We start from the raw sequence: 57087 nt of genomic DNA, 5'->3' as shown, positions 1-57087 counted from the left end.
TCCACCACCACCAGGTCCTCTACACCGAGTAAACTGACCAAGCGACTCTCCGCACGCACCAGGCAACCGCTGCTGTCTTCCTGCAACACATCTCCTTGCAGCAGGTTGTCGTCGTCATCCCGCTCGGCCAGCTCCCACAAACCCAGCCAGGAGCCCACATCGCTCCAGCCAGCATCCATAGGCACTACAGCCGCCGACTCCGTGGGCTCCATAACCGCATAATCCACAGATTCATCGGCACAAGCGGCGAAGGCCTCTCTATCCACCCGGGTAAAGTCGAGATCTCGAGCGGCCTGCTCGTAGGCTGTGCGGCAGGCACCGAGAATATCCTCTCGATGCTGGCCCAGTTCCTCCAGATAGCGGGAAGCGCGGAATAGGAACATACCGCTATTCCAGGAATAACCGCCATCGGCCAGATAGGACTCAGCTGTCTCGGCATCAGGCTTTTCAACAAATTCTGCGACTGCCCAGGCACCAGCAGAAAGCCCTTCTCCGCGGCGGATATAACCGTAACCGGTCTCAGCTCTTGTCGGAACAATACCAAAAGTCACCAAATGTCCCTGCTCAGCCAAGGCCCGGGCAGGCTTGAGTGCCTCCTGAAAGGCCGCCACATCGGCCACCGCGTGGTCCGCCGGCAGTATCAGTAACAGGGGGTCTTTACCAGATTCAAGCGCAGCTAGGGCCGCCAGAGCGATAGCGGGTGCCGTATTGCGCGCACAGGGCTCTAGCAAAATAGCTTGGGCACCGTGACCAATCTCGCGCAACTGCTCCGCTGCAGCAAAGCGATGCTCCTCATTGCACACTAAAATCGGAGCCTGTAGCTGTGCCACGCCTTCCAACCGCCTCGCGGTGGCCTGCAACATGGTTTCTTCACCTGTTAGCGGCAAAAATTGCTTTGGGTAGGTTTCCCGGGACAGTGGCCACAGGCGCGAGCCAGTGCCGCCACAAAGAATTACAGGGATCATCAGCGCTATCTGTTCATCGGTTGGTTTTTTGCGGTAGACGATTTTGGCACATTGGGTCGCGAGTTTATACTCGGCTGTTTTCCCGGCACCGCAGTTGTGATCGCCCCGTGCGGAGCAAGTCCGTGGCCCGGCCCAGTATTAGCAGCAATATAGGTAGAGCGTGGACACGATTTATGTGAGGGGTGCTCGCACCCACAACCTGAAAAATATCGATCTGGACATCCCCCGCGACAAGCTGATCGTGATAACCGGACTGTCTGGTTCCGGTAAATCCTCCCTGGCCTTTGACACCCTTTACGCTGAAGGCCAGCGCCGCTATGTGGAATCCCTGTCCACCTATGCACGGCAATTCCTATCGATGATGGAAAAGCCGGATGTGGATACTGTTGAGGGACTGTCGCCGGCCATCTCCATTGAGCAGAAGTCCACCTCCCACAACCCGCGCTCCACCGTGGGCACCATTACTGAGATTTACGACTACCTCAGACTGTTGTTCGCCCGTGTCGGCGAACCGCGCTGCCCGGAACACGACGAACCGCTACAGGCCCAGACCGTGAGCCAGATGGTGGATCAGGTACTGACCCTGCCGGAGAGCACTAAGCTGATGCTACTGGCACCCGTAGTACGCGACCGCAAGGGCGAGCACCAGCATGTATTTGAACAGCTGCGCCGTGACGGCTTCGTTCGAGCACGTATCGATGGCGTTATCTGTGATCTGGACGACACGCCCAAGCTGGACAAGCGACGCAAGCACACCGTAGAGGTTGTGGTAGACCGCTTTAAGGTGCGCGATGACCTGCAGTTACGCCTGGCGGAGTCCTTCGAAACTGCTTTGAATCTCACCGATGGCATCGCTTCCATCAGTTTTATGGATGGTGACCAGGAAGACCGACTTTTTTCCGCACGCCACGCCTGCCCCGTCTGTGACTATTCACTGGACGAACTGGAACCGCGCCTGTTTTCCTTCAACAACCCGGCCGGCGCCTGCCCCAGTTGCGACGGCCTGGGGGTTAAGCAGTTCTTTGACGAGGATAAGGTGATTCTCGACCCAGAGAGCAGCATCTCCGAGGGTGCTATTCGCGGTTGGGACAGACGCAACATCTACTACTATCACATGCTCGACTCCCTCGCCGAGCACTACGGCTTCGATCTGGACAAACCCTGGAAGAAACTACGCAAGGGGCACCGCAAGATCATTTTACAGGGCAGCGGCGATGAGGAAATCGACTTCAGCTATGTAAATGATCGCGGTGATGTTACCGTGCGGCAGCACACTTTCGAGGGCATTATTCCCAACTTCCAACGCCGTTATCGGGACACCGAATCCCAATCTGTACGCGAAGAACTGGCCAAATACCTGAGCACACAAAAATGCCCTGAGTGCCATGGCACCCGACTGCGTCGCGAGGCCCGTCATGTCTTTGTGGACAATCGTACCCTGGCACAGATTACCGAGCTGCCCGTCGGCGATGCTTTCAACTATTTTGATCACGAGCTGACCTTCAGAGGTGCCCAAAAAGAAATTGCCGATAAAATTCTTAAAGAGCTGCGCGATCGCTTTCGCTTCCTGGTAGATGTGGGGCTCAACTACCTAACTCTGAATCGCAGCGCAGAAACTCTATCTGGCGGTGAGGCACAGCGGATTCGCCTGGCCAGCCAGATCGGGGCCGGCCTGGTGGGCGTAATGTATATCCTCGACGAGCCTTCTATTGGCTTACACCAACGGGACAACGAACGCCTACTTAACACTCTTACCCATCTACGCGATATCGGTAACACAGTCATTGTCGTTGAGCACGATGAGGACGCTATCCGCAGTGCCGACTTTATTGTCGATATAGGCCCCGGTGCCGGTGTTCACGGTGGCGAAGTAGTCGCGGCTGGTACCGCGGATAAAATCACCAAATGTAAAAAATCTCTCACCGGACAGTACCTGTCCGGAAAAAAGAAAATTGCTGTACCGGAAGAGCGCTATATCCCCAACGAGGACTATATGCTGCGCCTCGAAGGTGCCAGCGGCAACAATTTGCAAAACGTAGACCTGGAAATCCCCGTAGGCCTCTTTACCTGTGTCACTGGTGTCTCGGGCTCTGGTAAATCTACCCTAATCAATACCACCCTCTACCCTCTTGCTGCCACAGCACTCAATAAAGCCACCACCTTGAAGGCCTCCCCATATGAGTCCGTTCATGGGTTAGAGCATTTCGATAAATGTGTGGATATCGATCAGAGCCCTATAGGTCGCACCCCAAGGTCTAATCCGGCCACCTACACAGGTATTTTTACCCCGATTCGAGAGCTATTTGCCGGTACCCAGGAAGCGCGCTCACGTGGCTACAAGCCAGGCCGTTTCAGCTTTAATGTAAAAGGCGGTCGCTGTGAGGCTTGTCAGGGCGACGGTGTGATCAAAGTCGAAATGCATTTTCTACCGGATATCTATGTGCCCTGCGACACCTGCCATGGTAAACGGTACAACCGCGAAACTCTGGAAGTACATTACAAAGGCAAAAATATCCACGAGGTATTGGAAATGACAGTGGAAGATGCGCGAGAGTTTTTTGACCCCGTGCCCGCAATTGCCAAGAAATTACAAACCTTGATGGATGTCGGTCTCTCCTATATCAAACTTGGCCAGGCGGCCACCACACTTTCCGGCGGCGAAGCGCAGCGAGTAAAACTCTCTCGTGAACTGTCCAAGCGCGACACCGGCCAAACCCTGTATATCCTTGACGAGCCCACCACTGGCCTGCATTTTGCCGACATCCAATTATTACTGGATGTCTTGCATCGCCTGCGCGATCACGGCAATACCATCGTGGTTATCGAACACAATCTAGACGTCATTAAAACTGCCGACTGGATTGTGGACTTAGGCCCGGAAGGCGGCTCCGGTGGAGGACAGATTATTGCAGCAGGGACTCCAGAGGATGTGGCAGAAATGAAAGTTTCTCATACCGGCCGTTTCCTTAAACCCATGCTTGGATAAATTGATGGCCAGAGCGCTTGGCCCCCTCGGCACTTTTCTGGCAAATCTCTATGCTGCTCTTAAAAGACTCTGAGTATTTTGTCTTGCTTCAGGGGGCTCCCCCTGAAGCAAGAGAAGTGCCTCTGTGAATTACTCGAAGACTCCCCTTACCTTTTAAAGACCTAAATAAATGAATTTTCTCAATAAAGAAAGGCTCAACTTAATAATTGCATTATGCGCAATTTTAATTTCTATAGCCTCTTTTTATGCCACTTATCTGCAAGCCAAGGCCGCAAATAAACAAGTCCGAGTTATGACTATGCCTGTGGTTAAATTTGACCAAGGAAACTTTGATGGAGCGACACAAAAACCAACTATAATTTTCTCATTACATAACGCCGGCTCGGGACCCGCAATCCTGAAGTCTCTAGAGTTCACTTATCATGATAAGACTTACTCAGACCTTGAAGCGTTTCTAACCTCTTGCTGCCACAAAGAAGAAAAAAATTTATATCAGACGATTCACGATCTAGAAAATAAAGGAGAAAGTACCCTCGCGGCAAGGAGTGGCTTAAACACAGTAATATTGGAACAAGCCATTATCGCTTCACATTTCTCCCTAAAATTCTTGACACTTCAAAGAACAGCCGCCAATGAACCACTTTGGACAAAGTTAAATGCATTAAGAAATGACATTGAAGTGAAAGCATGTTTTTGCTCACCTCTGGGCGACTGCTATGAATCAAAAGGTGTGCAAATTTCTTCAGAGGTGAAGTCTTGCCCTACAAGTTGAAAATGAAATAGTTTAGGCCTAAAGATGAGTGTAAGTCGAAGGGACTGATATTATGCGCATAGACATCAACTGTGACCTGGGTGAAGGTAGCGATCTAAAAAGCTGTATTAGGGACACGCAAATCATGCCCTTTATTTCCCGCTGCAATATCGCCTGTGGCGCTCACGCAGGAAACCGGGACATTATGCGCCTTTCCATTCTCAACGCACAAAAACATCATTTAAAAATTGGAGCGCACCCCGGCTATCCTGACCGGGAAAATTTTGGAAGAAAGTCTGTCAAACTCCCAATAAATCTATTACTTGATTCCTTATTTCAACAGCTCGATCAGCTGCAATCCCTGACTACTGAAGCAGGTATACTGCTGGATCACGTTAAACTACATGGCGCTTTATATAACGATGCCGAAGCAGATAGGTTACTCGCTAAAGAAATTATCTCACTCTTCGCCAAAGAGTATCCCTCTCTGAAAATTATCGGTTTAGCCAACGGTGCGATGGAGTCTGTGGCAATAGAGAAGCAGTGCACCTTTTATCGGGAGGGTTTTATAGATAGGCACTACTTAAACAAAGACAAATTGGCCCCACGTAATCTACCTGGCTCAGTGCTAAATAATATTGAAAACTGCCTAGAACGAGCTGTCGCATTGGCAAAGGGTACAGACTTCACAAGCTATTATGGCACACCGCTGAAATTCTCTGTGGATACGATTTGTTTACATGGTGACAATCCTGCCGCTCTAAAAATCGCAAAAGCACTAGTCAAGCACCTACAACATCATGGCCTGAACATACAATCGTGACATCCTCCAAACAAAGAAACCACTCAACTAAGCTCCATTTTAGTGTTTACCCAAATGGAGATAGTGCGTTAGATATCCGCTTCAACTCAGAGCCAAGTGAAAACCTTAGCCGTCATATTATTGGGCTTAAAGAATATCTCCTTAACAAAAATCCTAATAACTTTATTGAATTAATTCCTGCCTATCAATGTCTGACAATAATTTTTAACCCTGCTATATCTGATAGCGAGATGCTCTCACAGAAAGTTCAACAATCAATTCAAGACTTCCTTAAAGCCCACAAAAACATCTCACGAAAACCCCGTACTATTCGCATTCCTGTGTGCTATGAATCAATTTTTGCTCCAGATATTTCAATATTGAGCAAACACACTGGCTTATCCAGCAAAGAAATTATTAAGCTGCATACAGCACCCTCTTATCTCGTACATATGTTGGGCTTTACTCCCGGATTTTTGTATCTCGGCGGTCTCAACCCTAGACTGGAATGTCCTCGCAAAAAAAATCCACGGGTGCGCATTCCTGCAGGAGCTGTTGGCATCGGCGGCAGCCAAACAGGAGTTTACCCACAGGCCACACCAGGAGGGTGGCAAATTATCGGCCAGACTCCCATTCAATTATTCCAACCCTACAGCAGCCATCCATTTATTGCAGATCCATTAGATATCATTAAGTTCTATTCGATCAATCAAGCAGAATTTGACGATATTCATCAGTCTATAATGTGAAACTGATCTAACTATGAGTATCTATTTTATTCGTCCAGGACTACAAACAAGCATTCAAGACTTTGGACGCCCAGGTCTAATGCACTGTGGAATTCCCCAAGGAGGCGCAGCCGACATCCTGTCCATGCAACTTGCCAATCTGCTATTGGGTAACTGCCTTAACAACCCTGTATTGGAATTAACGTTAACTGGTCCAGTTATTAGGTTCGAATGTGATATCTCAATAGCTATCACAGGAGCACAATTCAATGTTCTGTTAAATAAAATAACTGTAGAAAATTACAAGGTCATCAAAGTTAAGCGGGGAGATATTTTAGAATTTGGTCGACTACTAAGTGGCACCAGAGCATATATTGGCTTATCCGCCAAAATTTCTACCCCCCAGGCTTTCAACAGCGTATCAACACACTTAATCAGTCACTTTGGAGGCAACAAAGGAAAGGCTATCAGTTACGAAGAACGCTTTCATTTGAAAAATATTCGCATCGCAAAATCCGCTCACATAGATCGAAGCCTACAACCCTGCTATCAATCTCGACCACTTTTGAGAGTCATCTACGGACCAGAAAAAAAGCGATTTACAGAGTTAACATTAAATAATTTTTTTAGAAAAACCTTTCAAGTATCCGCCCAGAGCAATCGTATGGGGATTCGCCTATCCCCATCAATCATTGTAGACTCTAAAGCTAATACGGACAGTTCGGATGAAATGATTTCCTCCGGACTTTACCCAGGCAGTATTCAGATACCTAACAATGGCGAACCCATTATTTCTTTTATTGAGGGGCAAACTATCGGCGGATATCCTCGTATTGCCCATATCATTCGAGCCGACCTGCATAGATTAGGACAACTCAAGGCTCAGGATAAAATTAATTTTCAACTAGTCAATCAAGCACAGGCAAGAGAGATACTATTAAAAAAAATGAAGTATCTTGAGAACCTTAAAAATAATCTAGCACCAGAAAATAATGAGTCTTTCATCCTCTAAAGCAAGGCTTAGGTTAACATTTTTCACTTTATGTAAGAAAAACAATTAAACTACGAAAGTCGCCCCCTTATGTAGCAGCCTGGTCACACATTGTGACTAAGCAATATTTATCCAAACCAACCAACGCGCACTCCAAAAACCATCGACACTCCAAACTTAATAAAATATTTTTCACGAAATCTGTCAGACCAATTGGTCCAGCATGACTTAGTAGTTTTAATTAGTCTTTAGCTAGACCAAAAGTCCATTATTAACTAGTCTTCTTGGGTTTTACCTAAAGCGCGATTTGGACGAGTGTCCTACTTAGCTAACTGCAAGCGTTGAAGTGACGTTATTTTCTACAACTTGTGTTCGCGATGCGGCCTGGTCCAGAGAGAAAACACCAATTACCGGAAGGGGATTAATAATGATAAAAATTCTCCGTGGTTTAACTATGGCATTTATTGCCAGCTCACTCCTTATCACCTCATATGCACAAGCAGAACCAGGTGATTACAATTTTTGGAAAACCCTCAAACACCTCTTTGACCCTCCCAACGCTGATGCACCGGTCTCTACCCAGCAAGCTCAGGGGATGTATCCTCTGACCATGCACGACCCAAGCTTTAACGATGACTTCGAGCCTAAAGATTTTAATACTTGGCAAAAAGTAGATGTTCCTGCCAGTACCGGCGCCATGTGTGGCAATGGCTCCCCCTATAAATTTTTTGTTTATCGGGTGCCCGATACCAGCAATACCATTTTTTATTTTGAAGGTGGCGGTGCCTGTTGGGACTACGAAAGCTGCTCCGGCCAGGCTGGTATTCGCGGGGCACGCAACCCTAATGGCATCCCTGATGACTATCTCAGTAATGTACACCTCCTAGATTTCACAAATTTCGATAATCTCACTACCGCAGGTGTTTCACCCCTTATTTATACTCACCATCCTTACAACCAGTATAAAACTGGCGAGTGGAACATGGTTTACGTTCCATACTGCACTGGTGATATTTATGTTGGTGATAAGACAGAGATATATAAGGATAAGACTGGACAGAATTCGGATCTAATTTGGCATCATAATGGCCTGCGCAATGTGCAGGCAGTAACCTCATGGGTAAAGAATAATTTGCAGAAACCCAAGCAAATGCTTGCCGCTGGTTGCAGTGCAGGCAGCGTAGGGGCTCTGTTAAATTACACGAAGCTTCGTGAGGATATGGATGTCGAATACGGCTATCTGATAGATGATTCCGGCCCGCTTTACAAAGCGCCTCTGGACAGTGAAAACAACACTCAATACCCATCCTTACCGTTACACAACGAAGTGCTTCATTCCTGGACTACTTATACAACTGATGGGGATCCCAATGAAGAGAACCCTATTAATGCGATAAAATCTTTTACTCCAGGATTTGACAGCAATCAGTTGGCTTCGATATACCGCGCACTGTCAGATAAATTCCCTACAGATCGCCTGGGTATCACGCACTTCCTGGCGGATGGTAACTTTTCTTCATACTCCTATGAGCGCTTCTACGAAGATATTTACAACGACCCAGATGCCAACTCTCGTTTAGATAAACTACGCCAGCGCTGGCAAAAGGACACCCATGAAAATCTAATACCACTCTTGGATCAAACCAGTAATTGGGGCTACTACTTCCCAATGTTTCGCAACCTAAATGAGAGCCACTGCACCACTATTATTGACCTCAAGTACGGTGAAATTGCTGAGCATGGATTGGAGTTAGAGGACTTCCTAAACAACATCGTGAACCACAACGGTGGTGGAATGATTCGCGCCTATGAGACAGATAAAGTATCTGACTTTGATAACAACAGTAATTGGTTCTATGACTTGATTGGCTTATTTATGTAAGAGAGCTAAGCGGAAGACAGTGCTGCTGACTAACAGCAGCACTGTTATTTGATTAGCTACCGTACACTGTTTCCCGAGCTTCCTGTAAGCGTTGTCGCAAATATTCTTGCTTATTCATTCCATTGGGAAAAGATGTCATTTGCTGAACCTCTTCAACAATAGAGCGCTCTAGATCTTTATAGGTAGAGAAGCCTGGCACTTGAGTATGTGGGTCATAGCGGCTGATCACTGACTGAGCCTTTTCTCGATAAATATTAAAAAGTTCTTCGGCGCGCTGCTTGAAATCGGCTTCGTTAAGGCTATTTTTTTCTAACCAGGCTAGTTTCATCGACAGTGCTTCATAACCCGTTACTCGTTTCTCACTCTCCACCTGCTCAATTGCGTCCCAGGCCTCAGCACTGGATAAGTTCCCAAGGTCGGCAAAGTAATCTTTTAACTCCTGCTTTAACTTCTCACGATCGAGATAGGCCTTCACCCTAGGATGGTCCAGTAGTTCCACCATCTCCGTTGTATCCAGCTCTGACCAAGGTATTTTTTCAGAGATATCCTGTGCCAACCCATTATTTTCCTTTAATGGCTGCACAAACTGTTGCACTCTCGCCACACTTTCTTTGACATTAATATCGTAATGATCAATGCCGACAACAGCTAGGCTTACTGCACCGGCAAGCAATATCAGTTTTTTCATATCCAATTACCGAGCAAATTTAAATTTATATTTCGTTATGTCGGTAACTATATAAGCAGAGAAAAGCGGGGGGATGAATGGGAAGGGCGTCCCAGCTGAAGAGATATGCGCCAATATCTATTAAACAGCTGGAAAGTAAGAGAATCAGCTAAAGCGACTTATACCCAGCTCAAAGGTTGTTCATCACCTTTTTTAGCAGAACAGGGGTCTTTGGAGGTCTTTGGTGCGACATAGCCTAGCTGCTGCTCTTTAGGCAGATTTTGGGCCTCCCAGCTGGCAACCGCCTCTGCACAGAGACTACGTTGCTCTGCAGTAATCACAACACCATTGGGCCATTTACCCAACTCAATTGCTCGCCGCAGGCTGGCAACAATTTGCGGGTTCAAATTATTTAACAACTGCTCAAAAGACATACAAAATTCTCCCGTATATACAAAAAAGGCCGGTCTATGACCGGCCTTCCGTAGCAAAATTGCTAGTGCAACTTATGCTTCAGCAGCTTCGTCTTCAACTTGTGGACGATCCACCAGTTCAACGTAAGCCATCGGTGCTTTGTCACCAGCGCGGAAACCACACTTCAGGATACGGATATATCCACCTGGACGGGCTTCGTAACGAGGACCCAGCTCATCGAACAACTTGCGCACAGCATCCTTATCACGGATACGAGCGAAAGCCAGACGACGGTTGGCAACACTGTCTTTCTTAGCCAGGGTAATCAGCGGCTCGGCGACGCGACGCAGCTCCTTGGCTTTTGGCAGTGTAGTTTTGATCAGTTCGTGCTCTACCAGAGAAGCGGTCATGTTCTTGAACATGGCCTTGCGGTGAGCGCTGGTACGGCTGAATTTACGGCCACTATAGCGATGACGCATGACTCAATTCCTTACGACCACAGTTGCTGTCTCAGCAGGTCGTTCTGGAGCGGTGTCGCGCTAAGCTGTGGCACCGCTCGGGTTCTTTCTACTAGTCGCGACATCGCCGCGACTACCAAATGCTTACAGGGGGCTTAATTTGCTATCGCCTTTAAGGCTGGCCGGTGGCCAGTTTTCCAGACGCATACCCAGTGACAAACCACGGGAAGCCAGTACATCCTTGATTTCAGTCAGAGACTTCTTGCCAAGGTTCGGAGTCTTCAGCAGCTCTACTTCAGTGCGCTGAATCAGGTCACCGATGTAGTAGATGTTTTCCGCTTTCAGACAGTTAGCCGAACGTACGGTGAGTTCCAGGTCGTCAACCGGGCGCAGCAATACTGGATCAACTTCGGGCTCTTCCGCCTTCGGTTGCGCATCTTTCTCGCCTTCCAGGTCCACAAATACTGCCAGCTGTTGCTGCAGAATAGTGGCTGCACGACGAATAGCTTCTTCTGGGTCCAGAGTACCATTGGTCTCCAGGTCCAAAACCAGCTTATCCAGATCGGTACGCTGCTCTACACGCGCGCTTTCCACGCTGTAAGATACACGGCGAACCGGGCTGTAAGATGCGTCCAGCTGCAGACGGCCAATCGCGCGGCTTTCCTCTTCCTCATCACGGCGAGCGTCGGCGGGCTGATAACCACGCCCACGCGCAACAGTGAGTCGCAGGTTGAGTTCTACATCACCTGTGATATTGGCAATCACGTGTTCAGGATTCACAATCTCGATATCGTGATCTACCTGGATATCTCCAGCGGTCACTGCACCCGGGCCCTTCTTGCTCAGGCTTAATACCGCCTGATCTTTGCCGTGCATAACAACCGCGATTTCTTTCAGGTTGAGCAAGATTTCAATAACATCTTCTTGCACACCTTCAATCGCGCTGTACTCGTGCTCGACACCGTCGATTTCTACTTCGGTGACGGCGCAGCCCGGCATGGAGGACAGCAGGATGCGACGCAGCGCATTGCCAAGAGTGTGGCCGAAACCACGCTCCAGGGGCTCCAGAACCACTTTGGCGTGATTCGGATTGTACTCGGTGACGTCAATACGACGCGGTGTCAAAAACTCGTTGACAGCAGTCTGCATAGCCATACCTGTTTACAGTTGCATTCCTTAAAGTGGACTAATTGTTACTTGGAGTACAGTTCCACAATAAGGTTTTCGTTGATCTCTGCCGGCAGATCGACACGATCCGGAGTGCGCTTAAAAGTGCCTTCCAGTTTGCTCGCGTTTACGTCTACCCACTCGACATCGCCACGCTGGGCAGCGAGGGAAACGGAATTCTGGATACGCAGCTGCTTCTTGGCTTTCTCACGTACAGCGATAACGTCGCCTTCTTTAACTTGGAAAGAAGGGATATTAACGGTAGTGCCGTTTACAAGAATTGCTTTGTGGGAAACCAGCTGACGCGCTTCAGAGCGAGTTGAGCCGAAGCCCATGCGGTAAACCACGTTGTCCAGACGCTGCTCGAGAAGTTGCAGCAGGTTTTCACCTGTAGCGCCCTTCAGACGTGCTGCTTCCTTATAGTAGTTACGGAACTGCTTTTCCAGTACGCCGTAGATACGACGAACTTTTTGCTTTTCACGCAGCTGGATGCCGTAGTCGGACAGACGGCCGCGACCAGCGCCATGCTGACCGGGCTTAGATTCTGCGCGACACTTGGAGTCGTGCGGACGTACACCACTCTTCAGCTGCAGGTCAGTCCCTTCACGACGGGACAGTTTACATTTTGGTCCAATATAACGTGCCATTCTATCAGCCCCCTCTTACACGCGACGTTTCTTGGGCGGACGACATCCGTTATGCGGGATAGGCGTCACGTCGGTGATGTTGGTGATTTTGTAGCCGCAGTTGTTCAGTGCGCGAACAGCGGATTCGCGACCGGGGCCAGGGCCCTTCACTTCTACGTCGAGGTTTTTCAGGCCGTATTCCTGAGCTGCAGTACCTGCGCGCTCAGCGGCAACCTGGGCTGCAAACGGGGTGCTCTTACGTGAGCCACGGAAGCCAGATCCACCTGCGGTGGCCCAGCTGAGGGTATTACCCTGGCGATCAGTGATCGTCACGATCGTGTTGTTGAACGATGCGTGGATGTGGGCAATACCGTCGACAACGGTCTTTTTGACCTTTTTGCGAACAGTAGTTTTTGGCTTAGCCATACCAGTATCCTAAATCCTGTATCAAAACCCCTCGGCGATTAGCCAGGCGGGGCATCTTGAACCGCGATTTCGCGCCTCAATTAAGGCTTACTTGCGAATCGGCTTGCGCGGACCCTTACGGGTACGAGCATTGGTCTTGGTGCGCTGACCACGCAGCGGCAAGCTGCGACGGTGACGCAGACCGCGATAGCAACCCAGGTCCATCAAACGCTTGATGTTCATGGATACTTCACGGCGCAGGTCGCCTTCTACGGTAAGCTTTGCAACTTCACCGCGGATGGTTTCGATCTGCTCTTCAGACAGGTCGCGGATTTTGGTGGATTCAGCGATACCAACCGCTGCCAAAATAGACTTAGCCGTAGTAAGACCTACCCCATAAATGTGGGTCAGGGAGATCACGGCGTGCTTGTGGTCTGGTACATTGACACCAGCAATACGTGCCATAGAGGCGTACTCCACGTATTGGGAGCCACTGCTTTATATTAAGTATGTGACTCTACTTTGATTTCGGCGCTGACAGCGACTAAAAAACCGACGGCGCCACCAAAAAGGCGCGCAAGAATAGCTTTTCAGACACCAAATTGCAATAGCCCACGCCCACCACGGCCTCCCGCAGCGGATGTGGACGACAGTCAACGCCCCCTAGCGGAGGTCCAACCTTTAGGCTGACCTCCCACCACAAAGAAATTCTTTATGGTGTTGCCATTCATTACGGGGCTGTAACAAATAGCGAATTTTTCCAGCTTTTACAGAGGCGCCCAACGGACGCTCTCTGTAAGGGGCTGGCCCCTTAGCCTTGACGCTGCTTGTGACGTGGCTCAGCGCTGCAGATTACCCGCAGAACGCCCTTGCGACGCACGATTTTGCAGTTACGGCAGATCTTTTTTACAGAAGCGCGTACTTTCATGACCTTACCTCAATTCAATCAAACTGCGAGCAGGTGACGCACTAGCGACGACCGTAGCCTTGCAGGTTCGCTTTTTTCATCAAGCCCTCGTACTGGTGTGACAACAGATGCGATTGTACCTGTGCCATAAAGTCCATCACTACTACTACAACGATCAGCAGTGAGGTACCCCCCAGATAGAAGGGAACGTTAAACCCAACCACCAGGAACTGCGGCAGCAGGGATACCAGTGCGATATACACAGCACCTACCAGAGTGAGTCGGGTCAACACACTATCGATATAGCGGGCTGTCTGCTCACCTGGACGAATACCAGGTACATAGGCACCAGACTTTTTCAGGTTATCTGCAACTTCATTCGGGTTGAACATCAACGCCGTATAGAAGAAACAGAAGAAACCAATCAGCAGTGCGAACAGAATAATGTTCAGCGGCTGCCCTGGCCCCAGCTGCAATGCCATCCACTGCAGAATCTGGGCACCGACACCTTCACCACCCTGTCCAAACCACTGTGCCAGCGTCGCTGGGAACAGCAGGATACTGCTGGCGAAGATCACCGGAATAACACCGGCCATATTCACCTTCAGAGGCAGGTGGCTCGCCTGCGCAGCTGGTGCTGCGGAGTAGCGACCGGCTTGTCGCCTAGCGTGGTTGATCGTAATTCGGCGCTGACCGCGCTCCATTACTACAACAAAGAACACCACAGCTAAAGCGATAACACCGATGATAAGCAGCATAAGAATATGCAACTCACCCTGTCGGGCCTGCTCGAACGCCTGTCCGATAGCGCCGGGTAACCCAGCAACGATACCGGCAAAAATCAGCATGGAAATGCCGTTGCCCACACCGCGCTCAGTGATCTGCTCACCGAGCCACATCATGAATACGGCACCGGTCACCAGCGACGTTACCGCCACAAAGTAAAAACCAAACGCAGGCTCAGATGAGTAAGCCAGATTTTGCCCTGCCAACCCAAAGGTCATGCCGATGCCCTGAATCAGGGCCAACACCACCGTCAGATAACGGGTGTACTGGTTGATCTTACGCCTTCCGGCCTCCCCTTCTTTCTTCAATGCTTCCAGAGAGGGAGTCACCGCACTCATCAACTGCATAATGATGGATGCGGAGATGTAGGGCATGATGCCCAGAGCCAGAATACTCATCCTTTCCAGGGCGCCGCCTGAAAACATGTTAAACAGACCAAGGATGGTTCCCTGATTCTGATTAAACAGATTTGACAGCTTTTCCGGATCAATGCCGGGCACCGGAATATGTGTTCCCAAGCGATAAACAAGTATCGCTAGAAACAGAAAACGAAGGCGAGCCCAGAGCTCGCCCAATCCCTTGCTGTTGCCCAGGGGATTTCCACCGGATCCTGGTCGTGCCATTGGCGCCTCGATTAGTCTTCTATTTTACCGCCAGCAGCTTCGATAGCCGCCTTTGCGCCTTTGGTCACTCCCAGCCCCTTTACGGTTACAGCTTTAGTCAGCTCACCTGAGAGAAACACTTTGGCGCGTTTAATATGGCTGCCGATGATATCGGCATTCTTCAGCGCTGCCAAATCGATTACGTCACTTTCTACCTTGGCCAGCTCTGCCAGACGTACTTCTGCGGTGAAGCGAGAAACACGAGCGGTGAAACCGTACTTAGGCAGACGCTTCTGCAAAGGCATCTGACCGCCTTCGAAGCCCGGACGAACGCTGCCGCCGGAGCGCGCTTTTTGACCTTTGTGGCCGCGGCCACCGGTCTTACCTAAACCACTACCAATACCACGGCCAACGCGCTTGGCGCTGTGCTTGTGGCCTTGTGCGGGAGACAGGTCATTCAAACGCATGTTATTCCCCCTCAACCTTAACCAGGTAGTTTACTTTGTTGATCATGCCGCGCACGGAAGGAGTATCTTCCACTTCCACTGTGTGGCCGATGCGGCGCAGGCCCAGACCCGCAACGCACGCCTGATGACTTTTCAGGCGTCCGTTGATGCTTTTGGTCTGGGTGACTTTAATGGTCTTCTTAGCCATGGTCTTAACCCACCAATAACCTTAAATCTGGGCTGTGATTAGCCCAGAATCTCTTCGACTGATTTACCGCGCTTGGCAGCTACATCTTCCGGGCTCTGCATTTGATCCAGAGCTTTGAAAGTTGCACGTACTACGTTCACCGGATTGGTAGAGCCGTAGCACTTAGCCAGTACGTTGTGTACACCAGCCATTTCCAGTACGGAGCGCATGGCACCGCCGGCAATTACACCGGTACCCTGGGAGGCGGGCTGCATGTAAACCTTGGAACCGCCGTGGCGACCATTGGTAGCGTACTGGATGGTGTCACCATTCAGCTCTACCTGGATCATATTGCGGCGTGCAGCTTCCATCGCTTTCTGGATCGCAACAGGCACTTCACGCGCCTTGCCACGTCCGAAACCGACACGACCATTGCCGTCGCCAACTACGGTCAGTGCGGTAAAGGCGAAGATACGACCACCTTTAACAGTCTTGGCAACGCGGTTGACCTGGACCAGCTTCTCCTGCAGGCCTTCGTCGTTGCTTTTGTCTTTCTCTCTAGCCATAACTCAACCCTTAGAATTTCAGACCGGCTTCGCGGGCAGCGTCAGCCAGAGCCTTTACACGGCCATGGAACTTGAAGCCACTGCGATCGAAGGCAACTTCTTCAACGCCAGCGGCTTTCGCGCGCTCAGCGATCAGTTTGCCAACCGCAGAAGCGGCGTCGACGTTACCGGTTTTACCTTCGCGCAGGTCCTTGTCCAGGGTAGAGGCAGAAGCCAATACCGCATTGCCTTCGGCAGACAGGATCTGTGCGTAAATGTGACGCGGTGTGCGGTTCACGGTGAGGCGAACGGCGCCCAGCTCACGGATCTTGGCGCGGGCACGACGTGCACGACGCAAGCGAGATGCTTTCTTAACGTTCATATCTATGCCCTATTTACTTCTTCTTGGCCTCTTTGCGATACACGCGTTCATCGGCATAACGGACACCCTTACCTTTGTAGGGCTCCGGCGGACGGAACGCACGGATCTCAGCGGCCACTTGGCCCAGCAGCTGTTTATTGCTGCTCTTAAGTACGATTTCAGTCTGGGATGGCGTTTCCGCAGTCACACCTTCCGGCAACTGATAATCGATCGGATGGGAGAAGCCCAGGGTCAGGTTAACCGCTTTACCGGCGGCTTTCGCACGATAACCAACACCCAGCAACTGCAGCTTCTTCTCGAAGCCCTTGCTTACGCCTATCACCATGTTATTGACCAGAGCACGGGTAGTACCCGCCAGCGCTTTGGCCTGTTTGGAGTTATTGCGCGCGGCAAAAGTCAGCTGGCTTTCAGCCTGGCTTACTTCTACATCACCGTGAATAACCATATCCAGGTTACCGATACCGCCTTTAACAGCGATGTTCTGACCTTTCAGGTCTACGGTAACACCTGCGGGGAGAACTACCGGACTATTTGCTACTCGAGACATTGCAACCCCCGCTTAGAATACGGTGCAAAGCACTTCGCCACCAACACCAGCCTGGCGTGCAGCGCGATCAGTCATCACACCATTAGAGGTGGAAACGATCGCGATACCCAGGCCACCGCGTACGGTAGGCAGAGCTTTTTTACCAGTGTAAGCGCGCAGGCCCGGACGGGAAACGCGATTCAGCTCGGCAATAACCGGCTTGCCCTGGAAGTATTTCAGAGCAATGGTCAGTTCCGGCTTTGCGCCTTCGCTTACATTTAAATCAGTAACGTAACCTTCGTCTTTCAGGACTTTGGCCACTGCTACTTTCAGTTTGGATGATGGCAGGGTGACTTCCGCCTTTCCGCGTGCCAGGGCATTGCGGATGCGAGTCAGCATATCTGCCAACGGATCTTGCATACTCATCTTATGAGACTCCTCAAATCTGCCTTAAACCAGCTGGTAATTACCAGCTGGACTTCACGAGGCCAGGAACATCACCACGCATCGCAGCTTCGCGAAGCTTGTTACGGCACAGGCCGAACTTGCGGTATACAGCGTGGGGGCGACCAGTAATACGACAGCGGCGTTGCTGACGTACCGGGCTTGCATCGCGCGGCATTTTCTGCAGCTTGAGTTGAGCCTCCCACTGCTCCTCTTCGGAAGCAGTGGAACTGGCGATGATCGCCTTCAGCTCTTGACGCTTTTCGGCGTACTTAGCTGCGGTTCGAGCGCGCTTGTTTTCGCGCGCAATCATGGATTTCTTCGCCATGGAATCCTCTTAACCCTTAAAAGGGAAGTTGAACGCTTTCAGCAGCGCACGACCTTGATCGTCGTTTGCAGCTGTAGTGGTAATACAAATATCCAGACCGCGGAGCTTATCTACTTTGTCGTAGTCAATTTCCGGGAAGATGATTTGCTCAGTCACGCCCATAGAGAAGTTACCGCGGCCGTCGAACTGCTTCGGGCTAATGCCACGGAAGTCGCGGATACGCGGAATCGCGATATCAACCAAACGCTCCAGGAACTCATACATGCGCTCACCGCGCAGAGTTACCTTGCAGCCGATCGGCCAACCGTCGCGAATCTTAAAGCCCGCAATAGACTTGCGCGCTTTAGTAACGATGGGCTTTTGACCAGTAATTGCTGTCATATCGTTGACAGCGTGCTCCAGCACCTTCTTATCACCAATCGCTTCACCAACACCCATGTTGATGGTGATCTTGGTGATGCGCGGCACTGCCATCACATTCTCGAGACCAAGCTCTTCTTTTAGCTTGGCCACGAGGTCCTTAGTGTAGAGCTCTTTAAGCTTTGCCATGATCTACCAACCTGCTTTTGCGTCAAGAGCCTTAGATGGCTTCGCCGCTGGATTTGAAGACGCGAATCTTAGTGCCGTCTTCCAGTACTTTAAAGCCCACCCGGTCAGCCTTCTGGGTGTTAGGGTTGAAGATGGCTACGTTGGAAGCTTGGATAGCAGCTTCTTTCTCAACGATGCCACCAGCAATACCCATCTGTGGGTTTGGCTTTTGGTGCTTTTTGATCATCTGTATGCCGGAGACAATCAGGCGGCCGTCGTTCAGTACTTTACGTACTGAACCACGTTTGCCCTTGTCACGACCGGCGATAACGATCACTTCGTCGTCACGCTTGATCTTGCGCATAACTCTTCTCCGCTCGAGGCCTAGATAACTTCGGGAGCGAGGGAGATGATCTTCATGAACTTCTCACCGCGCAATTCGCGAGTTACCGGACCAAAAATACGGGTGCCAACCGGCGCCAGTTGCTGGTTCAGCAGCACCGCTGCGTTATCGTCAAATTTAATCAGGGAACCGTCCGCGCGACGCACACCTTTTTTGGTGCGAACCACAACGGCGTTCATTACCTGACCTTTCTTCACTTTACCGCGGGGAATGGCTTCCTTAACGGTTACCTTAATAATGTCGCCCACGCCGGCATAACGACGATGGGAGCCGCCCAGCACCTTGATGCACATGACGCGGCGAGCCCCACTGTTGTCAGCTACTTCTAAGTAGGATTCCGCTTGAATCATTGTCTCTCTCCGAAACCTTTCAATTCGGCAGTCAATGCGCTAGGGGTTATACCTTCGCCGCACGCTCTACAATTTTCTGCAAAGCCCAAGATTTGCTCTTGGACAGCGGACGAGATTCCTCGATGGTCACAACATCGCCGATGCTGCAATCATTGTTCTCGTCATGTGCCTTAAGCTTTGTGGACTTGTTTACAATTTTGCCGTAGATCGGGTGCTTAACACGGCGCTCGATCAAAACGGTGATGGTTTTATCCATCTTGTCACTCACGACCTTACCGGTCAGAGTACGCTTCAGTTTTGCTTCAGCCATGATTAGTTACCTGCCTTCTCGGTCAACACAGTCTTTATGCGAGCAATGTCGCGACGAGTCTGCTTCAGCAGATGAGTCTGAGCCAGCTGACCGGTGGACTTTTGCATACGAAGCTTGAATTGAGCTTCGAGCTGGTTCAGCAGTTCCTGGTTCAGCTCTTCAACTGACTTTTCGCGTAGATCTGCAGTCTTCATTACATCACCGAACGCTTAACGAAAGTTGTTTTTACAGGCAGCTTGGCCGCAGCAAGTGCGAAAGCCTCACGAGCCAGCTCCTCGGACACACCCTCCATCTCATAGAGGACTTTGCCCGGCTGGATCTGAGCTACCCAGTATTCAACGCCACCTTTACCTTTACCCATACGGACTTCGAGGGGCTTATTGGTAATTGGCTTGTCCGGAAACACGCGAATCCAGATTTTGCCGCCACGTTTAACGTGACGAGTCATTGCGCGACGAGCCGCTTCGATCTGGCGCGCAGTAATGCGACCGCGACCGATGGCCTTGAGGCCAAACTCGCCAAAGCTCACTTTAGAGCCGCGCTGAGAAAGACCGCGGTTGCGACCCTTCTGTACCTTGCGGAATTTTGTACGCTTTGGTTGCAGCATCTGCGTACCCCTTATTTAGCAGCTTTCTTGCGGGTCTTAGCCGGCTTCTCATCGGGCATTTCGTCACCGATGACTTCGCCTTTAAAGATCCACACCTTGATACCGATGATGCCGTAGGTAGTCATCGCTTCAGCAGTGGCGTAGTCGATGTTGGCACGCAGGGTGTGCAGAGGCACACGACCTTCGCGGTACCATTCGGTACGTGCGATTTCCGCACCACCGAGACGACCACTTACCTGAATTTTGATACCTTCAGCGCCCTGACGCATAGCGTTCTGTACGGCACGCTTCATCGCGCGACGGAACATTACGCGGCGTTCCAGCTGCTGGGCAACGTTCTGGCCAACCAGAGCGGCGTCCATATCAGGCTTGCGCACTTCTTCGATGTCGATGTGCACAGGTACGCCCATCTGCGCACTTACGTCGTTGCGCAGACGTTCTACGTCTTCACCTTTTTTACCGATCACGATACCCGGACGCGCAGTGTGAATAGTCACACGAGCGGTGTTCGCCGGACGTTCGATCTCGATACGGCTCACAGAAGCGTGGGCCAGTTTTTTGCGAATAAATTCGCGAACTTTCAGATCCGTGTACAGCTTGTCTGCGTACTCGTCGCTGCCGGCATACCAAACAGAGGTATGCTTTTTAACGATACCCAGACGAATGCCGGTAGGATGTACTTTTTGTCCCATGGTTTTCTCGCCTGCTCTCTTATTTCTCGGCCACTTTCACAGTGATGTGACAAGTACGCTTAAGAATGCGATCTGCACGACCTTTCGCACGCGGTTTAATGCGCTTCATGGTCATACCTTCGTCCACAAAAACTGTGGAAACCTTCAGCTCGTCAACGTCAGCACCTTCGTTGTGCTCAGCGTTGGCAATGGCCGATTCCAGTACTTTCTTGACGATCGCCGCACCCTTTTTATTGCTAAATGCAAGAATATCCAGGGCTTCTTCAACGCCTTTGCCGCGAACCTGATCAGCTACCAGTCGCGCCTTTTGCGCCGATAGACGTGCGCCGCGTAATTTTGCTGCTACTTCCATCTTTTTAACCTCGGCTTAGCGCTTCTTCGCTTTCTTGTCCGCAGCGTGACCGCGGTAAGTGCGGGTAGCAGCGAACTCGCCCAGTTTATGGCCAACCATTTCTTCGTTAACCAAAACGGGCACGTGTTGACGACCGTTGTGAACGGCAATCGTCAGTCCAACCATTTCCGGCATAATCATGGAACGGCGGGACCAGGTTTTAATCGGTCGACGATCGTTTGCTTCAATCGCCGCCTCCACCTTCTTGATCAAGTGCAGATCAATAAAGGGACCTTTTTTTAATGAGCGTGGCACTGTCGATTCCTCTCTAGCTGCTCAGACATCGCGCGGCTTACTTGCCGCGACGACGTACAATCATCTTATCGGTGCGCTTGTTCTTGCGCGTTTTCTTACCCTTGGTCGGAACGCCCCACGGAGTAACAGGGTGACGGCCACCAGAGGTACGACCTTCACCACCACCGTGCGGGTGATCTACCGGGTTCATCGCCACACCGCGAACGGTAGGACGAACACCACGCCAGCGTGCAGCACCAGCTTTACCCAGCTTGCGCAGGCTGTGCTCGGAGTTGCTCACTTCACCCAGGGTTGCGCGGCACTCAGCGAGAACCTTGCGCATTTCGCCGGAACGCAGACGAATAGTCGCGTACTGGCCTTCACGGGCTACCAGCTGTACAGAAGCACCCGCAGAACGGGCCAACTGAGCGCCTTTACCAGGCTTCAGCTCGATACCGTGAATTACAGAACCCACCGGAACGTTGCGCAGAGGCAGGGTGTTGCCCACAGCAATCGGTGCGGCATCGCCGGACTGAATGGTGGCGCCAGCCTTAAGGCCTTTCGGTGCGATAATGTAACGACGTTCACCATCCGCGTAACAAACCAGAGCGATATGTGCGCTGCGGTTGGGATCGTACTCCAGACGCTCAACTTTAGCGGGGATACCGTCTTTGTTGCGCTTGAAGTCGATTACGCGGTAGTGCTGCTTGTGACCACCGCCGATATGACGAGTGGTGATACGACCGTTGTTGTTACGGCCACCGCTTTTGCTCTTGCTCTCTAAAAGAGGAGCGTAAGGAGCACCCTTGTGCAGGTCGGGGTTAACAACCTTAACCAGGTGTCGACGGCCGGCGGAGGTCGGTTTTGTTTTTACAATTGCCATTGTAACAGTCCCCTTTACTCAGCAGCTTCAAAGTTGATGTCGCTGCCTTCGGCCAGGCGAACGTAGGCTTTTTTCCAATCGCTGCGACGGCCCATGCCGTAGCGGGTACGCTTGGTTTTACCTTTAACGTTCACGGTGCGAACCTGCTCAACAGAAACGTTAAACAGCTTTTCAACCGCGGCCTTGATCTCAGCTTTTTCGGCATCGGTGGAAACCTTGAAAACTACTTGGTTGGCGCTATCGGCCAGCACAGCAGCTTTTTCGGAAATTACCGGGCCCAGCAGTACTTTGTAGAGTCGCTCTTGGTTCATCCCAGCACCTCTTCAATTTTCTTGAGCGCAGAAACGGTAACCACGACCTTATCAAAGCGAATCAGGCTTACTGGATCGATCGCCTGCACATCACGAACATCGATTTTGTGCAAGTTGCGAGCGGCCAGGTACAGGTTTTCGCTAACCTCTTCAGTCACGATCAGCGCATCGGACAGGTCAAACTGAGCCAGTTTGCTAACCAGTTGCTTGGTCTTGGGCGCGTCCACATCGAAGGACTCAACCACTATCAAGCGCTCCTGACGAGCCAGCTCAGACAGGATGCAGCGCAGTGCAGCGCGGTACATCTTTTTGTTCAGCTTAACGCTGTGATCACGCGGGTCAGCGGCGAAAGTTACACCACCGGAGCGCCACAGCGGGCTGCGGATAGTACCGGCACGTGCGCGGCCAGTACCTTTTTGGCGCCAGGGCTTTTTACCACCACCGGAAACATCAGAACGATTCTTCTGCGCCTTGGTACCCTGACGAGCGCCAGCCATGTAGGCGACAACTGCCTGGTGTACCAGATCTTGGTTGAACTCACGTCCGAAAGTCACTTCAGAGACAGCTACTGTGCCTTTAGCGCCTTCGGGAGTAGCGATATTCAGTTCCATATCTAATTCCCCTCAGACTTAGGCTTTTACTGCCGGACGAACGATAACGTTGCCACCGGGAGCACCGGGAACAGCGCCTTTAACCAGCAGCAGGTTGCGTTCGGCATCGACACGAACTACTTCCAGGTTCTGCACGGTTACACGCTCAGCACCCATGTGTCCGGCCATTTTCTTGCCTTTCCATACGCGGCCAGGAGTCTGGCACTGACCGATAGAACCGGGAGCGCGGTGAGACAGGGAGTTACCGTGGGTTGCGTCCTGAGTTCGGAAGTTCCAGCGCTTAACGCCACCCTGGAAGCCTTTACCCTTGGAAGTGCCGGTTACGTCGATCTTCTGGCCAGCTTCAAAGCTGCTTACAGTGATTTCAGAACCGATTTCGAAAGTCTCTTCGGAAGCGTCAGTACGCAGTTCGAAAAGATTAGTGCCAGCCTCTACATTGGCTTTGGCGAAGTGGCCCGCTTCGGGCTTGGAGACACGGGAAGCCTTACGGTTACCCACTGCTACTTGAACAGCGGCATAGCCATCGGTTTCCACAGTTTTCACCTGGGTGACGCGATTCGGAGCAACCTCAACAACGGTTACCGGAATGGATACGCCATCTTCAGTGAAGACGCGAGTCATGCCGCTCTTGCGGCCGACAATACCTATAGTCATCTTATTAACCTCTCAGTGCACGGGGCTTTAACCCACTGCGGCCGCCCAATTTCAGAGCGTTACACTACCCAGACCTTTTTCGCCTGGGGTTCGGTAGTTAGTTAAAAGTGTTTAGCCGAGACTAATTTGGACCTCAACACCGGCCGCCAGATCGAGCTTCATCAGCGCGTCGACGGTTTTCTCGGTAGGCTCAACGATGTCCAGCAAACGCTTGTGAGTACGGATCTCATACTGGTCGCGAGCGTCTTTATTAACGTGCGGGGAAATCAGTACGGTGTACTTCTCTTTGCGAGTCGGCAGCGGGATAGGACCGCGAACTTGTGCGCCAGTGCGCTTAGCCGTCTCTACGATCTCCTGAGTAGACGCGTCGATCAGCTTGTGATCGAAGGCCTTCAGGCGAATTCGGATACGTTGACCCTGCATGGAATCAAACTCCAACTTATGAACTAAAGAACGTCCTTTCTCGCAACCCCGAGGGCGGGCGAAAAGGAGCGCGAATTCTACGGGGCGTACAAGAGGCTGTCAACTGTACAGCATGATCAAATTTCAATCGGCTCAAACTACAATGGAGTACCTTAAGTAAATTGAGGGTAAAGACATGACTATTGCTGCGAGATTAAGTCAATACTTGAATGACCAGTCAGTTGACTACCACCTAATACAGCATCCCCACACACGCACCAGTCGAGAGAGCGCCCACGCTGCTCATGTGCGCGAAGACCAGGTAGCCAAGGCAATCCTGTTGCGCGATAAGGAGGGGTTCGTGATGGCGGTAATTCCCGCCAGCAGCAGCCTGGATCTACGCGCAGTGCACACTGAAACCGGCCGCAACGACCTGGAGATGGTTGCAGAAAATGAGCTGGGGTCAGTCTTCCCAGACTGCGAGCTGGGCGCCCTACCCCCTGTCGGCCAGGCTTATGGCATTACTACTCTGATAGACAGTGGGCTCAGCCGCTGTGAGACGATCTTTTTTGAGGCGGGTGACCACGAAGAACTGGTAGAAATGAATGGACCACAATTCAATAAACTGTTTGCCGGGTGTCGAAGCGCTGATCTTAGTAAGGACTGGCCATAAGCAACCCCAGAAGCAGAAGGATTTGAAATATCAGCCTGAATAAGGCGCCACAAAGAAATGTAATCCTGTGGTGCTGCTCAAGCCAGAGCCACAGGATTCTGACCAGCAAACACCGCCTTCCACTAACCTATCCATTAGATAAGCACCCCACAAGCTACCAGGCTAGGCCAGCAAATCGCTGGGCACATGGATATTTGTTTTAACTACCCCAAATATCTCTGCAAAACACAAAACAAATACATACCCTGAAGAGGTTTTAGTTTGTAAAGCAGGACACCTACGCTACTTAAAGCCCTGCAGAGCCACAATGAGAACACAGCAAATGCTAACGCTCAAAAAGCAATACACGAGATAAAACAACCCCCAATTTAATTCTCTCCAATACGCTATCGCGAATAAATACCTCTGAAATAAAGCCTTTATAAACCTTTATCAAATTGAACAACTAAAGCAACGCTCATCATAAATTACGAGGCTAAACTTGAACCTCTCCGACAACTTTTTTACGGTTTTTCTTTGCAAAAACTTATCCATAAAACCCTCCCAAGTAGCCAATTAAAACAAACACTTAATAGGCTGCAATGGCGAGAAAAAACAAAAAATATCAGGCAAAAAAAAACCGCAGCGCGTCCGCTGCGGCTTTTTATTTAGATCAAAAGTAACTATTACTCGATGATCTTGGCAACAACGCCCGCACCTACGGTACGACCACCTTCGCGGATAGCGAAGCGCAGGCCGTCTTCCATGGCGATCGGAGCGATCAGGGTAACAACCATTTGAATGTTGTCGCCCGGCATTACCATTTCAGTGCCTTCCGGCAGCTCAACCGCACCAGTTACGTCGGTAGTACGGAAGTAGAACTGAGGACGGTAGCCTTTAAAGAACGGGGTGTGACGACCACCTTCGTCCTTGGACAGGATGTACACTTCCGCTTCGAACTTAGTGTGCGGAGTGATGGAGCCCGGCTTAGCCAGTACCTGACCACGCTCTACTTCGTCACGCTTGGTGCCACGCAGCAGCGCACCAATGTTCTCACCAGCACGACCTTCGTCGAGCAGCTTGCGGAACATTTCAACACCAGTACAGGTAGTGGTGGTGGTTTCTTTAATACCAACGATCTCAACTTCGTCGCCAGTGTTGATTACACCACGCTCTACACGACCGGTTACTACGGTACCACGACCAGAGATGGAGAATACGTCTTCGATCGGCATCAGGAACGGCTGATCTACTGCACGCTCCGGCTCAGGGATGTACTCGTCCAGAGTTTCTACCAGCTTCTTAACAGCGGTAGTACCCATTTCGTTGTCGTCTTCGCCGTTCAGGGCCATCAGAGCGGAACCAACGATGATCGGAGTGTCGTCACCTGGGAACTCGTACTGGTCCAGAAGTTCGCGAACTTCCATTTCTACCAGCTCGAGCAGCTCTTCGTCGTCTACCATGTCCGCTTTGTTCAGGAATACAACGATGTAAGGTACACCTACCTGACGGGAAAGCAGGATGTGCTCACGAGTCTGCGGCATGGGGCCGTCAGCTGCGGAACATACCAGGATAGCGCCGTCCATCTGAGCAGCACCGGTGATCATGTTCTTAACGTAGTCGGCGTGTCCCGGGCAATCTACGTGCGCGTAGTGGCGAGTCGGGGACTCGTACTCAACGTGAGAAGTAGCGATGGTGATACCGCGCTCACGCTCTTCCGGTGCATTGTCGATACCGTCAAAAGCAACAGCGTCACCGCCCCATACTTCCGCACATACGCGGGTCAGAGCAGCGGTCAGGGTGGTTTTACCGTGGTCAACGTGACCGATGGTGCCCACGTTCACGTGGGGCTTGGAACGTTCAAACTTTTCTTTTGCCATCTTTAGATGTCCTCTAGCTAAAAGTTTGCCAAAGGGGCCCCAGCTGTTGGCCCGGCCCCCTTTGAGCAGAAGTTAATTAGGCTTTGTTCTTGGCGATGATCTCATCGGCAACGTTTTTCGGCGCTTCGGAGTACTTCAGGAATTCCATGGTGTAGGTAGCACGGCCCTGAGTAGCAGAACGCAGGTCGGTTGCGTAACCGAACATCTCTGCCAGAGGCACTTCTGCGTTTACCACCTTACCAGCAGGGTTGTCTTCCATACCCTGGATAAGGCCGCGACGACGGTTGAGGTCGCCAACTACGTCACCCATGTTCTCTTCTGGAGTTACTACTTCCACCTTCATCATCGGCTCAAGCAATACCGCGCCGCCCACAGAGGAGAGCTTCTTGGTCGCCATAGAACCGGCGATTTTAAACGCCATTTCACTGGAGTCCACATCGTGGTAGGAACCGTCATACAGAGTCGCTTTCAGGCCTAGCAGCGGGTAGCCAGCCAGAACACCGTTTTGCATCTGCTCTTCGATACCTTTTGATACCGCAGGGATATATTCCTTAGGTACTGCACCGCCCACGATTTCGTTAACGAATTCCAGGCCTTCTGCGGACTCATCCTCAGCGGGCTCGAATTTCACCCAAACGTGTCCGAACTGACCGCGACCACCAGACTGACGAACGAACTTACCTTCGATCTCAGAGGTGTTACGGATTGCTTCGCGGTAGGCCACCTGAGGCTTACCGATGTTCGCTTCAACATTGAACTCGCGACGCATACGGTCGACGATGATGTCCAGGTGCAGTTCACCCATACCAGAGATAATGGTCTGGCCAGTTTCTTCGTCGGTCTTCACGCGGAAAGACGGGTCTTCCTGGGCCAGCTTGCCGAGGGCAATACCCATTTTTTCCTGGTCCGGCTTGGACTTGGGCTCAACCGCTACGGAGATTACCGGCTCTGGGAATTCCATGCGCTCCAGAACAATTTTGTTGCTCTCGGCACACAGGGTGTCACCAGTGGTCACGTCTTTCAGACCAATCGCAGCTGCGATGTCACCCGCCAGTACTTCTTTAATCTCTTTACGATCGTTGGAGTGCATCTGCACCATACGACCAACGCGCTCTTTCTTCATTTTTACGGAGTTGTATACCGCAGTACCGCTCTCCAGCTTACCGGAGTAAACGCGGAAGAAAGTCAGAGTACCAACGAAGGGGTCGGTAGCAATTTTGAACGCCAGAGCGGCGAACGGAGCGTCATCGTCGGCTTCGCGAGTCTCAACGGTTTCGCCGTCTTCCAGAGTACCTTCGATCGCCTTTACCTCAGTCGGCGCCGGCAGGTATTCGATAACCGCGTCCAGCATGGCCTGCACACCCTTGTTCTTGAACGCAGAGCCGCCCAGAACCGGTACGATTTCATTGGCCAGGGTACGCTGACGGATAGCTGCCTTGATCTCTTCTTCGGTCAGCTCACCCTCTTCCAGGTACTTTTCCATCAGCTCTTCGCTGGCTTCAGCGGCCGCTTCTACCAGGTACTCGCGCATTTCGTCGCACTCGTCCTGCAGCTCAGCGGGGATGTCAGCGTAGTCGAAGGTCATGCCCTGATCGGCTTCATTCCACAGAATGGCCTTCATTTTCACCAGGTCAACAACACCCTTAAACTCGTCCTCAGCACCGATGGTCATTTGCAGCGGTACGGCGTTCGCGTTCAAACGATCTTTCAGCTGGTCCACAACGTTGCGGAAGTTCGCACCGGCGCGGTCCATTTTGTTCACAAATACCATACGCGGCACGTGGTATTTGTTGGCCTGGCGCCAAACGGTTTCAGTTTGCGGCTGAACACCAGAGGAACCACACAGTACAACAACCGCGCCGTCGAGTACGCGCAAGGAGCGCTCTACTTCAATGGTAAAGTCAACGTGTCCTGGGGTGTCGATGATGTTTACGCGGTGCTGATCGAACTGCTGCTGCATGCCAGCCCAGAAGCAGGTGGTTGCAGCGGAGGTGATGGTAATACCACGCTCCTGCTCCTGCTCCATCCAGTCCATGGTTGCGGCGCCTTCGTGCACCTCACCAATTTTGTGGGACAGACCAGTGTAGAAAAGTACGCGCTCAGTAGTGGTGGTTTTACCGGCGTCTACGTGGGCACAGATACCGATGTTACGGTAGCGTGCGATAGGCGTTTTACGTGCCACAGTTGTATCCTCGATATAACGGCAAAAGGCAGCCTGGAAATTTCCGTGCTGCCTTTCGGTATTAATTTCCGATGTTGGTAATCATCAGACTTAGAAGCGGTAGTGAGAGAACGCCTTGTTGGCTTCCGCCATGCGGTGTACATCTTCACGCTTCTTGACCGCGCCGCCCTTGTTCTGAGCTGCATCGATCATTTCATTGGCCAGGCGCTGAGCCATAGACTTCTCGCCGCGTTTGCGGGAGAACTCTACCAGCCAACGCATTGCCAGAGCCGTACGGCGCGAGGGGCGCACTTCTACAGGCACCTGATAGGTCGCACCACCAACACGGCGGGATTTAACTTCCACCATAGGCGCGATGTTTTCCAAAGACTCTTCAAACACTTCGATCGGGTCTTTGTTCAATTTTTCAGAAATAGTATCAAGGGCACCGTATACAATGCGCTCTGCTACTGATTTCTTGCCGCTGATCATGACGTGGTTCATGAACTTGGCTAGGGTGACGTTCCCGAACTTGGGGTCGGGCAGTACTTCGCGCTTAGCGACTACTCGTCTTCTCGGCATGGGAATTGCCTCTCTTCAGGGTTATTCTGAGACGCCGCCGTAAAACCTTACAATCCGGCGAGCTCAGCCTTACTCCGGTTGGAAACCGAAACGCAAATCGTTAAAGGCGATTAACCTTTAGGACGCTTGGCGCCGTATTTAGAACGGCCCTGCTTGCGATCGTTTACGCCAGCACAGTCAAGTGCACCGCGTACAGTGTGGTAGCGCACACCCGGCAGGTCTTTTACACGACCGCCGCGAATCAGTACCACGCTGTGCTCCTGCAGGTTGTGGCCTTCACCACCGATGTACGAAGTTACTTCGTAACCGTTGGTCAGACGCACACGGCAAACCTTGCGCAGTGCGGAGTTCGGCTTTTTCGGTGTAGTGGTGTACACGCGAGTGCAAACTCCACGACGCTGCGGGCTAGCCTGCAGAGCGGGAACGTCGCTTTTTTCGACTTTGCGTTTTCTCGGCTTACGAACCAACTGGTTGATCGTTGCCATTAAAAATCACTCCAAAAATAAAATGCCCCCACCTCTAAAAGTGAGGGCCTGTCGTCTGTGTGTAGCGCCGACCCAGAGGTCGAACGAAACACCCCACATCAGCGGGGGCCGCATTCTATAAGCGACAACCCGCCTAGTCAATCGGCGACAGAAGTAAGTGCTTACATCACAGACAGTCGCCAATATCAGATCGGGCACCGAAGTGCCCCGACCTACCCCACTCCATCATCGGATGGAGTGGAATACGCCTTATTCGCCAGAGGACTTTAGGGCCTCGGTCAGTGCCGCTTCTACCTCTGCTGCAGAAGGACCTTCGCCGAAGGTTTCTTCCAGCTGCAGGTTGCGCTTGCGCTTGCGTTCTGCGTGGTAGGCCAGACCGGTACCGGCCGGAATCAAGCGGCCCACAACCACGTTCTCTTTCAAACCGCGCAGGCTATCTTCTTTACCGGTTACCGCCGCCTCGGTCAGAACGCGGGTAGTCTCCTGGAACGAAGCCGCAGACAGGAAGGACTCAGTGGCCAGAGACGCTTTGGTAATACCCAGCAACAGGCGCTCGAACTGAGCGGGCTGTTTGCCTTCGGCGCGCAACTGCTCGTTCTCTTCGATCACACGCTGGTATTCCACCTGGTCGCCCTTAATTAAGCTGGAATCGCCCATCTCGAGGATTTCCACCTTGCGCAGCATCTGGCGCACGATAGTCTCGATGTGCTTATCGTTAATACCCACACCCTGGAGACGGTAAACTTCCTGGATCTCGTTAGTGATGTAGCGCGCCAGTTCTTCAACGCCTTTCAGACGCAGAATATCGTGCGGGTTGGACGGGCCATCGGAGATAACCTCGCCCTTCTCTACAGTTTCACCCTCGAACACAGTCAGCTGACGGTGTTTCGGAATCAGAACCTCGTAGTGGTCCTTACCGTTGGCCAGCGGTTTGCCATCGCGCGGGGTGATCTGCAGACGCACCTTGCCTTTGGTCTCTTTACCGAAGGAAACGGTACCGGAGATTTCCGCCAGGATGGACGGCTCTTTCGGCTTACGCGCTTCAAACAAGTCGGCAACGCGGGGCAGACCACCGGTGATGTCCTTGGTACCGCCAGATTCCTGCGGGATACGTGCGATTACGTCACCCACGTTCACCTTGTCACCATTCTTCAGGCTGAGAATCGCACGCGCCGGCAATGCGTAGTGCGCAGGCGCATTACTGTTGGCCAGAGTCAGTTCTTCGCCATTCTCATCCAACAGAGTTACCGCCGGACGCAGGTCTTTACCTGCCGCCGGACGCTCGGCTGGATCGATAATTTCGATCGAGGACAGACCGGTAATTTCATCGGTCTGCTTGCGGATGGAGAGACCCTCTTCCATACCGGACAGTTTCACCCAACCGGCAACTTCGGTGATGATCGGGTGGGTGTGCGGATCCCACTTGGCCACAATCTGGCCACCATCAACCTCAGCACCCTCATAGACACTGATTACAGCACCGTAAGGCAGCTTGTAGCGCTCGCGCTCGCGCCCAGCGCTATCGGCAATCGCCAATTCACCGGAGCGGGAAACCGCTACCAAGTTGCCAGCTTCAGTCTTAACGGTCTTCACATTGTGCAGACGTACAGTACCGCCCAGCTTCACCTGGATGCTGTCTGCAGCAGAGGCGCGGCTCGCAGCACCACCGATGTGGAAGGTACGCATGGTCAGCTGGGTACCCGGCTCACCGATGGACTGTGCGGCAACAACGCCCACAGATTCACCCGGGTTGGCGCGGTGGCCTCGGGCCAGGTCACGGCCGTAACACTGGGCACAGATACCGTGTGCAGTAGTACAGGTGATCGGGGAGCGAACCAGAACCTCATCGATACCCATGGCTTCGATGCGCTCTACCCACTTCTCGTCGATCATGGTGCCGGCGGAAACGGCGATTTCATCGCTGCCGGGCTTCAATACATCGCGAGCCACAACACGACCGAGGATACGGTCACCGAGAGATTCGATAACGTCACCGCCCTCGATCACCGGCGCCATGGTCAGGCCGTCGTCAGTGCCACAATCCAGTTCGGTAATTACCACGTCCTGAGCAACGTCCACCAGGCGACGGGTCAGATAACCGGAGTTCGCGGTTTTCAGTGCGGTATCCGCCAGACCTTTACGAGCACCGTGGGTCGAGATGAAGTACTGCTGTACGGTCAGACCTTCACGGAAGTTTGCGGTAATGGCGTTCTCGATAATGGAGCCGTCTGGACGGGCCATCAGACCACGCATACCAGCGAGCTGACGAATCTGTGCTTCGGAGCCCCGTGCACCGGAGTCTGCATACATGAAAACAGAGTTGAAAGAGTCCTGCTGGGTCTCTTTGCCCTCTCGGTCAGTCACCCTCTCTTTCTTAATCCCCGCCATCATCGCCTGGGTCACCTTATCGTTGGTACGGGACCAAACATCGATGACCTTGTTGTATTTTTCACCCTGAGTTACCAGACCGGAGGCAAACTGGCTTTCAATTTCCTTCACTTCCGCTTCCGCGGATTCGATCAACTGAGCTTTCTCGGCCGGGATTTCGAAGTCGTTCACACCAATGGAGGAACCGGACTTGGTAGAGAAATCAAAACCGGTGTACATCAGCTGGTCGGCGAAGATAACCGTCGCCTTCAGGCCCACCTTACGGTAGCACTCGTTCAGTACACGGGAAATAGACTTCTTCTTCATCGGCTGGTTAACCAGCTCGAAAGGCAGGCCTTCCGGGACGATATTCCACAGTAGCGCGCGGCCTACAGTGGTGTCCTGTACAGAGATGGTTTCGTGTTTCTCACCATCTTCACCCACGATATTTTCGCGGATACGCACTTTAACCTTCGCCTGTAAGCCAACCTGCTTGGCATAAAAGGCACGGCTCACCTCTTTGATATCGGAGAAGGACATACCCTCGCCTTTATCGTTGACGCGCTCGCGGGTCATCCAGTACAGGCCCAGTACCACGTCCTGGGACGGTACGATGATCGGCTCACCATTGGCGGGCGACAGGATGTTGTTGGTGGACATCATCAGCGCGCGGGATTCCAGCTGCGCTTCGATGGTCAAAGGTACGTGTACCGCCATCTGGTCGCCGTCGAAGTCGGCGTTATAGGCAGCACAAACCAGCGGATGTAGCTGGATCGCTTTACCTTCAATCAGTACCGGTTCGAACGCCTGAATACCCAGACGGTGCAGGGTCGGTGCACGGTTGAGCAGTACCGGGTGCTCGCGGATCACCTCGTCGAGGATATCCCAAACGATGGCCTCTTCGCGCTCCACCATTTTCTTGGCGGCTTTGATGGTAGTGGCCAGACCGCGAGTCTCGAGCTTGCCGAAAATAAACGGCTTGAACAGCTCCAGAGCCATTTTCTTGGGCAGACCACACTGGTGCAGGCGCAGGGTCGGGCCAACCACGATCACGGAACGACCGGAGTAGTCCACACGCTTACCCAGCAGGTTCTGACGGAAGCGGCCCTGTTTACCTTTAATCATGTCAGCCAGGGACTTCAGCGGGCGCTTGTTGGAGCCGGTGATAGCGCGGCCGCGACGGCCGTTATCCAACAGTGCATCGACAGATTCCTGCAACATACGCTTTTCGTTACGCACGATAATATCCGGCGCATTCAACTCGAGCAGACGCTTCAGACGGTTGTTACGGTTGATCACACGACGGTAGAGATCGTTCAGATCGGAGGTCGCAAAGCGGCCACCATCCAGCGGTACCAGCGGACGCAGATCCGGTGGCAGAACCGGCAGAGCCTTCATCACCATCCACTCCGGGTTGTTACCGGATTTGTAGAAGGCTTCCAGCAGCTTCAGGCGCTTGGACAGTTTCTTGATCTTGGTTTCGGAATTGGTCGCTGGGATCTCTTCCCGCAGGCGCTGGATCTCAACCGGCAGCTCAATATCTGCCATCAACTCCTGGATTGCCTCGGCACCCATTTTCGCTTCAAACTCATCGGCGAACTCTTCCATCGCCTCAAAGTACTGCTCATCGTTCAGCAGCTGGCCGCGCTCCAGGGTAGTCATGCCGGGCTCGGTTACCACGTAGGATTCGAAGTACAGCACGCGCTCAATATCGCGCAGGGTCATATCCAGCAACAGGCCGATACGGGACGGCAGGGATTTCAGGAACCAGATGTGCGCAACCGGGCTGGCCAGTTCAATGTGGCCCATACGCTCACGGCGCACCTTGGCTTTGGTGACCTCAACGCCGCACTTCTCACAGATAATACCGCGGTGCTTCATGCGCTTGTACTTACCGCACAAGCACTCGTAGTCTTTTACCGGGCCGAAGATCTTGGCGCAGAACAAGCCTTCACGCTCAGGCTTGAAGGTACGGTAGTTGATGGTCTCCGGCTTCTTCACTTCGCCGTAGGACCAGGAGCGGATCATGTCCGGCGAGGCCAGACCGATACGAATCGCATCAAACTCTTCCAGGTGCTCCTGGGACTTCACCAGATTTAATAAATCTTTCAAGGCCTTTCCTCCACTAGGGGGTAGTCAACCCGGCCGTTACGCCGGGCCGGGCGGGCCGGCAACCCCACTGCTTCCAGGGTGCCGGCGCTTGTCTCAATTCACCTGCGAACAGGCTTTTGCACCAATCGGTCTTACTCGTGCTCGAGCTCGAAGTTCATACCGAGAGAGCGGATTTCCTTAACCAGTACGTTGAAGGACTCCGGCATGCCAGGCTCCATACGGTGGTCGGAATCCACGATGTTTTTGTACATCTTGGTCCGCCCTTCCACGTCGTCTGATTTGACCGTGAGCATTTCCTGCAGGGTGTATGCGGCGCCGTAGGCTTCCAGCGCCCACACTTCCATCTCCCCGAAACGCTGACCACCGAACTGTGCCTTACCACCCAGCGGCTGCTGAGTAACCAGGCTGTAGGAGCCAGTGGAACGCGCGTGCATCTTGTCGTCCACCAGGTGGTTCAGCTTCAGCATGTACATGTAGCCCACGGTAACCGGACGCTCGAAAGCATCACCGGTACGACCGTCGTGCAGAGTGATCTGGCCGGAATCAGGGATATCGGCGAGGCGCAGCAATTGCTTGATCTCGCTCTCATCGGCACCGTCGAATACCGGGGTCGCCATGGGTACACCGCGACGCAGGTTCTGCGCCATGGTCATGACTTCCTGATCGGAGAACTGATCCAGTTCTTCTTTGCGACCGCCTGTGGAGTTGTAGACCTCTTCCAGGAATCCGCGCACCTTGGCGACTTCCTGCTGCTCCTTGATCATCTTGTCGATTTTGACGCCAAGACCTTTAGCAGCCATACCCAGGTGCATTTCCAGAACCTGACCAACGTTCATCCGCGAGGGAACACCCAGTGGGTTCAGAACGATGTCTACCGGCTCACCGTTTTGGTCGTAAGGCATATCCTCAACGGGCTTGATCACGGAGATCACACCCTTGTTACCGTGGCGACCGGCCATCTTGTCGCCCGGCTGGATACGGCGTTTGATCGCCAGGTAAACCTTGACGATTTTCAATACGCCCGGAGCCAGGTCATCGCCGGACTCCAGTTTTTTCTTCTTGTCTTCAAAGGCTTCGTCGAGCAGCTTGCGACGCTCTTTCAGCTGTACTTCTGCCTTCTCCAGCTGCTCGTTGAGACCCTCGTCTTCCATGCGCAGCTTGAACCAGTCTTCACGCGGCAGAGTGGCGAGTACTTCAGTGGTGAGCTCCTGGCCCTTGCTGATACCTTTACCACCGGCAGCCTTCTGGCCCAGCAGTGCTTGCTGCAGACGCTCAAAGGTAGCGCCTTCGACAATACGGTATTCCTCATTCAGGTCCTTGCGAACCTCATCCAGCTGCGCCTTCTCAATATCGATGGAACGCTGATCTTTCTGCAGGCCGTCACGGGTGAACACCTGAACGTCGATCACGGTACCACGGGTGCCACTGGGCGCGCGCAGGGAAGTATCTTTAACGTCGGAAGCTTTTTCACCGAAGATTGCACGCAGCAGCTTCTCTTCTGGGGTCAGCTGTGCTTCGCCTTTAGGAGTAACCTTACCGACCAGGATATCGCCGGCACCTACTTCCGCACCGATATATACAATGCCGGACTCGTCCAACTTATTCAGCGCAGACTCGCCCACATTGGGGATATCCGCAGTGATCTCCTCACTACCCAGTTTGGTATCTCGGGCAATACAGGTCAGTTCCTGGATGTGAATAGTGGTGAAGCGGTCTTCCTGTACAACGCGCTCACTAATGAGGATGGAGTCCTCAAAGTTGTAACCATTCCATGGCATAAAGGCGATGCGCATATTCTGGCCTAGAGCCAGCTCACCCAGGTCAACAGAAGGACCATCGGCAAGGATATCGCCGCGGGTTACGCGATCACCAGTGTTAACAATCGGACGCTGATTGATACAGGTATTCTGGTTGGAGCGGATGTATTTGGTCAGGTTATAAATATCTACACCTGCATCACCGGCTTCCACCTCAGCGTCCGCCACGCGGACTACCACACGGCTGGAATCAACACGCTCAATCACACCGCCACGCTTGGCTACCACACATACCCCGGAGTCGCGCGCTACTGTGCGCTCCATACCGGTGCCTACTAGCGGCTTTTCAGCACGCAGGGTCGGTACCGCCTGACGCTGCATGTTCGAGCCCATCAATGCACGGTTGGCGTCATCGTGCTCAAGGAACGGGATCATCGCCGCAGCGACAGAAACCACCTGCTTGGCGGAAACATCCATATACTGGATTTCACCCGGTGCTTTCAGGGTAAATTCGCCATGGTGACGCACGCTGATCAGGTCATCAATGAAGTTGCCGTTGTCATCTACTTCCGCAGACGCCTGGGCAATAATGTAATTTGCTTCATTGATCGCTGACAGGTAAGCGATTTCGTCGGTTACCTTGCCATCAACCACTTTGCGATAAGCACTCTCGAGGAAACCGTAGTGGTTAGCGCGAGCGTAAGTGGCCAGGGAGTTGATCAGACCGATGTTCGGTCCTTCCGGCGTCTCAATCGGACATACGCGGCCGTAGTGCGTCGGGTGCACGTCGCGCACCTCAAAGCCAGCGCGCTCACGGGTCAAACCACCTGGGCCCAGTGCGGAAACACGACGCTTGTGAGTCACTTCCGACAGCGGGTTGTTCTGGTCCATAAACTGGGACAGCTGCGAGGAACCGAAGAATTCCTTCACTGCAGCGGCAACCGGCTTGGCATTGATCAGGTCCTGCGGCATCAGGCCTTCGGACTCCGCCATGGACAGGCGCTCTTTGACCGCGCGCTCCACACGTACCAGACCAACGCGGAACTGGTTCTCGGCCATCTCACCAACGGAGCGCACGCGGCGGTTCCCCAGGTGATCGATATCGTCCACCATGCCCTGGCCGTTACGGATATCGATCAAGGTCTTCAGTACATCGACGATATCTTCTTTGCTCAGGGTACCTTCGCCGGTCTCGTCTTCACGGCCCAGGCGACGATTGAACTTCATGCGACCAACGGCGGACAGATCGTAGCGCTCGTCGGTGAAGAACAGGTTTTCAAACAGGGATTCCGCAGATTCCTTGGTGGGCGGCTCGCCTGGGCGCATCATGCGGTAGATCTCTACCAGCGCTTCCAGCTGAGTGCGGGAAGGCTCTGCACGCAGGGTATCGGAGATAAACGGTCCACGGTCTAGATCATTGGTGTACAGCGTTTCGAAAGTCTTAATATTGAGCGTGCGTAACTGGGCGATTACTTCAGCGGTAATCTCAGCATTACACTCAACTGCAATTTCACCAGTAGACTCATCGACAATATCGTGAGCCAGAATACGGCCAAACAGGTATTCCAGTGGCGCGTCGAGCTTTTCTACGCCGGCTTTCTCCAGCTGGCGAATATGACGCGGGGTGATACGACGCCCCTCTTCCACAATCACCTTGCCCTGGCCATCTTTAATATCAAAAGAGGCCACGTCACCGCGCAAGCGGGAGGGAATCAGTTCCAGGCTAACGCGGTCTTCCTGCAGCTCAAACTTGCTGGTCTCGAAGAACATCTCCAGCATTTCCTGGGAGCTATATCCCAGTGCACGCAACAGAATTGTCGCAGGCAGTTTGCGGCGGCGGTCGATACGAACGAATACCAAGTCCTTTGGATCGAATTCGAAGTCCAGCCAGGAGCCACGATAAGGAATTACACGCGCGGCGTACAGCAGCTTACCAGAGGAATGGGTCTTGCCTTTGTCGTGATCGAAAAATACACCCGGGGAACGGTGTAGCTGGGATACGATAACACGCTCAGTACCATTAATTACAAAGGTACCGTTGTCGGTCATGAGCGGGATTTCGCCCATGTAAACTTCCTGCTCTTTGATGTCCTTAATGGACTTATTCGCAGACTCTTTATCGTAAATAATCAGGCGCACACGTACACGCAGCGGACAGGCGTAGGTCACGCCGCGCAGAGTACATTCCTTAACATCGAAAGCGGGCTTACCCAGTGTGTAGCTCACGTACTCCAGAGCGGCATTGCCTGAATAGCTGACAATCGGAAATACGGATTTAAACGCCGCCTGCAGGCCGACATCTAAGCGATCGTCGGGGCGCTTGTCGGCCTGTGTAAAATTGCGATATGAATCCAGCTGTATCGCAAGCAGAAAGGGCACATCCATGACCTTAGGCAGTTTGCCAAAATCCTTGCGGATACGTTTTTTCTCAGTATATGAGTAAGCCATTCAAATTCCCCAGCTTGATCAGTGACAAGACTTCGTGGGACTCCATTCGGGAGCCCCTCCGGGCGAGAAGCCTCTGAACAACACAGATTGCCTGCGCTGTTCAGAAACCTCTCCGCTTGCTTTCGAGCAGCGCAACTGCGCTATGGTTAAATGAGGTTTGCCACGGTTTTATACCGCCGGCACCGCTAAAACCTCAGTACCGCAAACGGCAAAAAGGCCGGCGGACAAAAGTCCACCAGCCTTACCGCTATGTGTCGTTTTAGGCGACCAATAGCGGGAATCGCAACAACCGAATTACTTCAGTTCTACAGTTGCGCCAGCTTCTTCCAGCTCTTTCTTAGCGGCTTCAGCTTCGTCTTTGGTTGCGCCTTCTTTCAGCGGGCTTGGAGCGCCGTCAACCAGTGCCTTGGCTTCTTTCAAGCCCAGGCCGGTGATGCCGCGAACAACCTTGATCACGTTTACTTTCTTGTCGCCTGCAGAAGTCAGAACTACGTCGAAAGAGTCTTTCTCTTCAGCGGCAGCTTCGCCACCAGCCGGGCCCGCTACAACTGCTGCTGCAGCAGTTACACCGAACTTCTCTTCCATTGCTTCGATCAGCTCAACAACGTCTTTAACAGACATTTCGGCAACAGCGTTGATGATATCTTCTTTAGTCAGAGACATGAGTCATTACCTGAATTGGTTTGAGCAGTAGCTGCTCGTATTTCGTTTTGAAACCGCGATTCGCTAAAGCGAATACAATTACGCAGCTTCCTGCTCTTTTTGGTCGCGAACGGCCGCAATAGTGCGGACCAGCTTGCCAGCAGATGCTTCTTTCAACACGCTCATCAGCTTGGCGATCGCCTCGTCGTAAGTCGGCAGGCTTGCCAACAATGCGACGTCGGTGATCGCGCCTTCGAAGGCAGCACCTTTCAGTTCCAGCTTGTCATTGCCCTTGGCGAACTGGCTCAGGATGCGCGCGCCGGCACCTGGATGTTCGTTAGAGAATGCAATGATGCTAGGACCTACGAATTTGTCAGTCAGACATTCGTAATCGGTTCCTGCCAGAGCGCGACGCGCCAGAGTATTGCGGACGACTTTCAACCAAACGCCGTTCTCGCGAGCCTCTTTGCGCAGGGCAGTCATGTCATTTACGGTAACGCCGCGGGAATCCGCAACTACCGCAGACAGAGCACCCTCAGCAGCTTGCTGGACATCTGCGACAATCGCTTTCTTGTCTTCGAGTCCAATAGCCATAGTGTCACTCCTGGATTTGAAAAAAACCGAGCTCAAAGCCCGATCCGTTCCGGTGCATAAAGCTCAAATCCAGTAAAAATACTGGTTTGGGCGACACCGTCTGCGTAGGCTCAAACCTCTCAACGACCAACCTGGCCGAGATTTGGATTAAGCCGGACACGTTAAACCTCAACGCATCTGGCACCTACGGTCTTTGACGGCCCACATTTCTGCCTAAGCATCAAGTGGACCCCAAAGTTCGATTTACCATACGCCAACAGTATCAGCGCACAGCTTCAATTAGATGTTCAGGGAAGACTGGTCGATAACCAGACCTGGGCCCATAGTGGTGCTCAGGGTGATCTTCTTCAGGTACACACCTTTTGCAGAAGCCGGCTTGGCCTTCTTCAGGTCTGCTACCAGAGCTTCCAGGTTCTCTTTCAGCAAGTTCGCATCGAAAGCAACTTTGCCGATACCACCGTGGATGATGCCGCCTTTGTCAGCGCGGAAACGCACCTGACCAGCTTTGGCATTTTTAACTGCGGTAGCAACGTCTGGAGTTACAGTGCCAGTCTTCGGGTTCGGCATCAGGCCGCGCGGGCCGAGGATTTGACCCAGCTGACCTACAACGCGCATCGCATCGGGAGAAGCGATTACTACGTCGAAGTCCATCTTGCCCGCTTTAACGTCGGCAGCCAGCTCGTCCATACCGATCAGGTCAGCGCCCGCTTCTTTAGCGGCATCAGCGTTTGCACCCTGGGTGAAAACAGCTACGCGAACTTCTTTACCAGTACCGTGCGGCAGAGTGGTCGCACCGCGAACAGCCTGGTCGGATTTACGCGGATCGATACCCAGGTTTACAGAAGCGTCTACAGTCTCTGCAAACTTAACGTTGGACAGCTCTTTCAGCAGAGCTACGGCTTCTTCGATGCCGTATGCTTTACCAGCTTCAACTTTCTCAGCGATTACGCGCTGACGCTTGCTCAATTTAGCCACTTAGAGACCCTCCACTTCGATACCGGCACTGCGTGCGGAACCGGCGATGGTGCGCACGGCCGCGTCCATATCGGATGCAGTCAGGTCAGCCTTTTTCATTTCTACGATCTCTTCGATCTGAGCGCGGGTAACCTTACCGACCTTGTCGGTATTCGGGCGACCGGAACCACTCTTGATCTTGGCGGCCTTGCGCAGCAGTACTGCGGCGGGCGGAGATTTCATGATGAAGGTGAAGGAGCGATCGCTGTATACAGAGATCACAACCGGCACCGGCAGACCCGGCTCAAGGCTTTGAGTCTGGGCGTTGAACGCCTTACAGAATTCCATGATGTTCACGCCGTGCTGACCCAGTGCAGGACCAACGGGCGGACTTGGGTTGGCCTGACCGGCCTTAACTTGCAGCTTGATATAAGCTTCTACTTTCTTAGCCATTACAGCTCTCCTCTAGATGGGTGGTAACGCCAGCCACAACTTACCTCTCGGCAGAGAGCTGGCTCCCCGCCCCAAAAAACAAAATATATTTTCCGGGGACGCGAAAACCCCCTTCCACCTTGCGGCGAAAGAGGGCAAAAAATTTACACTGGAATCAGGTCTTTTCTACCTGACTAAACTCCAGTTCAACGGGGGTGGAGCGCCCGAAGATCAATACGGCCACGCGCAGGCGGCTCTTCTCGTAGTTGACCTCTTCGACCACACCGTTGAAATCATTAAACGGACCATCGATAACCCGAACCATTTCACCTGGCTCAAATAGGGTCTTGGGCTTGGGCTTATCGGCGGAATCGTCGATTCGATTCAGGATAGCCTGCGCTTCGCGGTCAGTGATCGGGGCCGGCCTATCCGCCTTGCCTCCGATAAAACCGAGCACTCGAGGAGTTTCTTTTACCAAGTGCCAAGTATCGTCATTCAGTTCCATTTCCACCAGGACATAACCGGGGAAGAACTTGCGCTCACTCTTGCGCTTTTGCCCTGCTCGCATCTCCACCACTTCTTCGGTGGGAACCAGCACTTCACCAAACAGGTGATCCATTTCGTGCAGCTCAATTCGCTCCTTGAGAGAGCTAGCTACACGCTTCTCATAGCCCGAGTAAGCCTGGACCACATACCAATGCTTTGACATGTATCAACCTTTAGCCGATGAGTTTGGATGCCGCCCAACCTAAAGCGGAGTCCAGCGCCCAGAGAATTAGCGCCATAATCAACACAAAAACCACCACAATCACAGTCGTCTGGGTGGCCTCTTGACGAGTCGGCCAAACCACGCGCCTGACTTCCGTTTGCGCTTCGCGCAACAGTTGCCAGAGTGCATTACCCTTCGCAGTATTCACCGCGACAACCAGGGCAGCCAGGCAGATTGCAGTCACTGCCAGCACGCGGTAAATCAGGGGGAATTCGGCATAATAAGAATTGCCCGCTACAGCACCACCAACCAGCAGTACTATTAGCAGCCATTTCAGGCCGTCAAGACGAAAGGTTTTCGCTTCTGCTTTAGCATTCATATATGAAGCCCTTAGCGCACTACAGATAAGCCCTTAGTGCTCAAAAACACAAAAGCCCCACTGACAAGTAGGGTCTTGCGACACCCCTAAACTTATTTCAAGTGGAGTGTTTAAAATGGCAGGCCAGGAGGGACTCGAACCCCCAACACCCGGTTTTGGAGACCGGTGCTCTACCAATTGAACTACTGGCCTGTACAGCTTGGATGCCTTAGCACCCGAAGATAAAGAGGGCTACAGACCACCCTCTCATCTACTGCGCCGCCAGGGAACCCTGGCGACACGAAGATCAAAGATTACTCAATGATCTTAGCAACAACGCCCGCACCTACGGTACGACCACCTTCGCGGATAGCGAAGCGCAGGCCGTCTTCCATGGCGATCGGAGCGATCAGGGTAACAACCATTTGAATGTTGTCGCCCGGCATTACCATTTCAGTGCCTTCCGGCAGCTCAACCGCACCAGTTACGTCGGTAGTACGGAAGTAGAACTGAGGACGGTAGCCTTTAAAGAACGGGGTGTGACGACCACCTTCGTCCTTGGACAGGATGTACACTTCCGCTTCGAACTTGGTGTGCGGAGTGATGGAGCCCGGCTTAGCCAGTACCTGACCACGCTCTACTTCGTCACGCTTGGTGCCACGCAGCAGCGCACCAATGTTCTCACCAGCACGACCTTCGTCGAGCAGCTTGCGGAACATTTCAACACCAGTACAGGTAGTGGTGGTGGTTTCTTTAATACCAACGATCTCAACTTCGTCGCCAGTGTTGATTACACCACGCTCTACACGACCGGTTACTACGGTACCACGACCAGAGATGGAGAATACGTCTTCGATCGGCATCAGGAACGGCTGATCTACTGCACGCTCCGGCTCAGGGATGTACTCGTCCAGAGTTTCTACCAGCTTCTTAACAGCGGTAGTACCCATTTCGTTGTCGTCTTCGCCGTTCAGGGCCATCAGAGCGGAACCAACGATGATCGGAGTGTCGTCACCTGGGAACTCGTACTGGTCCAGAAGTTCGCGAACTTCCATTTCTACCAGCTCGAGCAGCTCTTCGTCGTCTACCATGTCCGCTTTGTTCAGGAATACAACGATGTAAGGTACACCTACCTGACGGGACAGCAGGATGTGCTCACGAGTCTGCGGCATGGGGCCATCAGCAGCGGAACATACCAGGATAGCGCCGTCCATCTGAGCAGCACCGGTGATCATGTTCTTAACGTAGTCGGCGTGTCCCGGGCAGTCTACGTGCGCGTAGTGGCGAGTCGGGGACTCGTACTCAACGTGAGAAGTAGCGATGGTGATACCGCGCTCACGCTCTTCCGGAGCATTGTCGATACCGTCAAAAGCAACAGCGTCACCGCCCCATACTTCCGCACATACGCGGGTCAGAGCAGCGGTCAGGGTGGTTTTACCGTGGTCAACGTGACCGATGGTGCCCACGTTCACGTGGGGCTTGGAACGTTCAAACTTTTCTTTTGCCATTGCAGCCTCCTAATATAGATGAGCCGCTAACGGCACCACCCACGTACAGAACATGCGCATCCGACCCGGAAAAGCCCGACCCCGGACACAAACAACCGCAAGAGCTTTCACCCTTGCGGCTATTGAAAAATGGAGCTCATGGGCGGATTTGAACCGCCGACCTCACCCTTACCAAGGGTGTGCTCTACCCCTGAGCTACATGAGCAAATCAACGCCTTCCTAGGCGACCACAAGGCTTGCCATTTTGGAGAGCATTCCAGCCGAACCCATAGTTGGAGCGGGCAGCGGGAATCGAACCCGCATCATCAGCTTGGAAGGCTGAGGTTCTACCATTGAACTATGCCCGCTTGCGGGAGCCTCCAGACAAAACTACCCGTCTTGCCGGCAACACCTTACGGTGTAAAAAATGGTGCAGGGGGGTGGATTCGAACCACCGAAGCTTTCGCGTCAGATTTACAGTCTGATCCCTTTGGCCACTCGGGAACCCCTGCCTCAATGCGGGGTGCATTTTCTACACCTTCCGCCGCGCTGTCAACATTTTTTTCTTTAAATTTCACAGACTTAGCTGAAAAATCTAATGTCGAGCAGCGCCAGGATAAAAATGGAGCTGGCGAGAGGAGTCGAACCCCCGACCGGCTGATTACAAGTCAGCTGCTCTACCAACTGAGCTACGCCAGCCCTATCCCGTCCATTGCCGAAGTTGAATAGTCACCCTCGTCAATGGAGGCGGGATTCTATGGGAAGTTATCCCGACACGCAACACCCTTTTTGCAGAAAAATCAGAATTTTTATGTCGCCTGTTGCCACATATAGAAAAATACGGCGAACCTTGTTTCGCGGCTGGGGACCTAGACCTCTAGCCCAACCCCATCAACCGGACACTTCTGCACAAAGATTACGGCGACGATCCAGCTCGGGATGCTCTTGCTGCAACTGCAACCAAAAATCCGGGGCTAAACTATCTGAGGCGCCTGGCGCCAATACGATCCAGCGTTCGGCGTGGGTCTGAGGCTCCTCGCGGAATTGAGCCCGTATGCCTTTCTCAATCAACTCACTTGTCAGAGATTCAGCACGCGAACGCTCGCTGAAAATGCCAAAGGAAATACCATCAGCCAACGCACCTTTGGGGATCACATAACTATCTATTCCCTGTGCCTGCAATTCTCGTAAACGGTTGTAGGCTTCTCGCCTGGAATTCAATGGTGGCAGAAAAACCCAGTAACGCATCTGCCCTTGCATCTCCACATCTCGCAATACGGCAGAAACCTGGAGGGACTTTAAGCGCTGCACTATCGCCTCTCCAAGTAACTCCTCCGCAAATGGGCCAAGCAAAGTGCAGAGCTGCTCAGTAGAGCCTGCCTTTGCTGGCGACATGGGAGCCACCGGCACAGGAGACAGCTTCTGCGGAGATATTTCATTGACCAGGGCAATACTCTGGACCTGTACCTCCGCCCTTTTATCGGCAACCCTTATTCTCTCTTTATCAGAGGTTGAAGTACCAACAAACCAAGCAAAGACGCCGAAATTCAACAGTATTAAGAAAAGAGCTATCCAGCGCATAGGGTGTTATTTATCTCAAGGATTACTTAACGCCAAGCCATCCATTACCAGCTCAGGAACCAAATGGTGCTCCCGCTGATAAAGAGCTGACAGCACTGGGGCATCGCCGCCTGTCAACCACAACAGCGGTTCTTCAGCACAGTATCCACGCAACTCTTCCAGTGCACGATCGATGGCACCAAGCACCATAAGCAAGAGGCCTCGGTTTATGGCTTCATCGGTACTACGGCCTGCACCGAGGGACTCCGTTAGAGCAATATCCTGCGCACTTTTAGCCGCATGAGTATCCAGATACAAAGAACGTTGCATAAGGCCGACACCAGGGACAATGTAGCCCCCTAAGTGACGCCCGCTATTGTCGACCAAATCCAGAGTGACCGCGCTGCCACAGTCGACAATTAGGGCCGCCCGCCGCTCTCGATCATAGGCAGCCAGCATAGCCAGCCAGCGATCAGTGCCGAGCAGGCGGTGATTATCATAACCACAGGCTACCCCAGCGCACTCCAGCAGTACCTGAGAAAACTCCACCTCAAGTGAAAACAACTCCTGAATATGCCCGATCAGCGTCTCCGCAACTTGCGGTCCGGCCACATTGACCACGCGTACTCTCCGCGGATCCAACAGATCCCACCCATCGGGCAAATGCCCATCGCGCAGATCGGCAGTCATAAAGCTACCCCTGGCGCTCACCTGTAATTCATCTAACAGGCGCCACTTGCCCCGGGTATTACCGATATCCAGTTCGAGAATCAAACCTGCCCCCGTAAAGAAATCTCACCACCATGGAAGTGTTGCACTTGCCCGTCCATATTTAACTTCAAAGCACCCTTTTCACTAACGCCAACTGCAACTCCGCGCCAGGTTTGACTACCTGTCTGCAGAGTAACCTTTTGCCCAGCAAACTGATCCAGTTTCATCCAGGCTTCACGGTAAGCAACAAAACCTTGTTCGGTATAGCTGTATAAAAGCGGTAGCAGCTCAGTCAGAATCGCTGCCACCAATTGATTGCGAGATATTCCGGGCTTCACTTGTTGCAAGTCTGCCCATGGCTGATCTATTGCCGTGGCAATCTCACTTCGCAGGCCACTATTTAAGCCAATACCAATCACCACAGCACAGCGATCCGTAAGATCGCCTTTAAGCTCCAGTAAAACACCAGATAACTTTCGACCGCGACACCAAACATCATTTGGCCATTTGAGACGAACATCTGGTACCGAAAAGCGCTCCAATGCCCGGGCAATAGCCACCCCAACGGCGAGGCTCAATCCTTCGAGGCATTGCACCCCCCCATTGAACTCCCACCCAATGGATAGGCTGATGCCTGTCCCATAGGGGCTAACCCATTGCCGACCACGACGACCGCGGCCGGCACTCTGCCGCTCGGAGAGCAGTGCAACCCCATGCCCTCTTCCCTCCTCCATGAGTGATAGCAACTGGGTATTGGTGGAGTCGACCTCATCAAATAGCATCAACTCTCGCAATAGCACCCCGGCTTGCTCACCCAATGTGCTGTAAATTTTTTCTGAGGACAGGAGCTCCAAACCACCAGGCAAGCGGTAGCCTTGCCCCTTAATAGACTCCAAAGCCAATCCGTACTGCTCTAGCTTCTGTAACTGCTTCCAAACCGCAGCCCGGCTTACTCCTAGAGCCAATCCGAGCGCCTCGCCAGAGTGCGTCTCGCCATCAGCCAATAATTCCAAAACTGGGCGCAATGGATCCAGTGGACTTTTCTTAATAGTGTCTAGCAAGGTAATTAACTTTTTATATAGCGACGGAAATAACGGTGCCCTAAGCTGGTCAGCACTTCATAACCTATGGTGCCAGCGTATTCAGCCACCTCATCTACCGTCAGGTCTTTATTCAGTATCTCAATTGATTGGAGGGATTCCCGCTCCTCTTGAGAGAGAGCAGAAATATCAAATGTTGTGGAATCCATGGAAATCCGGCCAATTATCGGCAGTTGGCGGCCATAGGCCCAGCCACAACCGCGCCCTCCCTGAGCCCGGATTATCCCATCGGCATATCCACCACGGGCTACCGCCAACCAGCTGCCCGCTGCTATTTGTTGGGTAGCTCCATAGCCTACCCATTGTTCACGACTGACAAATCGCTTTTGCACGATAGGCAGACTGAGTGCCACAGCTGAGCGCATAGGGTTTGTAGTCCCGGGTATTGGATTGACGCCATAAAGCGCAGAGCCCGGCCGTGCAATATCAAAGTGATACTCTTCACCTAGGAAAATACCCGATGAATTGGCGAGACTCAGCTGAACCTCAGGGCACAGGGCCCTCAACCTTTCCCCAGCCGCTTTAAAGCTACGCAACTGAATATTGTTTTGTGGATGCTGGGGTTCATCCGCACAGGCAAGGTGGCTCAGCAAAATACGAATATCCGCCGAGCGCAACAACTGACCATCTCTTAGCAGTAGGTCAAACTCTTCGGGAGACATACCCAGGCGAGTCATACCCGAATCTACCTTTACCGCACATGGCGCCCTAATCCCCTCGCTAACGGAAATATCCACCCAGTTGCGCAACTGCTCTAGCGTGAAAAGTGTCGGCATTAATCCTGCACGTGCACATTCCAGCTCCGCCCCGGTGCGCACCCCGGTCAAGATAACAATGCGAACGTTATCACCTAGCTCTTTACGCAGGCGTTCCCCTTCCGTTTGCGTTGCCACAAAAAAGTCTCGGCAACCCTGTCTATACAGAGCCGGCACTACCTGATTCATACCAAGGCCATAGGCATCCGCTTTGACTACTGCGCCACAGCGAGTACCCGCTGCCAGTCGCTTAGTCAGATCCAGGTAGTTGTCAGCAATGGACTGCAAATTGATACTCAGCAGACCCTCGCGAAAATCGTTCATGCCATTACAACTCTCAGTTCACCAGCTAGGTTGCCCCAAGTAAGCTTTCACGCCGTAAAGCACGGGCACCTACTAATATACACAGCCCGACCAAAGAAAGGGTGACCAGGGAACCAGCTATCACCAGGGAGACAGAAACGGACTCCCCAGCCATTAATTCACTCAACCACTGCTGCTGCCCGATAAGTGGTGTCAACTGCCACAAGGGCGAGTCCAGTTCAATATTGGACAACTTCAATACAATTAACAGTGTGACAGGTAGAGCCTGTAAAATACTCAGCTGAATCTGGGCATCTTTAAAGGAACGGGAACGCAGAGATAGCAGAATCTGCAATACCGCAACCAGAAGTGCTAAGGGCAGTAAAATAAGACTTATCGCCATCAGTTCATTGATGCCAGCTGAAAAGCGGACACCAATCTCAGCCAAAGGAAGCAAGCTAAGTGATACAGTTAAAACTGCCAGAGAAAGAAGTGCACCAAACCAACCAATACTGGTAACGGCTACAGCTTTCGCCACCACAAGTTGCCAGCTGCTTATAGGCTGCTGTAATAATACCTCAATGGTCATGCGCTCACGCTCCCCAGCAGAAGTATCAATAGAGGGGGCCGCACTACACACTAGCAGTGCCATTATCAGTAACAAGGGAACCATCAGTCCCCAAATTGCCAATCCTCGACTGGACGGCGTACTGACATCCCGCACCTCAAGCTGCCACGGTGCTAAAACCTGAGTTGCTAAACCTCTGGCCGCTAAACGCTGCCGCACAATCACCTGCTGAAATAGCGCCAACTGCTGCTGCACCAGCTGTACAGCACGCCCCGCAGACTGATCGGCACTATTTACATACAGATAAATCTTGGGAGACAACAGGCTTCGATAATCTTCAGTAAAGTTTTGCTCTACTCGCAGAACCACATCATATGTATCTGCTAAAAGCGCTTTAGGAGCCCCATCTTGCAAGCGCTCAATTCGCAAGTCCCCTGTCTGTAACTGCTCCTCCAACAGCGGCGCATACTCAGCCCCAATAATAGCTACATCAAAGGAGGTATCAGACATTACTTTCAAAGATAAAGCGCCACTACTAATGATCAGCACAGGGAACAATAAGGTGAAACCTAGCGTGATCATTAGGGCGCGTCGATCACGCCAAACTTCGCGTAACTCTTTAAGAAGTAATGCTCGCATCTGCAAAGAAAATAGATTTTTAAAACTCATCCTACCGGCTCACCGCATTTGTCTTTTTCTAACAAATTCCCATAGGCAAGCTCCACAAAGCTATCCTCAAGGCTTGCGGAGCCAGTCTGTTGCATAAGTTCATCCGGGGTCCCGTTCCCCACTATCGAACCTCCCGCCATAACTAGAACCCTGTCGGATAGCTCGAGCACTTCAGCCATAATATGGCTGGAAAATAAAACAGCAGTTCCCTCTGCCCTCAAGCGCAAAAGCGTCTTACGTAACAGGCGAGCAGCAAGTATATCCAACCCCCGGGTTGGCTCATCGAGCACCAAGTGACTCGGACGATGCACCAATGCTCTAGCGAGAGAAACTTTCATCCGCTCTCCCTGAGAAAACCCCTTGGTTCGGCGATTCCACAGGTTCGATAGCTCTAATTCTTCCTTAACCGATTGCAGTGCAAATTCTAATTCTGACCCAGTCAGCCCTTGAGCACAGGCAAAAAAGGATAAATATTCTGCAACAGTGAGCCGCTCATAAAGCCCCTCCCTATCACCTACAATACCAAGCTGCCTACGAGCACCTTTTGGATTTTTACAAGGGTCTATATCACCAACAAAAACTTTGCCGCTATCTGCATTCAAAAGACCGGCAATTATTCTCAGACACGTGGTCTTTCCAGCACCGTTAGCACCAAGCAAGGCCGTTATCTGGCTATTCGGCACAGAAAAGCTAAGATTGTGCAGTATAGAAACCCCAGAAAATTGCTTATTTACCCCCTCAACCTTAATCACGGTGCATTCTCCCCAAGCTTTCCACTCGCAGTGGTAGTCGTTACACCCTGCATTATCTCTGGCCCATAAATTCCACTCACAAACGGTGGTCTGAGGATTTCATCAACACAAGTCGTTGCCAATTCTTTCCCTGAAGAGTCCAGGAACTCTTCGATTAATCGCGGTACACAACCTCTCATGGAATTAATATGACCACCGCTAGCAATGATTAAATGCTGTTTATTGGTCAAGTAGCCAAGTTGTTTTTCGGCATACCTTGGAGGTGTTATTGGATCGGCTTCCCCAGAAATTAGTAACACCGGGTGCTCTCGATGTTGTGGTTTTGCATAGTAGCGATCGGCTACAGGCCAAACTTCACAACCACGTTCAAATATCTCAAGAAAAGCATTTCCCGCAAAAGACCCATTAGTATCAGCTAAAACCTCCTCCTCACTGATACGGGATAATTCTTCCGCACAAGCAATAGAAAGCGTTAAGCCAAGGGACATACCTAACGCTGACTCGGGAAATAAACCAGTAATACCCGCAAGCGGATAATAATTCCCCAAGCCAGCCTGCTGAATAGCAAAGGGTAATTGTGCAGCAGCTTCTGGAGAGTAAAGGGCGGCACGTATGGTATTTTGTAGCACCCAACGAGACACTGGGTGCTTCATTGGCTTTCCTGTCACAGGATCAGGGAAATCTATGGATTTAGACTCATCCCATTGACTTAATAATTTATCCAATACCTCCCTCCAGCTTCCAAACTTAGAACAGCTCAACTCTAAGTTGCAATCACGCATCAGTATTTGAATAGCGTCCTCCGCAGCTGCCGCACTCAAAAAGACTTTTGTGTCGATAGGTGCAACCGCATCGAGCACCAATGATTTCAAACTGTTCGGATACCACTGTTGATAGAGAAGCGCTGTTCGGGTCCCCCAAGATCCCCCCCAAAGAGATATTTGCTTGTGATTAAAATAGTTTCGTACCTTTTCCAGGTCCTCAACCGCTTGTCGACTACTCAATGAATTAGCAAAATTAGCCTGCTGTAGATAACACTGCTCCAATTCTTTGGAAATCAGTGATAAATCCATTGGTGTATGCCGATCTATACCACAACCAAATGACCGAGAGTGCCCGGTTCCCCTCCGATCAACCATGACTATTGCCCGCTTCTGATTAATTTTTCGGAATGTGTGCAATAGCGGAATCAGACCACTCGCGGCCTGACCTGGACCACCAGCGAGAAGATATAAAGGCTCTCGCTGCGTCTCATCTAGAGCCGGTGAAACAAATACTGCTAAATTTACCTTGCTATCTCCGTGCCCCACTGAAATTCGCTCGCATCTTAATGGGTGCCGCCAACCATCCAAATAGCATTCCTGCGTATTAGACAATTCCTTTGCAGTTATTACCGGCGCTAATAACAAGACGCTTAATATGGCGACAGCAGTTCGAAGACTCTTTACCCCTAACACGTTATTATTCTCCTTAACCTATGGTGCCAAGCATCGCAGTGTATCCAACTTCCAACATCTCTGTCCCCAGCCACTCAATCTCGAAGAATTGCATTAGCACCCATCTGCTCTGAGTGGTAAGGTTTCAGTTTTAGCTTGCCCATGACTGCACCCATGAGCTTTTCAGACCGTGAAAAACACTTAATTCGAGCCGCTTTTGCCTGGGGCCAGATCACCCAGCAGGAGGGCTATACACTTTCTGACCTTGAAATTGAGAAGTCTGTACTTTTCCGTCGCTTACTTGGTGGCCGACCAGCACTGGCTTTTCCTCCCCCTCTGCGCCACGGTTTTCCCTGGTATGAAGTTATTGAGGGCCGTGCTGAGCATATCGTCAGCGCTTCTGAAGCATCTCCCGAGTGCAGCATCATCGCGCCAGGATGTAAAATTGGTGAAACTTGCATACTGATTGATGGCGCTTTTTGGCGAGTGGTTGAAACCATTTCTGAGCGGGAAGAATATATCGTTGAGTGGGGACAATACCCCATGCAATGGCGATTAAAAAAACACTGGGAAGTCAATTATGAGATGACCCAACAACTACACAGCTTCCGCAGAGACAACCCCACCGCCAAAGTCTCCTTTGACAATTACCTTAGCCAAAGAGACTATCGAGAATTCCGTATTGATGACGATCAAACTGTCTGGCTGTGTGAATGGCAGCTTAGCCGTATAAGCCTCCCTGGCTGGGTTTGGGTAGGTACCTTACTATCCCCAACCGACACAGATTTTGCTCCTGTCGACGAAGACTCCCTCGGCCCTATAGTCTTTGGAGAACCTGGAAAAGAAGCCGGTATTGCCTGGCTTCGTATAGAAGAAGCTGGCGCCGAAGCTCGTTTTGTCAGGCTCAATGGCACACATGATTACCAATCCCTCTCCAATGCCAGTTCAACCCACCTGAAGGGTTTATTACATAGTCTGCAGGAGACACAGGAAGATATTGAGATAATAGACTGCCAGGCAGGCACAGTTATTCGGCACTTTACTCTTCCCTCAGCTCTTGTTCCTCTCGATGAATTGCGCTTGAAAGAAATGCAGTATGATCTAGTTCCGGACAATGCCTATGAGCAGGTAAATTAATTCATGTTGTAAGTACTTTCTGAAGCCCCTCTCTAGGGGCTTTTTATTACTCCCCTTTTACACACACCCGAGCATCTTTCCAAGTTACCCACAACAGCAAGGCATACTTCTGTTTCCTGCTGATGACCATTCCATTAACAGGCTGTTACTAACAGAATCCATGGATAGAGCTGTGTATAACTCAGGGATATCCACGCTCAGGCCCCTGTTTCCGCGGGGGCCTTTTCAGCGGGTAAAAAAACACCAGCCATTTATCCACTTTCCAGCGCTTGGCGTTATTAACAGAAAGTCTGGATAGACTTGTGCATAACTGCGGTATATCCGCGCCAGGCCCCGTGGTTGCACAGGTTCATTAAAACGTGCAAAAAATCACCGGTATTTTTATTGGTATTTCTGCGCCGTTTTTTTCAACGCAATGATTTTTCTAGGTTAAAGAGCACTTTTTAATTTCAGGTGTTTTTTTGGTGGTGCTTGAGGTGCAGATTAAATAAAGCGCGTTATTTTTTTGTATTTCCATTTTTTCCTTACAGAAAAAATTTAAGAAAGTGCTTTATTTATAGGAGGGAAGGCTCCTCGGAGCTTTTTAGAGCCTGCGCTTTTTTCATTGGCTTTTAGCGAGTTGGATTTTTCGGCGGGAGTGTTGCGAGTAAAAATTCGATTGGGCTTTTTATTTTTCTGTATTTTGAATTTATTTTTTATTCTCTGTGTTTATTTTTTTATGCATTCAATTTTTTTGTACATAAAAAAAGGGCCACCCTATTGGGTGGCCCTTTTCGGATTAGAAGCCTGACGATGACCTACTCTCACATGGGGAAGCCCCACACTACCATCGGCGATGTTGCGTTTCACTTCTGAGTTCGGCAAGGGATCAGGTGGTTCCACAACTCTATTGTCGTCAGGCAAACTGGCTTGGGTTGGCATTGGTCTTATAAGCAATCTGCTTGGCCTGCCGTGTTATCGCTGTTTGCCTCGGTCTGTTGACCGGCGATAACCCCAAATAAGTCGGTAAAACAATCTGTAGTAATACACCGCAAGCGATCATTGTGTGTCTTTCATTCCACAATCCGCTAGCTTAGCTAGTCGTTAGTAACCATCTCTGTTGTATGGTCAAGCCGCACGGGCAATTAGTACTGGTTAGCTCAACGCCTCACAACGCTTCCACACCCAGCCTATCAACGTGGTAGTCTTCCACGGCCCTTTAGGACTCTCAAGGAGTCAGGGAAATCTAATCTTGAAGGAGGCTTCCCGCTTAGATGCTTTCAGCGGTTATCCCGTCCGAACATAGCTACCGGGCAATGCCACTGGCGTGACAACCCGAACACCAGAGGTTCGTTCACTCCGGTCCTCTCGTACTAGGAGCAACTCTTCTCAAATTTCCAACGCCCACGGCAGATAGGGACCGAACTGTCTCACGACGTTCTAAACCCAGCTCGCGTACCACTTTAAATGGCGAACAGCCATACCCTTGGGACCGGCTTCAGCCCCAGGATGTGATGAGCCGACATCGAGGTGCCAAACACCGCCGTCGATGTGAACTCTTGGGCGGTATCAGCCTGTTATCCCCGGAGTACCTTTTATCCGTTGAGCGATGGCCCTTCCATACAGAACCACCGGATCACTATGACCTACTTTCGTACCTGCTCGACATGTCTGTCTCGCAGTCAAGCGCACTTATACCATTATGCTCATTGCATGATTTCCGACCATGCTGAGTGCACCTTCGTACTCCTCCGTTACTCTTTGGGAGGAGACCGCCCCAGTCAAACTACCCACCATACACTGTCCTCGATCCGGATAACGGACCAGAGTTAGAACCTCAAACATACCAGGGTGGTATTTCAAGGACGGCTCCACAACAACTAGCGTCGCTGCTTCAAAGCCTCCCACCTATCCTACACAAATAGGCTCAAAGTTCAGTGCAAAGCTGTAGTAAAGGTTCACGGGGTCTTTCCGTCTAGCCGCGGGTACACTGCATCTTAACAGCGATTTCAATTTCACTGAGTCTCTGGTGGAGACAGCGTGGCCATCGTTACGCCATTCGTGCAGGTCGGAACTTACCCGACAAGGAATTTCGCTACCTTAGGACCGTTATAGTTACGGCCGCCGTTTACCGGGGCTTCGATCAAGAGCTTCGCCGAAGCTAACCCCATCAATTAACCTTCCGGCACCGGGCAGGCGTCACACCCTATACGTCCTCTTACGAGTTTGCAGAGTGCTATGTTTTTAATAAACAGTCGCAGCCACCTGGTCACTTCGACCGGCCTCAGCTTAGGGAGCAAGTCCCATCACCAAAACCGGCGTACCTTCTCCCGAAGTTACGGTACCATTTTGCCTAGTTCCTTCACCAGAGTTCTCTCAAGCGCCTTGGTATTCTCTACCTGACCACCTGTGTCGGTTTAGAGTACGATTCACTATTGCCTGAAGCTTAGAAGTTTTTCCTGGAAGCAGGGCATCAACCACTTCACCCACAAGTGGGCTTCGTCATCAGTTCTCAGCCTTAGGGACCCGGATTTGCCTAAGTCCCCAGCCTACAACCTTAAACATGGACAACCAATCGCCATGCTGGCCTAGCCTTCTCCGTCACTCCGTCGCAGCAATAGCGAGTACAGGAATATTAACCTGTTTCCCATCGACTACGGCTTTCGCCCTCGCCTTAGGGGTCGACTAACCCTGTCCCGATTAGCGTTGGACAGGAACCCTTGGTCTTCCGGCGGGGAGGTTTTTCACCTCCCTTGTCGTTACTCATGTCAGCATTCGCACTTGTGATACCTCCAGCAGACCTCCCGATCCACCTTCAACGGCTTACACAACGCTCCTCTACCATGCTCCTAAGAGCATCCGCAGCTTCGGTTACCAGTTTTAGCCCCGGTATATCTTCCGCGCAGGCCGACTCGACTAGTGAGCTATTACGCTTTCTTTAAAGGATGGCTGCTTCTAAGCCAACCTCCTAGCTGTCTGGGCCTTCCCACATCGTTTCCCACTTAACTGGTATTTGGGACCTTAGCTGGCGGTCTGGGTTGTTTCCCTTTCCACGACGGACGTTAGCACCCGCCGTGTGTCTCCCGCGATTGCACTCCTCGGTATTCGGAGTTTGCATGGGGTTGGTAAGTCGGGATGACCCCCTAGCCCAAACAGTGCTCTACCCCCGAGGGTGAGACGCGAGGCGCTACCTAAATAGCTTTCGAGGAGAACCAGCTATCTCCCGGCTTGATTAGCCTTTCACTCCGATCCACAGGTCATCCCCTAATTTTTCAACATTAGTGGGTTCGGTCCTCCAGTTGATGTTACTCAACCTTCAACCTGCCCATGGATAGATCGCCGGGTTTCGGGTCTATTGCCTGCAACTAAACGCCCTATTAAGACTCGATTTCTCTACGGCTCCCCTAAGCGGTTAACCTTGCTACAGACAATAAGTCGCTGACCCATTATACAAAAGGTACGCAGTCACCCCGAAGGGCTCCTACTGCTTGTACGTATACGGTTTCAGGTTCTATTTCACTCCCCTCTCCGGGGTTCTTTTCGCCTTTCCCTCACGGTACTGGTTCACTATCGGTCAGCTGGGAGTATTTAGCCTTGGAGGATGGTCCCCCCATATTCAGTCAAGATAACACGTGTCCCGACCTACTCGATTTCACTCTAAATGCCTTTTCGTGTACGGGGCTATCACCCTGTATCGCGGTACTTTCCAGAACCTTCCACTAAAACATAAAGAGCTTAAGGGCTAATCCCCTTTCGCTCGCCGCTACTCAGGGAATCTCGGTTGATTTCTTTTCCTCCGGGTACTTAGATGTTTCAGTTCCCCGGGTTCGCCTCCATAACCTATGTATTCAGTTATGGATACCTGTAAACAGGTGGGTTTCCCCATTCGGACATTCTAGGATCAAAGCTTGTGTGCCAGCTCCCCTAGACTTTTCGCAGGCTCCTACGTCCTTCATCGCCTCCAGCTGCCAAGGCATCCACCGTATACGCTTAGTCGCTTGACCATACAACACAAACGACTACTAACGACTTTAACATTCAGACTCAACGATAAATCATTGGCCTGAACGCCGGATTGTGTGCTTGAGAGACACACAATATTTTTGATGTTGAGTATTACTCTCTA

Annotated in this window: 59 protein-coding genes, 5 tRNA genes and 2 rRNA genes (1 of these 66 running past the window's edge); 8 read left to right on the top strand and 58 right to left on the bottom strand. The window is 51.9% G+C overall.

The annotated features are described in order from the left end of the window. Positions 1 to 965 carry the 5' portion of a mannose-1-phosphate guanylyltransferase/mannose-6-phosphate isomerase gene (locus ACJJIB_RS04160; protein ID WP_444887960.1) on the bottom strand. The gene continues 442 nt to the left of window position 1, outside the view, so the window shows 965 of its 1407 coding nt (coding positions 1-965); the start codon lies at positions 963 to 965; its stop codon lies off the left edge, out of view. Between the two features lie 160 nt (positions 966 to 1125). Here ACJJIB_RS04160 and uvrA point away from each other — a divergent pair, with 160 nt between their 5' ends. The 6 genes from uvrA to ACJJIB_RS04130 all read left to right on the top strand — a co-directional run bounded on the left by uvrA (position 1126) and on the right by ACJJIB_RS04130 (position 9105). Then, entirely contained in the window at positions 1126 to 3951 is a 2826-nt protein-coding gene (gene uvrA, locus ACJJIB_RS04155; RefSeq protein ID WP_444883692.1) for an excinuclease ABC subunit UvrA, read from the top strand. A gap of 169 nt (positions 3952 to 4120) precedes the next feature. Continuing rightward, a complete protein-coding gene (locus ACJJIB_RS04150; protein ID WP_444887959.1) occupies positions 4121 to 4723 on the top strand; it encodes a hypothetical protein in 603 nt (200 codons plus the stop codon). 52 nt (positions 4724 to 4775) lie between these two features. After that, complete coding sequence (gene pxpA / locus ACJJIB_RS04145; RefSeq protein ID WP_444887958.1) at positions 4776 to 5525, top strand: 5-oxoprolinase subunit PxpA; 750 nt, start codon at positions 4776 to 4778, stop codon at positions 5523 to 5525. Next, positions 5522 to 6253: a 5-oxoprolinase subunit PxpB gene (pxpB, locus tag ACJJIB_RS04140; protein WP_444887957.1), complete on the top strand. Its 732-nt coding sequence runs from the start codon at positions 5522 to 5524 to the stop codon at positions 6251 to 6253. The genes pxpA and pxpB overlap by 4 nt, the downstream gene beginning before the upstream one ends. Positions 6254 to 6266: 13 nt before the next feature. Beyond that, positions 6267 to 7244, top strand: a complete 978-nt coding sequence (locus ACJJIB_RS04135) for a 5-oxoprolinase subunit C family protein (RefSeq protein WP_444887956.1) — start codon at positions 6267 to 6269, stop codon at positions 7242 to 7244. Between the two features lie 406 nt (positions 7245 to 7650). Continuing rightward, entirely contained in the window at positions 7651 to 9105 is a 1455-nt protein-coding gene (locus tag ACJJIB_RS04130) for a pectin acetylesterase-family hydrolase (protein ID WP_444887955.1), read from the top strand. A gap of 52 nt (positions 9106 to 9157) precedes the next feature. On the opposite strand, the gene ACJJIB_RS04125 is transcribed toward ACJJIB_RS04130, so the two are convergent. The 30 genes from ACJJIB_RS04125 to rpsJ all read right to left on the bottom strand — a co-directional run bounded on the left by ACJJIB_RS04125 (position 9158) and on the right by rpsJ (position 24392). Further along, complete coding sequence (locus ACJJIB_RS04125) at positions 9158 to 9793, bottom strand: hypothetical protein (RefSeq protein WP_444887954.1); 636 nt, start codon at positions 9791 to 9793, stop codon at positions 9158 to 9160. A gap of 158 nt (positions 9794 to 9951) precedes the next feature. Then, complete coding sequence (locus ACJJIB_RS04120; protein ID WP_444887953.1) at positions 9952 to 10206, bottom strand: YeaC family protein; 255 nt, start codon at positions 10204 to 10206, stop codon at positions 9952 to 9954. A gap of 72 nt (positions 10207 to 10278) precedes the next feature. Beyond that, positions 10279 to 10665, bottom strand: coding sequence for a 50S ribosomal protein L17 (gene rplQ / locus ACJJIB_RS04115; RefSeq protein WP_152451171.1), 387 nt, complete (start codon positions 10663 to 10665; stop codon positions 10279 to 10281). Positions 10666 to 10788: 123 nt separating this feature from the next. After that, complete coding sequence (locus ACJJIB_RS04110) at positions 10789 to 11793, bottom strand: DNA-directed RNA polymerase subunit alpha (protein WP_252084420.1); 1005 nt, start codon at positions 11791 to 11793, stop codon at positions 10789 to 10791. A 44-nt stretch (positions 11794 to 11837) separates the two neighbouring features. Then, entirely contained in the window at positions 11838 to 12458 is a 621-nt protein-coding gene (gene rpsD / locus ACJJIB_RS04105; RefSeq protein WP_108731669.1) for a 30S ribosomal protein S4, read from the bottom strand. Between the two features lie 15 nt (positions 12459 to 12473). Beyond that, entirely contained in the window at positions 12474 to 12863 is a 390-nt protein-coding gene (gene rpsK, locus ACJJIB_RS04100) for a 30S ribosomal protein S11 (RefSeq protein ID WP_020411406.1), read from the bottom strand. 87 nt (positions 12864 to 12950) lie between these two features. Next, positions 12951 to 13307: a 30S ribosomal protein S13 gene (rpsM, locus tag ACJJIB_RS04095; RefSeq protein WP_152451165.1), complete on the bottom strand. Its 357-nt coding sequence runs from the start codon at positions 13305 to 13307 to the stop codon at positions 12951 to 12953. 346 nt (positions 13308 to 13653) lie between these two features. Next, a complete protein-coding gene (gene rpmJ, locus ACJJIB_RS04090) occupies positions 13654 to 13770 on the bottom strand; it encodes a 50S ribosomal protein L36 (protein WP_010133825.1) in 117 nt (38 codons plus the stop codon). A 41-nt stretch (positions 13771 to 13811) separates the two neighbouring features. Next, positions 13812 to 15158, bottom strand: coding sequence for a preprotein translocase subunit SecY (gene secY, locus ACJJIB_RS04085; protein ID WP_444883684.1), 1347 nt, complete (start codon positions 15156 to 15158; stop codon positions 13812 to 13814). 11 nt (positions 15159 to 15169) lie between these two features. Next, on the bottom strand, positions 15170 to 15604 hold the full coding sequence (gene rplO / locus ACJJIB_RS04080; RefSeq protein ID WP_020411403.1) for a 50S ribosomal protein L15: 435 nt from the start codon (positions 15602 to 15604) through the stop codon (positions 15170 to 15172). Position 15605: 1 nt separating this feature from the next. Beyond that, on the bottom strand, positions 15606 to 15791 hold the full coding sequence (gene rpmD, locus ACJJIB_RS04075) for a 50S ribosomal protein L30 (protein WP_020411402.1): 186 nt from the start codon (positions 15789 to 15791) through the stop codon (positions 15606 to 15608). 38 nt (positions 15792 to 15829) lie between these two features. Beyond that, positions 15830 to 16336 carry a 30S ribosomal protein S5 gene (gene rpsE, locus ACJJIB_RS04070; protein ID WP_252084418.1) on the bottom strand — a complete coding sequence of 169 codons (507 nt, stop codon included), beginning with the start codon at positions 16334 to 16336 and terminating at the stop codon, positions 15830 to 15832. A gap of 10 nt (positions 16337 to 16346) precedes the next feature. Continuing rightward, on the bottom strand, positions 16347 to 16697 hold the full coding sequence (rplR, locus tag ACJJIB_RS04065; protein ID WP_252084417.1) for a 50S ribosomal protein L18: 351 nt from the start codon (positions 16695 to 16697) through the stop codon (positions 16347 to 16349). 13 nt (positions 16698 to 16710) lie between these two features. Continuing rightward, positions 16711 to 17244 (bottom strand): 50S ribosomal protein L6, encoded by a 534-nt coding sequence (gene rplF / locus ACJJIB_RS04060; protein WP_252084416.1) that lies wholly within the window; start codon positions 17242 to 17244, stop codon positions 16711 to 16713. A 12-nt stretch (positions 17245 to 17256) separates the two neighbouring features. Continuing rightward, the gene (gene rpsH / locus ACJJIB_RS04055) at positions 17257 to 17649 is read right to left on the bottom strand and encodes a 30S ribosomal protein S8 (protein ID WP_252084415.1); all 393 of its coding nucleotides are present in this window, start codon (positions 17647 to 17649) and stop codon (positions 17257 to 17259) included. 40 nt (positions 17650 to 17689) lie between these two features. Next, on the bottom strand, positions 17690 to 17995 hold the full coding sequence (gene rpsN, locus ACJJIB_RS04050) for a 30S ribosomal protein S14 (protein ID WP_020411397.1): 306 nt from the start codon (positions 17993 to 17995) through the stop codon (positions 17690 to 17692). Positions 17996 to 18004: 9 nt separating this feature from the next. Beyond that, positions 18005 to 18544: a 50S ribosomal protein L5 gene (gene rplE, locus ACJJIB_RS04045; RefSeq protein WP_020411396.1), complete on the bottom strand. Its 540-nt coding sequence runs from the start codon at positions 18542 to 18544 to the stop codon at positions 18005 to 18007. A 31-nt stretch (positions 18545 to 18575) separates the two neighbouring features. Beyond that, the gene (gene rplX / locus ACJJIB_RS04040; protein ID WP_108731661.1) at positions 18576 to 18887 is read right to left on the bottom strand and encodes a 50S ribosomal protein L24; all 312 of its coding nucleotides are present in this window, start codon (positions 18885 to 18887) and stop codon (positions 18576 to 18578) included. A 20-nt stretch (positions 18888 to 18907) separates the two neighbouring features. Further along, complete coding sequence (rplN, locus tag ACJJIB_RS04035; protein ID WP_067151032.1) at positions 18908 to 19276, bottom strand: 50S ribosomal protein L14; 369 nt, start codon at positions 19274 to 19276, stop codon at positions 18908 to 18910. Positions 19277 to 19322: 46 nt separating this feature from the next. Then, a complete protein-coding gene (gene rpsQ / locus ACJJIB_RS04030) occupies positions 19323 to 19586 on the bottom strand; it encodes a 30S ribosomal protein S17 (protein ID WP_108731660.1) in 264 nt (87 codons plus the stop codon). A 2-nt stretch (positions 19587 to 19588) separates the two neighbouring features. Continuing rightward, complete coding sequence (gene rpmC, locus ACJJIB_RS04025) at positions 19589 to 19780, bottom strand: 50S ribosomal protein L29 (protein ID WP_020411392.1); 192 nt, start codon at positions 19778 to 19780, stop codon at positions 19589 to 19591. Beyond that, positions 19780 to 20193: a 50S ribosomal protein L16 gene (gene rplP / locus ACJJIB_RS04020; protein ID WP_020411391.1), complete on the bottom strand. Its 414-nt coding sequence runs from the start codon at positions 20191 to 20193 to the stop codon at positions 19780 to 19782. Before rplP ends, rpmC begins: the two co-directional genes overlap by 1 nt. A gap of 11 nt (positions 20194 to 20204) precedes the next feature. Next, positions 20205 to 20885 carry a 30S ribosomal protein S3 gene (gene rpsC / locus ACJJIB_RS04015; RefSeq protein WP_444887952.1) on the bottom strand — a complete coding sequence of 227 codons (681 nt, stop codon included), beginning with the start codon at positions 20883 to 20885 and terminating at the stop codon, positions 20205 to 20207. A 19-nt stretch (positions 20886 to 20904) separates the two neighbouring features. Next, on the bottom strand, positions 20905 to 21237 hold the full coding sequence (gene rplV, locus ACJJIB_RS04010) for a 50S ribosomal protein L22 (RefSeq protein ID WP_444887951.1): 333 nt from the start codon (positions 21235 to 21237) through the stop codon (positions 20905 to 20907). 15 nt (positions 21238 to 21252) lie between these two features. Then, positions 21253 to 21531, bottom strand: a complete 279-nt coding sequence (gene rpsS, locus ACJJIB_RS04005) for a 30S ribosomal protein S19 (RefSeq protein ID WP_020411388.1) — start codon at positions 21529 to 21531, stop codon at positions 21253 to 21255. A gap of 37 nt (positions 21532 to 21568) precedes the next feature. Continuing rightward, positions 21569 to 22393: a 50S ribosomal protein L2 gene (gene rplB, locus ACJJIB_RS04000; protein ID WP_020411387.1), complete on the bottom strand. Its 825-nt coding sequence runs from the start codon at positions 22391 to 22393 to the stop codon at positions 21569 to 21571. A gap of 14 nt (positions 22394 to 22407) precedes the next feature. Beyond that, positions 22408 to 22704, bottom strand: coding sequence for a 50S ribosomal protein L23 (gene rplW / locus ACJJIB_RS03995; RefSeq protein ID WP_152451143.1), 297 nt, complete (start codon positions 22702 to 22704; stop codon positions 22408 to 22410). After that, positions 22701 to 23315 (bottom strand): 50S ribosomal protein L4, encoded by a 615-nt coding sequence (gene rplD, locus ACJJIB_RS03990; protein ID WP_252084413.1) that lies wholly within the window; start codon positions 23313 to 23315, stop codon positions 22701 to 22703. Before rplD ends, rplW begins: the two co-directional genes overlap by 4 nt. An 18-nt stretch (positions 23316 to 23333) precedes the next feature. Then, positions 23334 to 23969: a 50S ribosomal protein L3 gene (gene rplC / locus ACJJIB_RS03985; RefSeq protein ID WP_252084412.1), complete on the bottom strand. Its 636-nt coding sequence runs from the start codon at positions 23967 to 23969 to the stop codon at positions 23334 to 23336. A 111-nt stretch (positions 23970 to 24080) separates the two neighbouring features. After that, positions 24081 to 24392, bottom strand: coding sequence for a 30S ribosomal protein S10 (gene rpsJ, locus ACJJIB_RS03980; RefSeq protein WP_010133849.1), 312 nt, complete (start codon positions 24390 to 24392; stop codon positions 24081 to 24083). A 175-nt stretch (positions 24393 to 24567) separates the two neighbouring features. Here rpsJ and ACJJIB_RS03975 point away from each other — a divergent pair, with 175 nt between their 5' ends. Further along, entirely contained in the window at positions 24568 to 25044 is a 477-nt protein-coding gene (locus ACJJIB_RS03975) for an aminoacyl-tRNA deacylase (protein ID WP_444883681.1), read from the top strand. A gap of 665 nt (positions 25045 to 25709) precedes the next feature. On the opposite strand, the gene tuf (ACJJIB_RS03970) is transcribed toward ACJJIB_RS03975, so the two are convergent. The 25 genes from tuf (ACJJIB_RS03970) to ACJJIB_RS03850 all read right to left on the bottom strand — a co-directional run bounded on the left by tuf (ACJJIB_RS03970) (position 25710) and on the right by ACJJIB_RS03850 (position 51719). Further along, a complete protein-coding gene (tuf, locus tag ACJJIB_RS03970) occupies positions 25710 to 26903 on the bottom strand; it encodes an elongation factor Tu (protein WP_252084404.1) in 1194 nt (397 codons plus the stop codon). Between the two features lie 76 nt (positions 26904 to 26979). Continuing rightward, complete coding sequence (fusA, locus tag ACJJIB_RS03965) at positions 26980 to 29085, bottom strand: elongation factor G (RefSeq protein WP_252084410.1); 2106 nt, start codon at positions 29083 to 29085, stop codon at positions 26980 to 26982. A gap of 90 nt (positions 29086 to 29175) precedes the next feature. Continuing rightward, the gene (rpsG, locus tag ACJJIB_RS03960) at positions 29176 to 29646 is read right to left on the bottom strand and encodes a 30S ribosomal protein S7 (protein ID WP_143729448.1); all 471 of its coding nucleotides are present in this window, start codon (positions 29644 to 29646) and stop codon (positions 29176 to 29178) included. Positions 29647 to 29756: 110 nt separating this feature from the next. Further along, positions 29757 to 30131, bottom strand: a complete 375-nt coding sequence (gene rpsL / locus ACJJIB_RS03955; RefSeq protein ID WP_067150990.1) for a 30S ribosomal protein S12 — start codon at positions 30129 to 30131, stop codon at positions 29757 to 29759. A 249-nt stretch (positions 30132 to 30380) separates the two neighbouring features. Beyond that, entirely contained in the window at positions 30381 to 34610 is a 4230-nt protein-coding gene (gene rpoC, locus ACJJIB_RS03950) for a DNA-directed RNA polymerase subunit beta' (protein ID WP_252084409.1), read from the bottom strand. A gap of 131 nt (positions 34611 to 34741) precedes the next feature. Continuing rightward, positions 34742 to 38815 (bottom strand): DNA-directed RNA polymerase subunit beta, encoded by a 4074-nt coding sequence (gene rpoB / locus ACJJIB_RS03945; RefSeq protein ID WP_444887950.1) that lies wholly within the window; start codon positions 38813 to 38815, stop codon positions 34742 to 34744. 294 nt (positions 38816 to 39109) lie between these two features. Next, positions 39110 to 39478 (bottom strand): 50S ribosomal protein L7/L12, encoded by a 369-nt coding sequence (gene rplL, locus ACJJIB_RS03940; RefSeq protein ID WP_252084407.1) that lies wholly within the window; start codon positions 39476 to 39478, stop codon positions 39110 to 39112. A gap of 78 nt (positions 39479 to 39556) precedes the next feature. Beyond that, positions 39557 to 40051, bottom strand: coding sequence for a 50S ribosomal protein L10 (gene rplJ, locus ACJJIB_RS03935; RefSeq protein WP_020411124.1), 495 nt, complete (start codon positions 40049 to 40051; stop codon positions 39557 to 39559). A 279-nt stretch (positions 40052 to 40330) separates the two neighbouring features. Continuing rightward, a complete protein-coding gene (gene rplA / locus ACJJIB_RS03930; protein WP_152451120.1) occupies positions 40331 to 41026 on the bottom strand; it encodes a 50S ribosomal protein L1 in 696 nt (231 codons plus the stop codon). Then, positions 41027 to 41458 (bottom strand): 50S ribosomal protein L11, encoded by a 432-nt coding sequence (gene rplK / locus ACJJIB_RS03925; protein WP_152451118.1) that lies wholly within the window; start codon positions 41456 to 41458, stop codon positions 41027 to 41029. It lies immediately after the preceding gene. A 154-nt stretch (positions 41459 to 41612) separates the two neighbouring features. Beyond that, positions 41613 to 42146, bottom strand: a complete 534-nt coding sequence (gene nusG / locus ACJJIB_RS03920) for a transcription termination/antitermination protein NusG (RefSeq protein WP_252084405.1) — start codon at positions 42144 to 42146, stop codon at positions 41613 to 41615. Positions 42147 to 42156: 10 nt separating this feature from the next. Next, complete coding sequence (gene secE, locus ACJJIB_RS03915) at positions 42157 to 42525, bottom strand: preprotein translocase subunit SecE (protein WP_152451114.1); 369 nt, start codon at positions 42523 to 42525, stop codon at positions 42157 to 42159. A 116-nt stretch (positions 42526 to 42641) separates the two neighbouring features. Continuing rightward, positions 42642 to 42717, bottom strand: a tRNA-Trp gene (locus ACJJIB_RS03910). A 101-nt stretch (positions 42718 to 42818) separates the two neighbouring features. Then, positions 42819 to 44012 carry an elongation factor Tu gene (gene tuf, locus ACJJIB_RS03905; RefSeq protein WP_252084404.1) on the bottom strand — a complete coding sequence of 398 codons (1194 nt, stop codon included), beginning with the start codon at positions 44010 to 44012 and terminating at the stop codon, positions 42819 to 42821. Between the two features lie 130 nt (positions 44013 to 44142). Then, a tRNA-Thr gene (locus ACJJIB_RS03900) sits at positions 44143 to 44217 on the bottom strand. 68 nt (positions 44218 to 44285) lie between these two features. Further along, positions 44286 to 44359, bottom strand: a tRNA-Gly gene (locus ACJJIB_RS03895). Between the two features lie 60 nt (positions 44360 to 44419). Beyond that, positions 44420 to 44503 (bottom strand) — tRNA-Tyr (locus tag ACJJIB_RS03890). Between the two features lie 111 nt (positions 44504 to 44614). Then, positions 44615 to 44690 (bottom strand) — tRNA-Thr (locus tag ACJJIB_RS03885). Positions 44691 to 44882: 192 nt separating this feature from the next. Beyond that, complete coding sequence (locus ACJJIB_RS03880; RefSeq protein WP_444887949.1) at positions 44883 to 45572, bottom strand: SPOR domain-containing protein; 690 nt, start codon at positions 45570 to 45572, stop codon at positions 44883 to 44885. Between the two features lie 15 nt (positions 45573 to 45587). After that, positions 45588 to 46325, bottom strand: coding sequence for a type III pantothenate kinase (locus ACJJIB_RS03875; RefSeq protein WP_252084402.1), 738 nt, complete (start codon positions 46323 to 46325; stop codon positions 45588 to 45590). Further along, the gene (gene birA, locus ACJJIB_RS03870; RefSeq protein WP_444887948.1) at positions 46322 to 47323 is read right to left on the bottom strand and encodes a bifunctional biotin--[acetyl-CoA-carboxylase] ligase/biotin operon repressor BirA; all 1002 of its coding nucleotides are present in this window, start codon (positions 47321 to 47323) and stop codon (positions 46322 to 46324) included. Before birA ends, ACJJIB_RS03875 begins: the two co-directional genes overlap by 4 nt. Positions 47324 to 47328: 5 nt before the next feature. Next, positions 47329 to 48441, bottom strand: coding sequence for an alanine racemase (gene alr, locus ACJJIB_RS03865; protein ID WP_444887947.1), 1113 nt, complete (start codon positions 48439 to 48441; stop codon positions 47329 to 47331). 25 nt (positions 48442 to 48466) lie between these two features. Next, on the bottom strand, positions 48467 to 49657 hold the full coding sequence (locus ACJJIB_RS03860) for an ABC transporter permease (RefSeq protein WP_444887946.1): 1191 nt from the start codon (positions 49655 to 49657) through the stop codon (positions 48467 to 48469). Further along, a complete protein-coding gene (locus ACJJIB_RS03855) occupies positions 49654 to 50409 on the bottom strand; it encodes an ABC transporter ATP-binding protein (protein WP_444887945.1) in 756 nt (251 codons plus the stop codon). The genes ACJJIB_RS03860 and ACJJIB_RS03855 overlap by 4 nt, the downstream gene beginning before the upstream one ends. Then, positions 50406 to 51719: an alpha/beta hydrolase gene (locus ACJJIB_RS03850; protein WP_444888902.1), complete on the bottom strand. Its 1314-nt coding sequence runs from the start codon at positions 51717 to 51719 to the stop codon at positions 50406 to 50408. The genes ACJJIB_RS03855 and ACJJIB_RS03850 overlap by 4 nt, the downstream gene beginning before the upstream one ends. Positions 51720 to 52019: 300 nt before the next feature. On the opposite strand from ACJJIB_RS03850, the gene ACJJIB_RS03845 reads away from it, so the two are divergent. Then, entirely contained in the window at positions 52020 to 52982 is a 963-nt protein-coding gene (locus ACJJIB_RS03845) for a hypothetical protein (protein WP_444887944.1), read from the top strand. A 784-nt stretch (positions 52983 to 53766) separates the two neighbouring features. Here the strand turns inward: ACJJIB_RS03845 and rrf are convergent. Next, positions 53767 to 53882, bottom strand: a 5S ribosomal RNA gene (gene rrf, locus ACJJIB_RS03840). Between the two features lie 203 nt (positions 53883 to 54085). After that, positions 54086 to 56965: ribosomal RNA gene (locus tag ACJJIB_RS03835) — 23S ribosomal RNA — on the bottom strand. Positions 56966 to 57087: the final 122 nt, after the last annotated feature.

The organism is Microbulbifer mixtoriginis (SeqCode), from assembly GCF_052467705.1.
The sequence above is the reverse complement of the archived record's forward strand: the minus strand, read 5'-3'. Positions and strand labels throughout refer to the sequence as shown.

Coding starts and splice junctions, on each gene's coding strand:
- ACJJIB_RS04150 (WP_444887959.1), top strand. CDS start 4,121: ATGAATTTTCTCAATAAAGAAAGGCTCAACTTAATAATTGCATTATGC.
- pxpA (WP_444887958.1), top strand. CDS start 4,776: ATGCGCATAGACATCAACTGTGACCTGGGTGAAGGTAGCGATCTAAAA.
- ACJJIB_RS04135 (WP_444887956.1), top strand. CDS start 6,267: ATGAGTATCTATTTTATTCGTCCAGGACTACAAACAAGCATTCAAGAC.
- ACJJIB_RS04130 (WP_444887955.1), top strand. CDS start 7,651: ATGATAAAAATTCTCCGTGGTTTAACTATGGCATTTATTGCCAGCTCA.
- ACJJIB_RS04125 (WP_444887954.1), bottom strand. CDS start 9,793: ATGAAAAAACTGATATTGCTTGCCGGTGCAGTAAGCCTAGCTGTTGTC.
- ACJJIB_RS04120 (WP_444887953.1), bottom strand. CDS start 10,206: ATGTCTTTTGAGCAGTTGTTAAATAATTTGAACCCGCAAATTGTTGCC.
- rplQ (WP_152451171.1), bottom strand. CDS start 10,665: ATGCGTCATCGCTATAGTGGCCGTAAATTCAGCCGTACCAGCGCTCAC.
- ACJJIB_RS04110 (WP_252084420.1), bottom strand. CDS start 11,793: ATGCAGACTGCTGTCAACGAGTTTTTGACACCGCGTCGTATTGACGTC.
- rpsD (WP_108731669.1), bottom strand. CDS start 12,458: ATGGCACGTTATATTGGACCAAAATGTAAACTGTCCCGTCGTGAAGGG.
- rpsK (WP_020411406.1), bottom strand. CDS start 12,863: ATGGCTAAGCCAAAAACTACTGTTCGCAAAAAGGTCAAAAAGACCGTT.
- rpsM (WP_152451165.1), bottom strand. CDS start 13,307: ATGGCACGTATTGCTGGTGTCAATGTACCAGACCACAAGCACGCCGTG.
- rpmJ (WP_010133825.1), bottom strand. CDS start 13,770: ATGAAAGTACGCGCTTCTGTAAAAAAGATCTGCCGTAACTGCAAAATC.
- secY (WP_444883684.1), bottom strand. CDS start 15,158: ATGGCACGACCAGGATCCGGTGGAAATCCCCTGGGCAACAGCAAGGGA.
- rplO (WP_020411403.1), bottom strand. CDS start 15,604: ATGCGTTTGAATGACCTGTCTCCCGCACAAGGCCACAAGCACAGCGCC.
- rpmD (WP_020411402.1), bottom strand. CDS start 15,791: ATGGCTAAGAAGACCATTAAAGTCACCCAGACCAAAAGCATCAACGGA.
- rpsE (WP_252084418.1), bottom strand. CDS start 16,336: ATGGCTAGAGAGAAAGACAAAAGCAACGACGAAGGCCTGCAGGAGAAG.
- rplR (WP_252084417.1), bottom strand. CDS start 16,697: ATGAACGTTAAGAAAGCATCTCGCTTGCGTCGTGCACGTCGTGCCCGC.
- rplF (WP_252084416.1), bottom strand. CDS start 17,244: ATGTCTCGAGTAGCAAATAGTCCGGTAGTTCTCCCCGCAGGTGTTACC.
- rpsH (WP_252084415.1), bottom strand. CDS start 17,649: ATGAGTATGCAAGATCCGTTGGCAGATATGCTGACTCGCATCCGCAAT.
- rpsN (WP_020411397.1), bottom strand. CDS start 17,995: ATGGCGAAGAAATCCATGATTGCGCGCGAAAACAAGCGCGCTCGAACC.
- rplE (WP_020411396.1), bottom strand. CDS start 18,544: ATGGCAAAGCTTAAAGAGCTCTACACTAAGGACCTCGTGGCCAAGCTA.
- rplX (WP_108731661.1), bottom strand. CDS start 18,887: ATGCGCAAGATCAAGCGTGACGACGAAGTGATCGTTATCGCCGGTCGT.
- rplN (WP_067151032.1), bottom strand. CDS start 19,276: ATGATTCAAGCGGAATCCTACTTAGAAGTAGCTGACAACAGTGGGGCT.
- rpsQ (WP_108731660.1), bottom strand. CDS start 19,586: ATGGCTGAAGCAAAACTGAAGCGTACTCTGACCGGTAAGGTCGTGAGT.
- rpmC (WP_020411392.1), bottom strand. CDS start 19,780: ATGAAGACTGCAGATCTACGCGAAAAGTCAGTTGAAGAGCTGAACCAG.
- rplP (WP_020411391.1), bottom strand. CDS start 20,193: ATGCTGCAACCAAAGCGTACAAAATTCCGCAAGGTACAGAAGGGTCGC.
- rpsC (WP_444887952.1), bottom strand. CDS start 20,885: ATGGGACAAAAAGTACATCCTACCGGCATTCGTCTGGGTATCGTTAAA.
- rplV (WP_444887951.1), bottom strand. CDS start 21,237: ATGGAAGTAGCAGCAAAATTACGCGGCGCACGTCTATCGGCGCAAAAG.
- rplB (WP_020411387.1), bottom strand. CDS start 22,393: ATGGCAATTGTAAAAACAAAACCGACCTCCGCCGGCCGTCGACACCTG.
- rplW (WP_152451143.1), bottom strand. CDS start 22,704: ATGAACCAAGAGCGACTCTACAAAGTACTGCTGGGCCCGGTAATTTCC.
- rplD (WP_252084413.1), bottom strand. CDS start 23,315: ATGGAACTGAATATCGCTACTCCCGAAGGCGCTAAAGGCACAGTAGCT.
- rplC (WP_252084412.1), bottom strand. CDS start 23,969: ATGACTATAGGTATTGTCGGCCGCAAGAGCGGCATGACTCGCGTCTTC.
- rpsJ (WP_010133849.1), bottom strand. CDS start 24,392: ATGCAGGGTCAACGTATCCGAATTCGCCTGAAGGCCTTCGATCACAAG.
- ACJJIB_RS03975 (WP_444883681.1), top strand. CDS start 24,568: ATGACTATTGCTGCGAGATTAAGTCAATACTTGAATGACCAGTCAGTT.
- tuf (WP_252084404.1), bottom strand. CDS start 26,903: ATGGCAAAAGAAAAGTTTGAACGTTCCAAGCCCCACGTGAACGTGGGC.
- rpsG (WP_143729448.1), bottom strand. CDS start 29,646: ATGCCGAGAAGACGAGTAGTCGCTAAGCGCGAAGTACTGCCCGACCCC.
- rpsL (WP_067150990.1), bottom strand. CDS start 30,131: ATGGCAACGATCAACCAGTTGGTTCGTAAGCCGAGAAAACGCAAAGTC.
- rpoB (WP_444887950.1), bottom strand. CDS start 38,815: ATGGCTTACTCATATACTGAGAAAAAACGTATCCGCAAGGATTTTGGC.
- rplL (WP_252084407.1), bottom strand. CDS start 39,478: ATGTCTCTGACTAAAGAAGATATCATCAACGCTGTTGCCGAAATGTCT.
- rplJ (WP_020411124.1), bottom strand. CDS start 40,051: ATGGCTATTGGACTCGAAGACAAGAAAGCGATTGTCGCAGATGTCCAG.
- rplK (WP_152451118.1), bottom strand. CDS start 41,458: ATGGCTAAGAAAGTAGAAGCTTATATCAAGCTGCAAGTTAAGGCCGGT.
- nusG (WP_252084405.1), bottom strand. CDS start 42,146: ATGTCAAAGCATTGGTATGTGGTCCAGGCTTACTCGGGCTATGAGAAG.
- secE (WP_152451114.1), bottom strand. CDS start 42,525: ATGAATGCTAAAGCAGAAGCGAAAACCTTTCGTCTTGACGGCCTGAAA.
- tuf (WP_252084404.1), bottom strand. CDS start 44,012: ATGGCAAAAGAAAAGTTTGAACGTTCCAAGCCCCACGTGAACGTGGGC.
- ACJJIB_RS03880 (WP_444887949.1), bottom strand. CDS start 45,572: ATGCGCTGGATAGCTCTTTTCTTAATACTGTTGAATTTCGGCGTCTTT.
- alr (WP_444887947.1), bottom strand. CDS start 48,441: ATGAACGATTTTCGCGAGGGTCTGCTGAGTATCAATTTGCAGTCCATT.
- ACJJIB_RS03860 (WP_444887946.1), bottom strand. CDS start 49,657: ATGAGTTTTAAAAATCTATTTTCTTTGCAGATGCGAGCATTACTTCTT.
- ACJJIB_RS03845 (WP_444887944.1), top strand. CDS start 52,020: ATGAGCTTTTCAGACCGTGAAAAACACTTAATTCGAGCCGCTTTTGCC.